The organism is Pseudomonas sp. GD04015 (genome assembly GCF_029837675.1).
Lineage (GTDB): Bacteria > Pseudomonadota > Gammaproteobacteria > Pseudomonadales > Pseudomonadaceae > Aquipseudomonas > Aquipseudomonas paralcaligenes.
Genome location: NZ_JAOEEE010000025.1, coordinates 1 through 56,487 on the forward strand (window position 1 = coordinate 1; position 56,487 = coordinate 56,487).

49 protein-coding genes, 4 tRNA genes and 1 pseudogene (1 of these 54 only partly in view) are annotated in these 56,487 nt (G+C 66.0%); 22 read left to right on the plus strand and 32 right to left on the minus strand.

What is annotated here, in order from left to right; translation table 11 throughout:
* Window positions 1-40 precede the first annotated feature (40 nt).
* Both N7640_RS18390 and N7640_RS18395 read right to left on the minus strand, forming a co-directional pair.
* Entirely contained in the window at window positions 41-1,630 is a 1,590-nt protein-coding gene (locus tag N7640_RS18390) for an ABC-F family ATPase (RefSeq protein ID WP_220813206.1), read from the minus strand.
* A gap of 20 nt (window positions 1,631-1,650) precedes the next feature.
* Window positions 1,651-2,223 (minus strand): annotated as a pseudogene (locus tag N7640_RS18395) (site-specific integrase); the annotation flags it as partial.
* Between the two features lie 50 nt (window positions 2,224-2,273).
* Here N7640_RS18395 and N7640_RS18400 point away from each other — a divergent pair.
* From N7640_RS18400 to N7640_RS18420, 5 genes are all read left to right on the plus strand, one after another.
* Window positions 2,274-2,432 carry a hypothetical protein gene (locus N7640_RS18400; protein WP_347881137.1) on the plus strand — a complete coding sequence of 53 codons (159 nt, stop codon included), beginning with the start codon at window positions 2,274-2,276 and terminating at the stop codon, window positions 2,430-2,432.
* Window positions 2,378-3,034 (plus strand): NUMOD4 motif-containing HNH endonuclease, encoded by a 657-nt coding sequence (locus N7640_RS18405; RefSeq protein ID WP_279902081.1) that lies wholly within the window; start codon window positions 2,378-2,380, stop codon window positions 3,032-3,034. Before N7640_RS18400 ends, N7640_RS18405 begins: the two co-directional genes overlap by 55 nt.
* Complete coding sequence (locus N7640_RS18410) at window positions 3,025-3,621, plus strand: hypothetical protein (protein ID WP_279902080.1); 597 nt, start codon at window positions 3,025-3,027, stop codon at window positions 3,619-3,621. The genes N7640_RS18405 and N7640_RS18410 overlap by 10 nt, the downstream gene beginning before the upstream one ends.
* A 206-nt stretch (window positions 3,622-3,827) precedes the next feature.
* Window positions 3,828-4,883, plus strand: a complete 1,056-nt coding sequence (locus tag N7640_RS18415) for a hypothetical protein (RefSeq protein ID WP_279902079.1) — start codon at window positions 3,828-3,830, stop codon at window positions 4,881-4,883.
* A gap of 93 nt (window positions 4,884-4,976) precedes the next feature.
* Window positions 4,977-5,528: a YfbU family protein gene (locus tag N7640_RS18420; RefSeq protein ID WP_279902078.1), complete on the plus strand. Its 552-nt coding sequence runs from the start codon at window positions 4,977-4,979 to the stop codon at window positions 5,526-5,528.
* A 448-nt stretch (window positions 5,529-5,976) separates the two neighbouring features.
* On the opposite strand, the gene N7640_RS18425 is transcribed toward N7640_RS18420, so the two are convergent.
* From N7640_RS18425 to N7640_RS18440, 4 genes are all read right to left on the minus strand, one after another.
* Window positions 5,977-6,052 (minus strand) — tRNA-Gly (locus tag N7640_RS18425).
* A 1-nt stretch (window position 6,053) separates the two neighbouring features.
* A tRNA-Glu gene (locus N7640_RS18430) sits at window positions 6,054-6,129 on the minus strand.
* A gap of 105 nt (window positions 6,130-6,234) precedes the next feature.
* Window positions 6,235-6,310, minus strand: a tRNA-Gly gene (locus N7640_RS18435).
* 1 nt (window position 6,311) lies between these two features.
* A tRNA-Glu gene (locus N7640_RS18440) sits at window positions 6,312-6,387 on the minus strand.
* A gap of 221 nt (window positions 6,388-6,608) precedes the next feature.
* Here N7640_RS18440 and N7640_RS18445 point away from each other — a divergent pair.
* Window positions 6,609-7,376 (plus strand): hypothetical protein, encoded by a 768-nt coding sequence (locus tag N7640_RS18445; RefSeq protein ID WP_220813205.1) that lies wholly within the window; start codon window positions 6,609-6,611, stop codon window positions 7,374-7,376.
* A 402-nt stretch (window positions 7,377-7,778) separates the two neighbouring features.
* On the opposite strand, the gene N7640_RS18450 is transcribed toward N7640_RS18445, so the two are convergent.
* Entirely contained in the window at window positions 7,779-8,189 is a 411-nt protein-coding gene (locus tag N7640_RS18450) for a PA2817 family protein (protein ID WP_279902077.1), read from the minus strand.
* A gap of 113 nt (window positions 8,190-8,302) precedes the next feature.
* Window positions 8,303-10,747, minus strand: coding sequence for an acyl-CoA dehydrogenase (locus tag N7640_RS18455; protein WP_279902076.1), 2,445 nt, complete (start codon window positions 10,745-10,747; stop codon window positions 8,303-8,305).
* Between the two features lie 117 nt (window positions 10,748-10,864).
* On the opposite strand from N7640_RS18455, the gene N7640_RS18460 reads away from it, so the two are divergent.
* The 5 genes from N7640_RS18460 to N7640_RS18480 all read left to right on the plus strand — a co-directional run bounded on the left by N7640_RS18460 (window position 10,865) and on the right by N7640_RS18480 (window position 17,579).
* On the plus strand, window positions 10,865-11,533 hold the full coding sequence (locus N7640_RS18460; protein ID WP_279902075.1) for a transglutaminase family protein: 669 nt from the start codon (window positions 10,865-10,867) through the stop codon (window positions 11,531-11,533).
* Between the two features lie 138 nt (window positions 11,534-11,671).
* The gene (locus tag N7640_RS18465) at window positions 11,672-12,604 is read left to right on the plus strand and encodes an ABC transporter ATP-binding protein (RefSeq protein ID WP_220813201.1); all 933 of its coding nucleotides are present in this window, start codon (window positions 11,672-11,674) and stop codon (window positions 12,602-12,604) included.
* Entirely contained in the window at window positions 12,601-13,380 is a 780-nt protein-coding gene (locus N7640_RS18470; protein WP_220813200.1) for an ABC transporter permease, read from the plus strand. The genes N7640_RS18465 and N7640_RS18470 overlap by 4 nt, the downstream gene beginning before the upstream one ends.
* A gap of 108 nt (window positions 13,381-13,488) precedes the next feature.
* Window positions 13,489-14,517, plus strand: a complete 1,029-nt coding sequence (locus N7640_RS18475; protein ID WP_347815569.1) for an efflux RND transporter periplasmic adaptor subunit — start codon at window positions 13,489-13,491, stop codon at window positions 14,515-14,517.
* On the plus strand, window positions 14,514-17,579 hold the full coding sequence (locus N7640_RS18480) for an efflux RND transporter permease subunit (protein WP_279902071.1): 3,066 nt from the start codon (window positions 14,514-14,516) through the stop codon (window positions 17,577-17,579). Before N7640_RS18475 ends, N7640_RS18480 begins: the two co-directional genes overlap by 4 nt.
* A gap of 768 nt (window positions 17,580-18,347) precedes the next feature.
* On the opposite strand, the gene N7640_RS18485 is transcribed toward N7640_RS18480, so the two are convergent.
* Together N7640_RS18485 and N7640_RS18490 are read right to left on the minus strand one after the other, a co-directional pair.
* Complete coding sequence (locus tag N7640_RS18485) at window positions 18,348-19,673, minus strand: heavy metal sensor histidine kinase (RefSeq protein WP_279902070.1); 1,326 nt, start codon at window positions 19,671-19,673, stop codon at window positions 18,348-18,350.
* Window positions 19,673-20,350, minus strand: a complete 678-nt coding sequence (locus tag N7640_RS18490) for a heavy metal response regulator transcription factor (RefSeq protein ID WP_279902069.1) — start codon at window positions 20,348-20,350, stop codon at window positions 19,673-19,675. The genes N7640_RS18485 and N7640_RS18490 overlap by 1 nt, the downstream gene beginning before the upstream one ends.
* Before the next feature lie 148 nt (window positions 20,351-20,498).
* On the opposite strand from N7640_RS18490, the gene N7640_RS18495 reads away from it, so the two are divergent.
* The 4 genes from N7640_RS18495 to queF all read left to right on the plus strand — a co-directional run bounded on the left by N7640_RS18495 (window position 20,499) and on the right by queF (window position 24,312).
* A complete protein-coding gene (locus tag N7640_RS18495) occupies window positions 20,499-21,023 on the plus strand; it encodes a plastocyanin/azurin family copper-binding protein (RefSeq protein WP_279902068.1) in 525 nt (174 codons plus the stop codon).
* Window positions 21,020-22,687 carry a copper resistance system multicopper oxidase gene (locus tag N7640_RS18500; protein WP_279902067.1) on the plus strand — a complete coding sequence of 556 codons (1,668 nt, stop codon included), beginning with the start codon at window positions 21,020-21,022 and terminating at the stop codon, window positions 22,685-22,687. The genes N7640_RS18495 and N7640_RS18500 overlap by 4 nt, the downstream gene beginning before the upstream one ends.
* On the plus strand, window positions 22,674-23,375 hold the full coding sequence (locus N7640_RS18505) for a copper resistance protein B (protein WP_279902066.1): 702 nt from the start codon (window positions 22,674-22,676) through the stop codon (window positions 23,373-23,375). The genes N7640_RS18500 and N7640_RS18505 overlap by 14 nt, the downstream gene beginning before the upstream one ends.
* 106 nt (window positions 23,376-23,481) lie before the next feature.
* Complete coding sequence (queF, locus tag N7640_RS18510; RefSeq protein ID WP_279902065.1) at window positions 23,482-24,312, plus strand: NADPH-dependent 7-cyano-7-deazaguanine reductase QueF; 831 nt, start codon at window positions 23,482-23,484, stop codon at window positions 24,310-24,312.
* Window positions 24,313-24,318: 6 nt separating this feature from the next.
* Here the strand turns inward: queF and queD are convergent, their stop codons facing one another.
* Together queD and N7640_RS18520 are read right to left on the minus strand one after the other, a co-directional pair.
* Window positions 24,319-24,675, minus strand: coding sequence for a 6-carboxytetrahydropterin synthase QueD (gene queD / locus N7640_RS18515; protein ID WP_220813191.1), 357 nt, complete (start codon window positions 24,673-24,675; stop codon window positions 24,319-24,321).
* A gap of 398 nt (window positions 24,676-25,073) precedes the next feature.
* A complete protein-coding gene (locus N7640_RS18520) occupies window positions 25,074-26,153 on the minus strand; it encodes a patatin-like phospholipase family protein (RefSeq protein WP_279902064.1) in 1,080 nt (359 codons plus the stop codon).
* A gap of 181 nt (window positions 26,154-26,334) precedes the next feature.
* Between N7640_RS18520 and N7640_RS18525 the strand changes: the two genes are divergently transcribed.
* The 4 genes from N7640_RS18525 to N7640_RS18540 are packed head-to-tail and all read left to right on the plus strand — an operon-like array spanning window position 26,335 to window position 28,956.
* Window positions 26,335-26,643 (plus strand): PepSY domain-containing protein, encoded by a 309-nt coding sequence (locus N7640_RS18525; protein ID WP_220813189.1) that lies wholly within the window; start codon window positions 26,335-26,337, stop codon window positions 26,641-26,643.
* Window positions 26,643-26,957 carry a PepSY domain-containing protein gene (locus N7640_RS18530; RefSeq protein WP_220813188.1) on the plus strand — a complete coding sequence of 105 codons (315 nt, stop codon included), beginning with the start codon at window positions 26,643-26,645 and terminating at the stop codon, window positions 26,955-26,957. The genes N7640_RS18525 and N7640_RS18530 overlap by 1 nt, the downstream gene beginning before the upstream one ends.
* Window positions 26,957-27,625: a response regulator transcription factor gene (locus tag N7640_RS18535; protein WP_220813187.1), complete on the plus strand. Its 669-nt coding sequence runs from the start codon at window positions 26,957-26,959 to the stop codon at window positions 27,623-27,625. Before N7640_RS18530 ends, N7640_RS18535 begins: the two co-directional genes overlap by 1 nt.
* On the plus strand, window positions 27,622-28,956 hold the full coding sequence (locus tag N7640_RS18540) for a sensor histidine kinase (protein WP_279902061.1): 1,335 nt from the start codon (window positions 27,622-27,624) through the stop codon (window positions 28,954-28,956). The genes N7640_RS18535 and N7640_RS18540 overlap by 4 nt, the downstream gene beginning before the upstream one ends.
* A gap of 64 nt (window positions 28,957-29,020) precedes the next feature.
* Here the strand turns inward: N7640_RS18540 and N7640_RS18545 are convergent, their stop codons facing one another.
* Both N7640_RS18545 and N7640_RS18550 read right to left on the minus strand, forming a co-directional pair.
* Entirely contained in the window at window positions 29,021-29,617 is a 597-nt protein-coding gene (locus tag N7640_RS18545) for an NAD(P)H-dependent oxidoreductase (RefSeq protein ID WP_279902059.1), read from the minus strand.
* A 123-nt stretch (window positions 29,618-29,740) separates the two neighbouring features.
* Window positions 29,741-31,882, minus strand: coding sequence for a methyl-accepting chemotaxis protein (locus N7640_RS18550; RefSeq protein WP_279902057.1), 2,142 nt, complete (start codon window positions 31,880-31,882; stop codon window positions 29,741-29,743).
* A 241-nt stretch (window positions 31,883-32,123) separates the two neighbouring features.
* Here N7640_RS18550 and N7640_RS18555 point away from each other — a divergent pair, with 241 nt between their 5' ends.
* From N7640_RS18555 to N7640_RS18565, 3 genes are all read left to right on the plus strand, one after another.
* Entirely contained in the window at window positions 32,124-33,443 is a 1,320-nt protein-coding gene (locus N7640_RS18555; RefSeq protein WP_279902055.1) for a Na+/H+ antiporter family protein, read from the plus strand.
* Window positions 33,444-33,526: 83 nt separating this feature from the next.
* Window positions 33,527-35,209 (plus strand): methyl-accepting chemotaxis protein, encoded by a 1,683-nt coding sequence (locus tag N7640_RS18560; protein WP_220813182.1) that lies wholly within the window; start codon window positions 33,527-33,529, stop codon window positions 35,207-35,209.
* A gap of 105 nt (window positions 35,210-35,314) precedes the next feature.
* The gene (locus N7640_RS18565) at window positions 35,315-36,376 is read left to right on the plus strand and encodes an AI-2E family transporter (protein WP_279902053.1); all 1,062 of its coding nucleotides are present in this window, start codon (window positions 35,315-35,317) and stop codon (window positions 36,374-36,376) included.
* A 356-nt stretch (window positions 36,377-36,732) separates the two neighbouring features.
* On the opposite strand, the gene nuoN is transcribed toward N7640_RS18565, so the two are convergent.
* The 18 genes from nuoN to N7640_RS18655 all read right to left on the minus strand — a co-directional run.
* The gene (nuoN, locus tag N7640_RS18570) at window positions 36,733-38,211 is read right to left on the minus strand and encodes an NADH-quinone oxidoreductase subunit NuoN (protein ID WP_220813180.1); all 1,479 of its coding nucleotides are present in this window, start codon (window positions 38,209-38,211) and stop codon (window positions 36,733-36,735) included.
* 9 nt (window positions 38,212-38,220) lie between these two features.
* Window positions 38,221-39,750 (minus strand): NADH-quinone oxidoreductase subunit M, encoded by a 1,530-nt coding sequence (nuoM, locus tag N7640_RS18575; RefSeq protein WP_220813179.1) that lies wholly within the window; start codon window positions 39,748-39,750, stop codon window positions 38,221-38,223.
* A 15-nt stretch (window positions 39,751-39,765) separates the two neighbouring features.
* Window positions 39,766-41,616 carry an NADH-quinone oxidoreductase subunit L gene (gene nuoL, locus N7640_RS18580; protein WP_279902052.1) on the minus strand — a complete coding sequence of 617 codons (1,851 nt, stop codon included), beginning with the start codon at window positions 41,614-41,616 and terminating at the stop codon, window positions 39,766-39,768.
* The gene (nuoK, locus tag N7640_RS18585) at window positions 41,613-41,921 is read right to left on the minus strand and encodes an NADH-quinone oxidoreductase subunit NuoK (protein ID WP_076429156.1); all 309 of its coding nucleotides are present in this window, start codon (window positions 41,919-41,921) and stop codon (window positions 41,613-41,615) included. Before nuoK ends, nuoL begins: the two co-directional genes overlap by 4 nt.
* Complete coding sequence (gene nuoJ, locus N7640_RS18590) at window positions 41,918-42,427, minus strand: NADH-quinone oxidoreductase subunit J (RefSeq protein WP_279902049.1); 510 nt, start codon at window positions 42,425-42,427, stop codon at window positions 41,918-41,920. The genes nuoK and nuoJ overlap by 4 nt, the downstream gene beginning before the upstream one ends.
* Window positions 42,428-42,437: 10 nt before the next feature.
* Complete coding sequence (gene nuoI, locus N7640_RS18595; protein ID WP_220813176.1) at window positions 42,438-42,986, minus strand: NADH-quinone oxidoreductase subunit NuoI; 549 nt, start codon at window positions 42,984-42,986, stop codon at window positions 42,438-42,440.
* 13 nt (window positions 42,987-42,999) lie between these two features.
* Entirely contained in the window at window positions 43,000-43,992 is a 993-nt protein-coding gene (gene nuoH / locus N7640_RS18600) for an NADH-quinone oxidoreductase subunit NuoH (protein WP_279902048.1), read from the minus strand.
* The gene (nuoG, locus tag N7640_RS18605; protein WP_279902047.1) at window positions 43,989-46,697 is read right to left on the minus strand and encodes an NADH-quinone oxidoreductase subunit NuoG; all 2,709 of its coding nucleotides are present in this window, start codon (window positions 46,695-46,697) and stop codon (window positions 43,989-43,991) included. Before nuoG ends, nuoH begins: the two co-directional genes overlap by 4 nt.
* 85 nt (window positions 46,698-46,782) lie before the next feature.
* Entirely contained in the window at window positions 46,783-48,138 is a 1,356-nt protein-coding gene (gene nuoF / locus N7640_RS18610) for an NADH-quinone oxidoreductase subunit NuoF (protein WP_279902046.1), read from the minus strand.
* Window positions 48,135-48,647, minus strand: a complete 513-nt coding sequence (nuoE, locus tag N7640_RS18615; RefSeq protein ID WP_279902045.1) for an NADH-quinone oxidoreductase subunit NuoE — start codon at window positions 48,645-48,647, stop codon at window positions 48,135-48,137. The genes nuoF and nuoE overlap by 4 nt, the downstream gene beginning before the upstream one ends.
* Before the next feature lie 2 nt (window positions 48,648-48,649).
* Window positions 48,650-50,431, minus strand: a complete 1,782-nt coding sequence (gene nuoC, locus N7640_RS18620; RefSeq protein WP_220813171.1) for an NADH-quinone oxidoreductase subunit C/D — start codon at window positions 50,429-50,431, stop codon at window positions 48,650-48,652.
* Between the two features lie 55 nt (window positions 50,432-50,486).
* Window positions 50,487-51,164: an NADH-quinone oxidoreductase subunit B gene (locus tag N7640_RS18625; RefSeq protein ID WP_220813170.1), complete on the minus strand. Its 678-nt coding sequence runs from the start codon at window positions 51,162-51,164 to the stop codon at window positions 50,487-50,489.
* A gap of 10 nt (window positions 51,165-51,174) precedes the next feature.
* Window positions 51,175-51,588 carry an NADH-quinone oxidoreductase subunit A gene (locus N7640_RS18630; RefSeq protein ID WP_021700254.1) on the minus strand — a complete coding sequence of 138 codons (414 nt, stop codon included), beginning with the start codon at window positions 51,586-51,588 and terminating at the stop codon, window positions 51,175-51,177.
* Window positions 51,589-51,927: 339 nt separating this feature from the next.
* A complete protein-coding gene (locus N7640_RS18635; protein WP_279902044.1) occupies window positions 51,928-52,539 on the minus strand; it encodes a murein L,D-transpeptidase catalytic domain-containing protein in 612 nt (203 codons plus the stop codon).
* 138 nt (window positions 52,540-52,677) lie between these two features.
* Window positions 52,678-54,273: an isocitrate lyase gene (locus N7640_RS18640; RefSeq protein ID WP_220813168.1), complete on the minus strand. Its 1,596-nt coding sequence runs from the start codon at window positions 54,271-54,273 to the stop codon at window positions 52,678-52,680.
* A 479-nt stretch (window positions 54,274-54,752) separates the two neighbouring features.
* Window positions 54,753-55,562, minus strand: a complete 810-nt coding sequence (locus N7640_RS18645) for a secretin N-terminal domain-containing protein (protein WP_279902043.1) — start codon at window positions 55,560-55,562, stop codon at window positions 54,753-54,755.
* On the minus strand, window positions 55,559-56,191 hold the full coding sequence (locus N7640_RS18650) for a histone acetyltransferase HPA2 (RefSeq protein ID WP_279902042.1): 633 nt from the start codon (window positions 56,189-56,191) through the stop codon (window positions 55,559-55,561). Before N7640_RS18650 ends, N7640_RS18645 begins: the two co-directional genes overlap by 4 nt.
* Window positions 56,192-56,200: 9 nt before the next feature.
* Window positions 56,201-56,487, minus strand: the 3' portion of a protein-coding gene (locus tag N7640_RS18655) for a GNAT family N-acetyltransferase (RefSeq protein WP_220813165.1). Its footprint extends 139 nt past the window's final position; 287 of the gene's 426 nt are visible here — the last part of the coding sequence; its start codon lies beyond the right edge, outside the window; its stop codon occupies window positions 56,201-56,203.

The following is a 56,487-nucleotide window of genomic DNA, read 5'->3' on the forward strand; positions in this document are numbered from 1 at the left end:
TTAATTCATCAGACCTAGCCTTTTCGTTACGCGGTGAGGCTCAGACGATCACGCCCTGGCTGCGCAGGTAGTCGTCGTAGGTGCCGCTGAAGTCGGTCACGCCGTTTTCCGACAGCTCGATGATGCGGGTGGCCAGGGAGCTGACGAACTCGCGGTCGTGGCTGACGAAGATCAGCGTGCCCGGGTAGTTCTCCAGCGCCAGGTTGAGCGCCTCGATGGATTCCATGTCGAGGTGGTTGGTCGGTTCGTCCATCACCAGCACGTTGGGTCGCTTCAGGATCAGCTTGCCGAACAGCATGCGGCCCTGTTCGCCACCGGAGATGACCTTCACCGATTTCTTGATCTCGTCGTTGCCGAACAGCATGCGGCCGAGGGTGCCGCGCACCAGCTGCTCGCCACCCTGGGTCCACTGCGACATCCAGTCGAACAGGGTGTAGTCGTCCTCGAAGTCCTCGGCGTGGTCCTGGGCGAAGTAGCCCACGTCGGCGCTCTCGGTCCACTTCACCTCGCCGGAGAGCGGCGCCATCTCGCCGACCAGGGTGCGCAGCAGGGTAGTCTTGCCGATGCCGTTGGGGCCGATGATGGCCACGCGCTCGCCGGCCTCGATCTGCATCGACAGGTTCTTGAACAGCGGCACGCCGTCGAAGCCCTGGCTGACCTTCTCCAGGGTCACCGCCTGGCGGTGCAGCTTCTTGTGCTGCTCGAAGCGTATGAACGGGCTGACGCGGCTGGACGGCTTGACCTCTTCCAGCTGGATCTTGTCGATCTGCTTGGCGCGGCTGGTGGCCTGCTTGGCCTTGGAGGCGTTGGCCGAGAAGCGGCTGACGAAGGTCTGCAGTTCGGCGATCTGTGCCTTCTTCTTGGCGTTGTCGGCCAGCAGGCGCTCGCGGGACTGTTCGGCAGCGGTCATGTATTCGTCGTAGTTGCCGGGGAACAGGCGCAGCTCGCCGTAGTCCAGGTCAGCCATGTGGGTGCAGACCGAGTTCAGGAAGTGACGGTCGTGGGAAATGATGATCATGGTGGAGTTGCGCGCGGTCAGCACGTCTTCCAGCCAGCGGATGGTGTTGATGTCCAGGTGGTTGGTCGGCTCGTCGAGCAGCAGCACTTCCGGGTCGGAGAACAGTGCCTGGGCCAGCAGCACGCGCAGCTTCCAGCCCGGGGCGACGGCGCTCATCGGGCCGAAGTGCTGTTCCAGCGGAATGCCCAGGCCGAGCAGCAGTTCGCCGGCGCGGGACTCGGCCGTGTAGCCGTCGTACTCGGCGAACTCGACCTCCAGCTCGGCGACCTTCATGCCGTCGTCCTCGCTCATCTCCGGCAGGGCGTAGATGCGGTCGCGCTCGGCCTTCACTTCCCACAGTTCGGCATGGCCCATGATCACGGTGTCGATCACCGAGAATTCCTCATAGGCGAACTGGTCCTGGCGCAGTTTGCCGAGGCGTACGTTGGGTTCGAGCATCACCTGGCCCGCCGAGGGCTCCAGTTCGCCACCGAGGATCTTCATGAAGGTCGACTTGCCGCAGCCGTTGGCGCCGATCAGGCCGTAGCGGTTGCTGTTGCCGAACTTGACGGAAACGTTCTCGAACAGCGGCTTGGGGCCGAACTGCATGGTGATGTTTGCGGTAGAAATCAAAGTGCTTACCTATCAATAACTTAGAGGCGCTGATTCTGGTTCGATACCAATTTGATACCGATTTCGAGCTTATCCAGCTCGTCCCAGTCGGATGAGGAGTTGATCCAGCGCGCGTATGTGGTGAGCAGCATCTGCACGGAGTGGCCGAGCTGCTGGGCAATAAAGGCGGGCTTGAGGCCAGACATCAGGCAGATTGTCGCATACGTGTGCCGGCAGTTGTATGGCGGCCGGTCCCGGATGCCCAGGGAGGCGAGTGTCGGTCGCCACTGCTGGTGCACATTCGAGGTCTCCCGGATGTGCTCATGGCTTTTCGAGGGCGGGAAGATGTAAGGGGTGGATTTGATCCTGCCGACTCCCTGCAGGCGTCGGTCGGCGTAGACCTTGGCGAACCACAGAGCCTGCAGCGCTCGCTGGTTCAGCAGGATGATGCACTCCTGCTTGGTCTTCGTCCGCTCCTCGATCTCGCCCAGGGCAACTGTTCGGCGTATGTGAGTCTGGCGGCGGCCCCAGTCGATGTCTTCCCAGCGCAATGCGAGCGCTTCCGAGATCCGCAGGCCGGTGAAGAACAGGAACTCAAACAGCGCGGCGTAGATGAGACACCGACAACGTGCTGAAAGCCATATGCGACGGCTGCAACGGCGTGGTGTGGCGCGACGACGTGCAGAACACCGACGGCATGTACCGCCGGCGCTACTCGGAAACGCCCTGCGTCAAGGTCCGCTGTACGACGAGGAGTAGGTGTGCACGGTGCGCAGTAACGCGGTGCGCCCCCGCGAACGCCTGCGCGAAGGCGTGGCAGTAGGCGAGCAGGATTTTCAGATTGGCAGTACCTGCGCGAATTGCGCGCGGTTTGGGGGGAGAATGAAGCTGATCAGTGCGCGCCAGGCTTGGCGTCCTGCGGCAGGGTTTGAAGAGACTCATGAGGTCTCACGCGAGGGCCAGATTCGCAGCCTTGGGAGGGTGCTTATCGACTCGGCCGGAAGGAGGCGGATGATTCCAGGGAAGTTGAGTCAGCCAACCAAGAAAACCAATGGCTACATGCATGTCACGCTGAATGCCGATGGGAAACAGAAAACGCTACATGTGCACCGGATTGTTCTGGAGGCGTTCGAGGGGGCTTGCCCAGAGGGGATGGAAGCTCTTCACCGAAACGGCGTCAAAAGTGACAACCGCCTCGACAACTTGCGCTGGGGCACTCATCTGGAAAATTGCGTTGACCGCTCAAAGCATGGTGGCACTGGCACTTTGCTGAACTTCGAGCTTGCACAACAGATCCGCGCGATGTGCGGCAAGGCAACTCAAGTCGAGATCGCGCGCCAGTTCGGCGTATCTCAATTCATGGTTGGGCAGATTCTGATGGGGCGGTATTGGAATGTCCCGCCGGAGGACTCTCCATGCGACTGATTTCAGCCCGAGCTGCTTGGCACGATTGTTTATACCAGGGCGGCGTCACGATGCTGGAGAACCTGGTGGACCGCTCGGTCTGGGGCCAGGTCCAGTTCTCCGAGTTTGACAACAGCCTGAACCAGATCGCGCATCAGGCGCTGGCCGGCCGGTTCCAGGCGGCCATCGCGTCGCTGCCGCTCGAGCTGCAGTGCTTCGGGCACAACCTGTACGCGCCCGAGGTGAGCATGATCGTATCGAACAACTGGGAGGAGGTTGCTCTGGCGCTGCTGTGGGAGTCGTGGTGGAAGCGCGAACAGCTGGCCGAGGAAAAACAGCGTGAGGCCTACTGGGTCGCTTCTGGCGTGCTCTACCGATATCGGCGAATGGTGCAGGGCGGGATGGGTAATCCTGACTCGCTGGAGTCGCCCAGGTTGTTCCGCGGCTGGCTGCAGAATCGGCACGGCCTGATCCTTGACCGGCGCAACTGGTCCCGAGAGTGGGGCTGGATCGTGCAGCAGCTGTTCAGAGTGTGCGATGGGCTGGATCGGAAGGCGCTGCGGCCGATGGCGGCGGAGCGTGGGATGGCGACTGCCGCTTCGCTGTAGCATCATTTGGACATCACGTCGGAAGGGGACCGAAATGGAAGTGCCAGAGATCTACCACTGCAACGGATATGAGATTTTCAAAGCCGACAACGGCTGGCTAATCGGGACTGACGAAGGAACGGTTGCCGGACCGTACAGCACGCGAAGCGAAGCTGAGCGAGCTGCTGATCAAATGCTGCCTGAACGAGGCCAGTAAGGAGTAGGACATGAGCGTCGATATGTATCGAAGGCAAGTTGCTCAGCTCCGTGGAGTTATCGCCCGTCTAATGGAGCAGAAGGCGAAGGAGACTCAAAAGGCCGCTGATGCTGGGAAAAAGTCGCTGGCTGCTACGACTGCCGCTGATAAGAGTAAGTCGCTGTCGACGGTGAACTCGAAGATGCGTGAAGCAAGCCAGCATGCCGAGGCTCAAGCGAAGCACCTTAACGAGGCTGCGAAGATTGAGAAGAAAATTGCCGGCGAGCAAAAGAAGCTTGGAGATCTTCAGAAACGACTGGATGACGAAGAAAGCAAGTTGCTGAAGAAGAAAAGCCTTGAGCAGAAACGGTATCAGGATAGTCAGCTTCGTCAGCTTCGCGAGGTTGAGTCGAGCCTCGAACGTCACGATTACCTACACCGACAAACGATGGCTCGGGTGGATAAGCTAAGTGCGCTGCCTGATGAAATTGTCGTCGCCTTCTTCGCTACTGATCCGGCTACAGCCTCAGACCGCAGGCTTTTGCTTGATGAAGAAGTCAGAGAAATTCAGCAGAAAATTCGTCTTTCTGACCACCGCGACGCAGTAAGGCTAGAGTCTCGATGGGCTTTGCGACCCGGGGATATTCTCCAATACATGAACGAGCTGAGCCCAGCAGTCGTTCATTTCAGCGGCCATGGTACGCATGAAGATGAGCTAGTGCTGCAGAACCGATTTGGGGATGCAGAGCTCGTATCTATGGACAGTATCGTAGGAGCTTTCGCATTATTTGATTCCGTCCAGTTGGTGTTCTTTAACACCTGTCATTCATTCAGGCAGGCTGCGGCGTGTACTCAGTATGTTGACGCAGCGATAGGGATGAATCAGGCAATAGGAGACGAGGCAGCGCGGGTATTCGCAGCTCAGTTCTATTCCGCAATTGGATTTGGAAAGTCCATAACGATGGCCTTTCAGCAAGCAAAAGTCGCTTTGATGCTAGAGGGTATCCCTGAAGAGTCCACCCCCGAACTGCACATTCGGGCTGGCATTGACGAAGACGATCTTGTGCTTGTTAGGCCCAAGCCGTAGGGACGACAGCCTCAATGCGACAAAAGGAAGCTGGCGCATTGCCATCTAATGTTGGTATACCTCATTTTCCTTTCAATGGATGGCGAGGTAAGCATGGAGTTCTCCAATGCACAGAAGCTGATAGTCACGCTTCTCACTGACATTCATCGCGCTCTGAAAATTGACGACGGCGTAGAGCCCGAGTTTGTGCAACGTATGGTCGCTGGAGGTACTGGCTGGGCATTGGCATGGAGGTATCCAGGAATTTTCGAAACTCCGACTGATACCCCTCCGGAAGTTGACTATGTAACGGATGTGCTAGAAATGTGGCAAGCCATCGAGGCTCACTATGATGAGCTCGGTGATGCTGAGAAGAGGCAGCTAGCGGAAATTTGCCCTGTCTTCGGCAAGAATCCTCGCTTCAGCGGTTTCGATGGAAACAGAGAAACTGACTTGCGAGCTATCGTACAGATTCTGGTTAACGACTTAGGGTATTGGGATTTTCTTGAAGGGAGGGATACAAACTCGCATGCCCCAATGGTCGATGTTTACAGCCGATTGCTAGAGGCCTTTAATTCGTGGCTTGATGAACATTCGGTTTTCGATCCAACTCTCGAAGAGTTCGCCGAATTGTTGAGCGCACAGACTCACCCGAGCAATCGATAGGCTTGACCCCTTGTGCCACTTTCGGCACGATATACCCACTGTTCGAAGCTACGCGCTGAGGCAGAACCCCTCCTAAAACCCGGCCACTGAGCCGGGTTTTTTATGGGCACGAATCACGGTACCGCAGCCAGGGCGGCCCTACGGGGGGAGCCTGGACGCCCCCGGCCAGCGGTGGGGCTTCACGGAAAACACTGGCAGCCCACGCAGGCTTCACCTACGGAAACTCCGGTCGGGCGCGGGGGCCTAGAGCGAGACCGATGCAGCAGGGTATCGGCGCTCGAAGGTCCTTCGGCGGACAGCTGGAGAGACAGCACCGAACTGATAGGGCCTCGCAGGTACGCGGGTCCTTCGTGTTTTGGCCCCGCCGGGATCCGACAGGCTGGGCGCTTGGTAGCCCGATTCGGGCGCAAACGAAAACGCCGCTCTAACGAGCGGCGTTTCGTGAAATTGGAGCGGGAAACGAGACTCGAACTCGCGACCCCGACCTTGGCAAGGTCGTGCTCTACCAACTGAGCTATTCCCGCTTGGCGTCCCCTAGGGGACTCGAACCCCTGTTACCGCCGTGAAAGGGCGGTGTCCTAGGCCACTAGACGAAGGGGACGTGGCCCCGGAGCTTACAACAGCTTTCCGGTGTTTCAGGCCGATGTCGCCATCGACGCTGCAACTCTAATCAAAACGCCGCTCGTCGAGGGGCGTTTCGTGAAACTGGAGCGGGAAACGAGACTCGAACTCGCGACCCCGACCTTGGCAAGGTCGTGCTCTACCAACTGAGCTATTCCCGCATGGCGTCCCCTAGGGGACTCGAACCCCTGTTACCGCCGTGAAAGGGCGGTGTCCTAGGCCACTAGACGAAGGGGACGTGGCCAGGAGCTTGCAACAGCATCCCGACTTCCCGCGAATTCGCTTTCGCTAACTCGCTGAAAGTGGCGCGCATTCTATGGAGCCTGGCGAGGAGCGTCAACCCTCAATCAAAACTTTTTCTAAATCAACGACTTCGCGCCAGAAACTGACAAGCGACTATCAGCATGATGGCTAAGGCACTACACTCGGGCAATAAAGAAGCGCATCGGGAGGTTCCAGGTGTCCCCAGTCGTCATTACCGCGCTGGTAGTCGCCGGTATCGTGGTGCTGTTCATCATCGGTTACGTCAACCACATGGTGGAGAACAGCAAGCTGGAGAAGGCCAGGCTCAAGGCGGATTTCAACGATCGCATGCGTCGCAGCCGCGACGTGTCCGAGAGCATGCCGGGCCAGCTGATGACACCCGCGCTGAAGCTGCTGCTCAGTCGCTTCGAGCTGCAGTTCGGCGAGCGCCTGCTGCAGCTGGACAAGCAGAACGCCAACCTGAAGAGCCGCCTGGCCGAGCTGCGCGAGCTGGTGGCCAAGAACGACGCCATCCCAGTCGGCAACCCGCCCCAGCAGATCCTGACCGAGGCCAAGGCCAAGGACGTGCGCTTCCTGCTCGAGAACCTTCACGGCCAGATCACCCGCGCCGCGCAGGAGCATCTGATTCCCGCGGCCGAAGGCAAGCAGTGGCTGGGCGAGATCCGCCACATGCTTGTGCAGCTGCATTTCGAGTTCTTCCGCAATTGCGGCCAGCAGTACATGCAGAAGGGGCAGCCCGGCCAGGCCCGCCTGTTCTTCGAGCGCGGCGTGCAGTACCTGCGCAAGCAGGGCGACCTGCCGCGTTACAAGACCCAGCTCAAGCAGCTGGAGGACCAACTGGCCCGCGCCAATGCCGTGGTGCTGGAGAAGACCGTTCCCGAGGCCGATGAGGTCAACGAGCTGACCGAAGGGCTCAAGGGGCTGGAAGAAGACGACTGGAAGAAGAAGAACATCTACGACTGAGGCGCGCGGCTCGTAGATTGTCCGAAGCGATGGTGCGCATGGCGCACCCTACGATGTGAAAGGCCCGCCCGGGTTATGCCGGGCGGGCCTTTTTATTGGCTATGTCCCCGTTACGTGTTGTAGCGCCCTGACTCATTCTGGGTCCCCGCCTGTGCGGGGATGACGAGGTAGGGTGGAGTTTCTTCCGAAACCGTCATTCCCGCGCAGGCGGGAATCCAGGGGTAGGTAGCTGCAGCGTTCAGATAGAGGGGCTTGACCGCGCAACGCGCAGGGTGACCCGGCCGCTTGCCGGCGTAACCCACCGGCGGGGCGCAGTCGATTGTGCTGGTGGGTTACCCTACAGGCTCGCTTCCGCAAGGCCGCTGTAGCGTCTGCAATACGCAACGGGGTTTATTGGTTGAGTCAGTGCTTGGCGCTGTCCGGGGGGAGGGCCAGCAGCTGCTTTTCCCGGTTCCAGTCGAACGGTTCGCCGTTTTCCTCGGCTTCGAAGCGGCGCTCGTCCAGTCGCTGGTACAGGTCGATTTCCTCGTCCGGCATGAAGTGCAGGCAGTCTCCACCGAAGAACCACAGCAGGTCGCGTGGCACCAGGTGGGCGATCTGCGGATAGCGGTGGAAGACCTGGCTGATGATGTCCTGGCCCAGGTACTGGCTGTTCTCGGGGTCTTCCGGCAGTTGCGCCAGCAGTTCGTCGAAGCGTTCGAGGAACAGGGCGTGGGTGTCGTCCTCCACCTGTTCGGCCTCGCCCAGGGCGACCAGGATGCCGCGCAGGTGGGCGAGCAGGACGAGGTGGTGGTCGAGGTAGGCAGTGGCCATTCGGGCAGTCCTGTAGAACGAAAACGGGCGCGAAGTATAAGACTCCGCGCCCGCCATGTCCCTCGCAGCAACCCCGGCGCGTTCGCGCCAGGGCCGCCGGATCGCTATCCGCCTCAGCGGACCCGGTCTTCGCCGAGCTTCAGGTCCTCCTTGGCGAAGTCGTCCACGTCGATCACCTTGCGTCGTGCCGCCTCGGCCAGGCGCAGCTGCTCGGCTTCCTCGGTGGTCAGCTGCTGTTCGCGCAGTGCCGCGTCGATGTCATGTTCGCCGGGCTGCGGGAGCAGACCGGACTTGAGCGCCTTGTGCAGCTTGCGCTGGGCCGGCGTGGCGGTGTCGAGCAGGTCTACCGCATGCTGCAGCGCGGCGACCGGGTCGTCCGCGCCCTGCGGCCGGTAGCAGCCCTCCAGCACGCTCTCCAGGGCCAGGTCGCCGCGCGGGCGGCCGAGGATGGCGGCGACTTCCGCGTCCAGCTCGTCGCTCGGCCCCTTGTGGCGGCGGCCCAGGGGGAACACCAGCACCCGTAGCAGGCCGCCGAACAGGCGGTTGGGGAAGTTGCCGAGCAGCTCGTCCAGCGCCTGTTCGGCGAGGCCGAGGTTTTCCTCCAGTGCCCAGATCAGCAGCGGTTGCAGGGCCTCCGGATTGCCCAGGTCGTGGTAGCGCTTGAGCGCGGCGCTGCCCAGGTAGAGGTGACTGAGCACATCGCCCAGGCGTGCGGAGATCCGCTCGCGGCGCTTCAGTTCGCCGCCCAGTAGCATCATGCTGCTGTCCGCCATCAGGGCGAAGGCGGCGGCCAGGCGGTTCAGCGCGCGGAAGTAGGGGCGGCTGAGGTTGTCGCCGGGCACGTTGCCGAAGCGGCTGAAGGTCAGCCCGTGGAGCAGGGAGCCCGCGGCGTTGCCTACGGCGAAGCCGACGTGGCGCAGCAGCAGGTCGTCGAACTCCAGCAGCGCCTGTTCGTAGTCCTCGCGTCCGGCCAGGGCCATTTCGTCAAGGACGAACGGATGGCAGCGGATGGCGCCCTGGCCGAAGATCATCAGGTTGCGCGAGAGGATGTTGGCGCCCTCGACCGTGATCGACACCGGGATGCTTTGCCAGGCGCGGGCCAGGTAGTTGTTCGGCCCCATGATGATGGCCTTGCCGCCGTGCACGTCCATGGCGTGGCCGATGCACTCGCGGCCGCGTTCGGTGAGGTGGTACTTGAGGATCGCCGACAGCACCGAGGGCTTCTCGCCCAGGTCCACGGCGGTGGCGGTCAGGGTGCGCGCGCTGTCCATCATCCAGGCGTTGCCGCCGATGCGCGCCAGCGCCTCCTGGATGCCTTCGAAGGCGGCCAGCGGCACGCCGAACTGTTCGCGCACGCGGCAGTACTGGCCGCTGACCAGGCTCGACATCTTCGCCGCGCCGGTGCCGCCGGCGGGCAGGGAGATGGAGCGGCCCACCGACAGGCAGTTCATCAGCATCATCCAGCCCTTGCCGAGGTATTCCTGGCCGCCGATCAGGAAGCTCAGCGGCACGAACACGTCCTTGCCCGAGTTGGGGCCGTTCATGAAGGCTGCACCGAGCGGCAGGTGGCGGCGGCCGATTTCCACGCCGGGGGTGTCGGTCGGGATCAGCGCCAGGCTGATGCCGAGTTCTTCCTTGTCGCCCAGCAGGTGGTCCGGGTCATAGGCCTTGAAGGCCAGGCCGAGCAGGGTGGCGACCGGGCCCAGGGTAATGTAGCGCTTCTCCCAGTTCAGGCGCAGGCCGATCACTTCCTCACCGTCCCACTGGCCCTTGCAGACGATGCCGGTGTCCGGCATGGCGCCGGCGTCGGAGCCGGCCAGCGGGCCGGTGAGGGCGAAGCAGGGGATTTCCTCGCCGCGGGCCAGGCGCGGCAGGTAGTGCTGGCGCTGTTCGTCGGTGCCGTAGTGCAGCAGCAGCTCGGCCGGGCCGAGGGAGTTGGGCACCATGACGGTGGAGGCGAGGTCGCCGGAGCGGGTCGACAGCTTCATCACCACCTGGGAGTGGGCGTAGGCGGAGAAGCCCTTGCCACCGTATTCCTTGGGAATGATCAGGCCGAAGAAGCCGTTGCTCTTGATGTGCTGCCAGGCTCTCTCGGGCAGGTCCAGCTGCTGGCCGATCTCCCAGTCGCTGACCATGGCACACAGTTCTTCCACCGGCCCCTCGATGAAGGCCCGCTCCTCGTCGCTCAACCTGGCGGCGGGGTAGCTCAGCAGCACGTCCCAGTCCGGGCGGCCGCTGAACAGCTGGCCATCCCACCACACGGTGCCGGCCTCGATGGCGTCGCGCTCGGTGGCGGACATCGGTGGCAGCACCTTCTGGAACCAGCCGAACAGCGGGCCGGTGATCAGTTTGCGGCGCAGCTCGGGCAGCGCCAGCGGGATAGCCACGCCGAGCCACAGCAGCCAGAGCAGCAGCTCCAGCCAGCCGGGGGCGTCGCCGAACAGGCCGAGCAGGATCAGGTAGGCGGCGACCAGGCCCATGGCGGGCAGGGCGGCCATGCGGGAATAAGCGAGATAGGCGACGCCGAACAGCAGAATCAGCAACCAGACAGCGAGCATGCGCAATCCTCCATGAGGCCGACCTTGGCGGCAAGGCCGGCGAGCTTGGCCGGATCGTCGTGCATCCGGCGCGATAGGTCTGGATAGACTGGGGCAAAACCTCCCCGGGGAAACGCCATGCGCTCCAGTCTTCTACCCAGCCGCTTCGTGGATAGTGACCACCCTAGGGTAGTCGAGTTCGCAGAGCGTTCACGCGGCACCGGCTGCGACCCTCGCGCGCAGGCGGTGAATCTGTACTACGCGGTGCGCGACCAGATCCGCTACAACCCCTACGCCTTCAGCCTCGACCCGGAGACGCTCAAGGCCAGCCACGCGCTGGCCGCGGGCGAGTCCTACTGCGTGCCCAAGGCCCTGCTGCTGGCGGCCTGCGCCCGGCACTGCGGAATACCGGCGCGCCTCGGTCTGGCGGATGTGCGCAATCACCTGTCCACGCCGCGCCTGCTGGAGATGCTGCGCAGCGAGGTGTTCGCCATGCATGGCTATGCCGAGCTGTTCATCGAGGGGCGATGGGTCAAGGCCACGCCGGCCTTCAATCAGGAGCTGTGCCGGGTGTTCCGGGTGGCGCCGCTGGAGTTTGACGGGCGTAGCGACAGCGTGTTCCACCCCTTCAACGCCGACGGCGAGCGCTACATGGAGTACCTGCAGGATCACGGCCGGTTCGACGACCTACCGCTGGAGCTGTTCTTCGGCCGCCTGCGCCAGTGCTACCCGCATCTGTTCGAGGAGGGCGCGATGCCGCCGGGCGGCGACCTGCAGGCAGAGGCCGCCCATCAAGGCATTCGATAGTCATCATCAGCCCGGAGGGCTTCTTTCCCGCGCCGGCGACGGGCAGGCTAGCCTGCAACGAATGGTTGCAATTGCCCGCTGCGGGCCTTATCTACCTTCCTCCTCCCACAAGCCTTACCGGCCGAGTAGCTATCCCTCATGAGTTCCGCGCTGTCCATCCGGCAACTGACCAAGACCTACGACAACGGCTTCCAGGCCCTCAAGGGCATCGACCTCGATGTGGCCGAGGGCGATTTCTTCGCCCTGCTCGGCCCCAACGGGGCAGGCAAGTCCACCACCATCGGCATCCTCTCGACCCTGGTGAACAAGAGCGGCGGCTCGGTGGAGGTGTTCGGCCACGACCTGGACCGTGACCCGTCCGGCCTCAAGCGCTGCCTCGGCGTGGTGCCGCAGGAGTTCAACTTCAGCCAGTTCGAGAAGGTCATCGACATCGTGGTGACCCAGGCCGGCTACTACGGCATCCCGCAGAAGGTCGCGCGGGAGCGCGCCGAGCGCTACCTGACCCAGCTCGGCCTGTGGGAAAAACGCGACGAGGCCGCGCGCATGCTCTCCGGCGGCATGAAGCGGCGCCTGATGATCGCCCGCGCGCTGGTCCACGAGCCGCGCCTGCTGATCCTCGACGAGCCCACCGCCGGCGTGGACATAGAACTGCGCCGTTCGATGTGGGGCTTTCTCACCGAGCTGAACCAGAAGGGCATCACCATCATCCTCACCACCCACTACCTCGAAGAGGCGGAGCAGCTCTGCCGCCACATCGGCATCATCGACCACGGCCGCATCGTCGAGAACACCAGCATGAAGGCGCTGCTCAAGACCCTGCACGTGGAGACCTTCCTGCTCGACCTGAAGGACAACCTGCCGGCGACGCCGCGGCTGCAGGGCTACCCGGCGGCGCTGGTCGATGCGCATACCCTTGAGGTGCAGGTGGAGAAGAGCCTGGGCATCACTGGGCTGTTCCGCCAGTTGGCCGAGCAGAACATCGAGGTGATCAGCCTGCGCAACAAGAGCAACCGTCTCGAGGAACTGTTCGTGTCCCTGGTCGAGAACAACCTGGCGAAGGTGGCGAAATGAGCCCGGAACTCGCCTCCAACTGGGTCGCCCTGCAGACCATCGTGCGCCGCGAAGTGCGGCGTTTCATGCGCATCTGGCCGCAGACCCTGCTGCCGCCGGCCATCACCATGGCGCTGTACTTCGTGATCTTCGGCCGCCTGATCGGCAGCCAGGTCGGCGGGGTGGGCGAGTATTCCTACATGGAGTTCATCGTGCCGGGGCTGATCATGATGTCGGTGATCACCAACTCCTACAGCAACGTGGTCTCCAGCTTCTTTTCCAGCAAGTTCCAGCGCAACGTCGAGGAGCTGCTGGTGTCGCCGGTGTCGCCGCACACCATCCTGATCGGCTACACCATCGGCGGCGCCCTGCGCGGCCTGGCGGTGGCGCTGATCGTCACCCTGCTGTCGCTGTTCTTCACCCACCTGCAGGTGCATCACCTGGGCGTGACCGTGCTGGTGATCCTGCTCACCGCGATCACCTTTTCCCTGGGCGGCTTCATCAACGCGGTGTACGCCCGCAACTTCGACGACATCTCGATCATCCCGACCTTCGTGTTGACACCGCTGACCTACCTGGGCGGAGTGTTCTATTCGATCAGCCTGTTGCCGCAGTTCTGGCAGCACGTGTCGCTGGCCAACCCGATCCTGCACATGGTCAACGCCTTCCGCTACGGCATCCTCGGCGTTTCCGACATCGACATCCGCATCGCCATCGGCATGATGCTGCTGGCCAGTGGCCTGCTCTACCTGTTCTGCATCCGCCTGCTGAAGAGCGGAAGGGGCATGCGCCAGTAAGCGCGACGGGAAACATGGCGTCATAGGCTGGCGCCATCTTTACCTGTCGCTGACAATCGCGCGACGGCAGAGCCGTTAGACTCTCCGGCTAACTCGAATTCCAAGAGGATGTGGATGATGCGTCGCGTGCTGTGGCCCCTGGTGCTGCTGGGCCTGTTCGGCAGTGGTCTGGCGCTGGCGGAGCAGAGGCCGCTGATGGAGGTGACGCAGCCCGAGCGCACGCTGGTGCGCGACGAGCTGATCACCTTCGGTTCGCTGCGCTCGGACGAGTCCACCACGATCCGCCCGGAAGTGGAGGGCCGGGTCGCCACCCTGCATTTCCAGGAGGGGCAGGCGGTGAAGGCCGGCGACCTGCTGGTCGGCCTCGACGACGCCATCGCCCGCGCCGAACTGGCCCAGGCCCGGGCCAATCTCGACCTCGCCGAAAAGAACCATGCCCGGGCGCAGATGCTCTACAAGCGCGGCGCCAGCAACGCCCAGGCGCTGGACGAGGCCAGTTCCCAGCAGCAGGCGGCCCGCGCCAGCCTGGCCCTGGCCCAGGCCCGTCTGGACAAGACCCAGGTGCGCGCACCCTACGACGGTGTGCTTGGCCTGCGCCTGGTCAGCGTCGGCGACTACCTCAGCGCCGGCGACGACATCGTCAATCTGGAAGTGCTGGACCCGCTCAAGGTGGACTTCCGCGTGCCGCAGAAGGCCGTCAGCCAGGTGCGTGTCGGCCAGTCGATCGAGCTGGCGCTGGACGCCTACCCCGGTGAGCGCTTCGCCGGCCGCATCATTGCCCTCAACCCGCGCCTCGACGAGGTCGGCCGCAGCCAGGCCATTCGTGCCCAGGTGGCCAACGACGACTTCCGGCTCAAGCCCGGCCAGTTCGTCAAGGTCTCGGTGATCCTCGCCGAGCGCCCGCAGGCCCTGGTGATCCCGGAGGAAGCGGTGATGCCGGTGGGGCGCGACCTGTTCGTCAATCTGGTGGTGGACGGCAAGGTCGAGCGCCGGCGCATTCGCATCGGCCAGCGCCTGCGCGGCCGGGCCGAGGTGGTGGAGGGGCTGCGGGGCGATGAGACGGTGATCAGCGCCGGCTGGCAGAAGGTCGATCCCGGCGACGAGGTACGCACCGTCGCGCGCGGGGAAGGCGCATGACCCTGTCCGACATCTGCATCCGCCGGCCGGTGTTCGCCACCGTGCTGTCGCTGATCATCGTGCTGCTCGGCCTGCTGGCCTACCAGCGCCTGGCGGTGCGCGAGTACCCGAACATCGATGTGCCGATCGTCACGGTCAACGTCATCTACCCCGGCGCCAGCCCGGAAATCATGGAGTCCCAGGTCGCGCAGCCGATCGAGGACGTGCTCTCGGGCATCGAGGGGCTGGACTTCGTCAGCTCCATCAGTCGTTCGGAAAACACCCAGATCACCGCCCAGTTCCGCCTCGGCACCAGTTCCGACGAGGCGGCCAACGACGTGCGCGACCGCCTCGGCCGGGTGCGCACCCTGCTGCCGGACGAGATCAACGAGCCGATGGTGCAGAAGGTCGAGGCCGATGCCCAGCCGGTGATCTGGCTGGCCTTCTACAGCGAGCGGTTCTCCGCGATGGAGATCACCGACGTGCTGGAGCGGGTGGTGCAGGACCGCCTGCAGACCATTCCTGGCGTCTCCGAGGTGCAGATCCGCGGCGCGCGCACCTACGCCATGCGCATCTGGCTCGACCCGGAGAAGCTGGCCGCCCACGACCTGACCGTGCAGGACGTGGAAGACGCGCTGCGCCGGCAGAACGTGGAGATTCCCGCCGGGCGCATCGAGTCGGTGCAGCGCGAATTCACCGTGCTGTCGGAGACGGACCTGAAGACGCCGGAGGAATTCAACGACCTGATCCTCGACGACTCGCGCGGCTACCTGCTGCGCCTGGCCGACGTGGGCCGGGCCGAGATCGGCGCGGCGGACGAGCGCACCGTGGTGCGCTTCAACGGCCGCTCGGCGGTGTCCCTGGGCCTGGTCAAGCAGGCCACGGCCAACCCGCTGGAGATTTCCGATGGCCTCAGCCAGGCCCTGCCGGAGGTCCGCGAGCTGTTGCCCGAAGGCATGGAGATGGCCATCGCCAACGACAACTCGCTGTTCATCCGCGAGTCGATCAAGAACGTCTACGCCACCATCTGGGAAGCGGTGGTGCTGGTCATCCTGATCATCTTCCTGTTCCTCCGCTCCCTGCGCGCGACCTTGATTCCCCTGGTCACCATCCCGGTGTCGCTGATCGGCGCCTGCGCGCTGATGGCGCTGATGGGCTTCACGGTCAACACCCTGACCCTGCTGGCGATGGTGCTGGCCATCGGCCTGGTGGTGGATGACGCCATCGTGGTGCTGGAGAATATCCACCGCCACATCGAGCAGGGCATGAAGCCGCTGCAGGCGGCCTTCGTCGGCAGCCGCGAGATCGCCTTCGCGGTGATCGCCATGACCCTGACCCTGGCCGCCGTGTACGCGCCGATCGGCTTCATGCAGGGCACCTCGGGCAAACTGTTCACCGAGTTCGCCTGGACCCTGGCCGGTGCCGTGCTGGTGTCCGGCTTCGTCGCCCTGACCCTGTCGCCGATGATGTGCGGCCACCTGCTCAAGGCCCATGTACCGCAGCAGAAGCACGGCCGCTTCTACAACCTGGTGGAAGGTTTCCTCAACGGCCTGACCTACAACTACCGCCATCTGCTGGAGCGCACCCTGCGTGCCTGGTGGGCGGTGGTGGCGCTGCTGCTGGCCATCCTGGTGCTGTGCGCCTGGCTGTTCACCGGCCTGCGCAGCGAGCTGGCGCCGACCGAGGATACCGGCACCATCGTCGGCTCGATCAACGGCCCCGACGGTGCCACCGTCGGCTACACCAGTCGCTACGCCAAGCAGCTGGAGGCGGCCTACGCCTCGATTCCCGAGACCAACCGCTACATGGTGATCGTCGGCTTCCCCACCGTGGCCCAGGGGCTGTCGTTCATGAAGCTGGAGGACTGGGACAAGCGCGAGCGCAGCCAATTCGAGATCCGCGACGAGCTGCTGCCCAAGCTGCAGGACATCCCCGGCGTGCGCGCCTTCCCGATCAACCGCCCGCCGCTGGGGCAGAGCGCGCGCAACCAGCCGGTGAACTTCGTCATCCGCTCCTCGCTGGAGTACGCCGAGCTGCAGCAGTACGTCGAGCAACTGCTGGCCGCGGTACGCGGCTATCCCGGACTGGAGAGCCTGGACACCGACCTCAAGCTGAACACCCCCCAGCTCAAGGTCACGGTCAACCGCGAGCAGGCGGTGGCGGTGGGCACGGATGTGGCCACCATCGGCCGTAGCATGGAAAGCCTGTTCGGCAGCCGCCAGGTGACCCGCTTCAAGCAGAATGGCGAGCAGTACGACGTGCTGGTGCAACTGGCCGACGTGGATCGCAGCAACCCCGAGGACCTCAACCGCGTCTACGTGCGCGGGCGCAACGACAACATGGTGCAGCTCTCCAACCTGATCGAGGTGCACGAGACGGTGGCGCCGCGCGAACTCAACCACTTCAACCAGTTGCGCGCGGTCACGGTCAGCGCCAACGTCGGCTCCGGCTACACCCTGGGCGAGGCGCTGGATCATCTGGAGGAAAAGGCGCGGGCGATCTTCCCGCCGGACACCCAGTTCGACTACACCGGGATCTCGCGGGACTTCAAGGAGTCCAGCAGCGGGGTGGCGATGATCTTCGTGCTGGCCTTGTTGTTCATCTTCCTGGTGCTGGCGGCGCAGTTCGAGAGCTTCTTCGACCCGTTGATCATCCTGTTCAGCGTGCCGTTGTCGATGGCCGGCGCGCTGCTGGCGCTGAAGCTGTTCGGCGGCACCCTGAACATCTACTCGCAGGTGGGGCTGGTGACCCTGATCGGGCTGATCACCAAGCACGGCATCCTCATCGTCGAGTTCGCCAACCACCTGCTGCGCGAGGGCCGCGAGCTGGGCGAGGCGGTGCTGGAGGCCTCGGTGCAACGCCTGCGGCCGATCCTGATGACCACCGGCGCCATGGTCCTCGGTTCGCTGCCCCTGGCCGTCGCCTCGGGCGCCGGCGCCGAGAGCCGCCAGCAGATCGGCATGGTGATCGTCGGCGGCCTGGTGGTCGGCACCTTCTTCACCCTGTTCGTGGTACCGACCCTGTACAGCCTGTTGCGCCGCTGGCGGCCGATCGTGGCGGAGCCGGCGCAGGCTTTGTCCTAGCGGTGGTTTCGCTGAGGGTTGTGTACGGACAAGGCGACTAGAAACCCCGTCATTCCCGCGCAGGCGGGAATCCAGTTGCGGGGCAAGGCGGCGCGTCCTGGGTCCCCGCCTGCGCGGGGACGACGGGGAGGAAGTGGGGGCGCGCAGAGTCGTGCAGCCCGCTCTATGGTCGATCAAGCGTCGCGGAAGATGACGGCGGCTCTCTCCAGGGCTATCGGATAACGGCCCAGCACGGACGAGGCAGGCAGAAAACCCTGTCATTCCCGCGCAGGCGGGAATCCAGTTGCGGGCAAGACGGGCGTCCTAGGTCCCCGCCTGCGCGGGGACGACGGGGAGGTGGGTTACGCGTAGAGTCGTGCTGCCCGCCCTATGGTCGATCAAGCGTCGCGGAAGATGATGGCGGCTCTCTCCAGGGCTACCGGATAACGACCCAACACGGACGAGGCAGGCAGAAACCCCCCGTCATTCCCGCGTAGGCGGGAATCCAGTTGCGGGCAAGACGGCGCGTCCTGGGTCCCCGCCTGCGCGGGGACGACGGGAGGTGGGGTACGCGCAGAGTCGTGCAGCCCGCTCTATGGTCGATCAAGCGGCGCGGAAGATGATGGTGGCTCTCTCCAGGGCTACCGGATAACTGCCCAGCACGGACGAGGCAGGCAGAAAACCCCGTCATTCCCGCGTAGGCGGGAATCCAGTTGCGGGCAAGACGGCGCGTCCTGGGTCCCCGCCCACGCGGGGACGACGGGGAGCTATGTGCGTAGGGGGCTCGCCCTAGCCCGCGGGCAGCTCCAGGATAAAGCGCGTCCAGCCGCCCTCCGACTCGCAGCGGATGGTGCCGCCATGGGCCTGGACGATGGAGCGGGCGATGGCCAGGCCCAGGCCGGCGTGTTCAGCGCCGCCCTCGCGGCGGGCCGGGTCGGCGCGGTAGAAGCGGTCGAACAGCCGCTCTTGCAGTTCCACGGGGATTTCCGGCCCCTGGTTGGCGACCTCGATCCTGGCGGCCGTCGCGCGGAGGTGCAGCTCGCCGCTGGCCGGGGTGAAGCGCAGGGCGTTATCGATCAGGTTGGATAGCGCCCGGCGCAGCAGCGCGCGGTCGGCCGTGACCATGCCTTCGGCCTCGATCCGTATGCTCACCCCGGCATCCTCGGCCAGCGGCGCGAAGTAGTCGGCCAGGGCCGTCAGCTCGGCTTCCAGAGCCAGCGGCTCGCGGCGGGTCTGCAGCAGGCCGTTGTCGGCCTTGGCCAGCAGGAGCATGTCGCCGACCATCTGCGCCAGGTGCTGCAGTTCTTCCAGGTTGGAGTGCAGCGCCTCGCGGTATTCCGCCAGCTCACGGGGCTGGCCGAGGGTCACCTGGGTCTGGGTCAGCAGGTTGGACAGCGGCGTGCGCAGCTCGTGGGCGATGTCGGCGGAGAACGCCGAGAGCCGTGCGAAGGCGTCCTCCAGACGCGCCAGCATGGCGTTGAACGCCTCGGCCAGCTCGCGTAGCTCGGTCGGGATGCCGTCCAGCGGCAGGCGGGCGGTCAGCGACTGCGCCGACACCTGCCGCGCCACTCCGGTCATCTGCCGCAGCGGGCGCAGGCCGCGGCGCGCCACCCAGGCACCGAGCAGGGCGGTGGCCAGGGCCGAGAGGCCGACGCAGAGCCAGATCAGCCGCTGCATCTGGTCGAGGAAGTGCTGGTGGTGGGTGATGTCCAGCAACAGGCTGAGGCGCGGACCACCGTCCAGGCGTGTCTCCACCACCCGGAAGTCGGCGCCGTGGTGGCTCCAGCGGCTCGGTTGCCCGTCGCTTGCCGGCAGGTGGGCCAGCTGCGGCTGGCTGGCAAACCAGGTCTGGCCATCCGTGCCCTGGATGCGCAGGGCCAGTTCCGGATGGCGTTGCAGTTCCTGCTCCAGCTGCGGGCGGCGCGCGGCCAGGCCGTCACTGTCGCCGACGCCGCGCAGCAGCTCGGCGAACACCGCCAGCTTGCCTTCCAGCTGCTGCCGGTCCAGCTCGACGAAGTGCGCCTCGCTGGCGCGGGTGAACAGGGCACCGGCGACCAGCGCCACGGCGGCGGCGCAGGCGGCGAAGAGCAGGGCCAGGCGATTGGCGAGAGACATCAGCCGCGCGCCTCCAGCACGTAGCCCATGCCGCGCACCGTGTGGATCAGCGGCGCGGCGAAGCCTTCGTCGACCTTGGCGCGCAGGCGGCGGATGGCCACCTCGATGACGTTGGTGTCGCTGTCGAAATTCATGTCCCACACTTGGGAAGCGATCAGCGACTTGGGCAGCACCTCGCCCTGGCGGCGCAGCAGCAGCTCCAGCAGGGCGAATTCCTTGGCGGTCAGGTCGATGCGTCGGCCGCCGCGCTCGGCGCGCCGGCGCAGCAGGTCGAGGGACAGGTCGGCGAGCTGCAACTGGTGCTCCTGCGGCGCGCCGGTACCGCGGCGCAGCAGGCTGCGCACCCGCGCCAGCAGTTCGGTGAAGGCGAAGGGCTTGACCAGATAGTCGTCGGCGCCGGCCTCCAGGCCGCGCACCCGGTCCTCCACCGCGTCCCGGGCGGTGAGGAACAGCACCGGTACGCCCAGGCCCGCGGCGCGCACGGCGGCGAGAATCTGCCAGCCGTCGCGGCCGGGCAGCATCACATCGAGGATCAGCAGGTCGTACTCGCCGGTCAGCGCCAGGTGCTCGCCGGTGGTGCCGTCGCAGGCCAACTCCACGGCGAAGCCGGCCTCGGCCAGGCCCTGGCGCAGGTACTGGCCGGTCTTGGGTTCGTCTTCGACGATCAGCAGTTTCATGGTGCTCTCGCGGAGGTTGCGCAGTCGGCTTTATACGCCAGCCGGGGCTCGCGCGGGGCGAAGCTGACAGAGATGTAATCTTCGCGTCAGCCTGGCGCCAGCGGCGGCGGCCTAGAGTGGCGGCCAGACCTACAGATGGAGCCCCGCCATGTCCGCACGTTTCTTCCTGCCGCTGCTCTGCGCCTTCAGCCTGCCGGCGCTGGCCGACGGCGGCCACTTCGCCTTCGGCAAGCCGGCCGATCCGGCAAGCGCCGGGCGCACGGTGGAGATCACCCTCGGCGAAATGTACTACGAGCCGGCCGCCATGCAGGTCAAGGCCGGCGAGACGGTGCGTTTCGTGCTGAAGAACGAGGGCGGCCTGCTCCACGAGTTCAGCCTGGGAGACGCCGCCATGCACGCCAGGCATCAGGAGCAGATGCTGATGATGCAGCAGATGGGCATGCTCGGCGAGAACGGCATCCAGCCCATGGACCACTCGAAGATGGGCCACGACATGGCCGGCATGGACCACGGCGAGATGAGCCACGACGACCCCAACAGCGTGCTGGTGCCGCCGGGCGGCAGCGCCGAGCTGACCTGGACCTTCGCCGAGGCCACCGGTCTGGAGTTCGCCTGCAACCTGCCGGGCCACTACCAGGCCGGCATGGTCGGCAAGCTGGACGTGCAGCCGTGAGGTGGCTGCTGCTCTGCGCGCTGCTGGGTGCGAGCCTGGGCGCCCAGGCCGGGCGCTACGAGCTGGTGATCGACGAAGGCGAGGTGCGCTTCAGCGACGGCAGCCGCCCGGCGCTGACCATCAATGGCCAGAGCCCCGCGCCGGAGCTGCGCTTCAGGGAAGGCGAGACGGTGGAAATCGCCGTCACCAACCGGCTCGACCGCATGACCGCGCTGCACTGGCACGGCATCATCCTGCCCTACACCCAGGACGGCGTGCCGGGCATCAGCTTCCCCGGCATCGCGCCCGGCGAGACCTTCACCTACCGCTTCACGCTCAACCAGTCCGGCACCTACTGGTACCACGCCCACGCCGACTTCCAGGAACAGGAGGGCCTGTACGGCCCGCTGATCATCGAGCCGAAGGGACGCGAGCCGTACCGCTACGACCGCGAGTACACCGTGCTGCTGTTCGACTGGCAGGACGAGAAGCCCGAGCGCACCCTGGCCAACCTGAAGAAGCAGGCCGACTACTACAACGACCAGCAACAGACCCTAGGCGACTTCTTCCGCGACGTGGCTCGCGATGGCCTGTCGACCACGGTTAAGGACCGCTGGGACTGGGGCAACATGCGCATGGCCAGGACCGATATCGCCGACGTTGGCGGCTTCCGCTTCCTGGTCAACGGCCGTGACGCCGAGCAGAACTGGACGGCGCTATTCGAGCCGGGGGAGCGGGTGCGCCTGCGCATCATCAACGGCTCGGGCATGAGCTACTTCGACCTGCGCATCCCCGGCCTGCCGCTGACCGTGGTGCAGGCCGACGGCAACAACGTGCAGCCGGTGGTGGTCGACCAACTGCGCCTGGCGGTGGCCGAGACCTACGATGTCATCGTCCAGCCCACCGAGGACAAGGCCTACGCCCTGGTCGCGGAGTCCATGGACCGGCGCGGCCAGGCCCTGGCCACCCTGGCGCCGCGCCAGGGCATGCGCGCCGAGGCGCCGCCGCTGCGCGCGCCGCGCCTGCTGAGCATGGCCGACATGGGCATGAGCCACGACATGGCCGGCATGGACCACGGCTCGATGGATCATGCGCAGATGGCGGGCATGGACCATGCCGCCATGGGCCACGCCATTCCTGCTGAGGGCAACCCGGACTACGCGCCGGGCAGCGGCATCGCGCCCGAGCCGGTCGACGGTGGGCGCGTGCTGGTCTACGGCGACCTCAAGGCCATGCGCCCGGCCGCCGGCTACCGCGCGCCGGACCGCACCATCGAGCTGAAGCTGACGGGCAACATGGAGCGTTACTTCTGGTCGTTCGACGGGGTGAAGTACTCCGAGGCCGAGCCGATCCGCCTGAAATACGGCGAGCGGGTGCGCTTCCGCTTCGTCAACCAGACCATGATGAACCACCCCATGCACCTGCACGGCATGTGGATGCAGCTGGACAAGGGCAACGGCCGCTTCAACCCGCTCAAGCACGTGGTCAACGTCGCGCCCGGGCAGAGCCTGGAAGTGGACGTGCCGGTGGACGCCATGGGCGAGTGGGCCTTCCACTGCCACCTGATCTACCACATGGCCAGCGGCATGTTCCGCAAGATCGTGGTGGAGGCGCCCGATGGCACCCCCCAGCCGTTCTACAACGAGCAGCCGGCCACGAAGGAGAGCGAACATGCGCACCACTAATCTCGTCCTCGGCTTGTTGCTGGCCACCCCGGCCCTGGCCATGGAGCAGCACATGGACGCCATGCCGGTGGCCAAGCTGGCCGTCGATCACCTGGAGCGGCGCTTCGACGGCGACGAGCAGGACCTGGCCTGGGAACTGGAGGCGACCTACGGCAACGACCTGCACAAGGCGGTGCTGAAGAGCAGCGGCGAGCGCGTCGACGGTGGGCCGACCGACTCCAGCGAGACCCAACTGCTGTACCGGCGTATGGCGTCAGAATTCTTCGACTGGCAGGCCGGCCTGCGCCACGACGACCAGCCGGGGCCGGCGCGCAGCTACGCGGTGCTCGGCTTCCAGGGCTTGGCGCCGCAATGGATCGAACTGGACGCCAACCTGTTCCTCAGCGAGCGTGGCGACGCCTCGCTGCGCATCGAGGCCGAGTACGAGCTGCTGCTGACCCGGCACTGGGCCCTGGAGCCCAAGTTGGAGTACGACCTGGCGCTGGACGACCGCGACCTGGGCATCGGCGCCGGCGGCAGCACCCTGGAGGCCGGGCTGCGCCTGCACTACCGGGCCAGCCCGCAGTTCTCGCCCTATGTCGGTTATGTCTGGGAGAAGACCTACGGCCGCAGCGGTGACTGGCTGCGCGCGGAAGGCGAGCATGACGAGGAGGGTGCCTGGGTAGTCGGCCTGCGTTTCTGGCTGTAGGGCGGGTGAAACCCGCGTGGCAGATTCGCGGGTTTCACCTGCCCTACGGGTAGATTCGGCATGGGGGTATACTGCCCGCCGTTTTTCCGCTTTCCAGGCCGTCGCCATGCAGCATCCCGCCGAACACTCGCCGCTGGGCAAGTCCAGCGAGTACGTCTCCACCTACAGTCCCGAACTGCTGTTCCCCATCCCCCGCGCCGCCAAGTGGGCCGAGCTGGGGCTGGAGGCCGGTGGGCTGCCGTATCGTGGCGTGGACTACTGGAACTGCTACGAGCTGTCCTGGCTGACGCCCTCCGGCAAGCCGGTGGTGGCGATCGGCGAGTTCGCGATTCCCGCCGACTCGCCGAACATCATCGAGTCCAAGTCCTTCAAGCTCTACCTCAACTCGCTCAACCAGACCGCCTACACCGGCCAGGCCGAGGTCGAGGTGGTACTTGCACGCGACCTGTCCGCCTGCGCCGGTGCGCCGGTGGCAGTGCGGGTGCGTGGCCTGGACGAGGTGGCCGCCGAGGGCGTGGCCGCGTTGCCGGGACGCTGCATCGACGACCTGGAGATCGAGGTCAGCGACTATGCTCACCCGCGCCCGGAGCTGCTGCGCCTGGCCGGCGACGAAGTGGTGGAGGAGGTGCTCTACAGCCACCTGCTGAAATCCAATTGCCCGGTCACCGGCCAGCCGGACTGGGGCAGCCTGGTCATCGACTACCGCGGCCCGCGCCTGGACCCCGCCAGCCTGCTGGCCTACGTGGTGAGCTTCCGCCAGCATCAGGATTTCCATGAGCAATGCGTGGAGCGGGTATTCCTAGATCTGCAGCGCCTGCTGCGGCCGGAGCGGCTGACGGTCCATGCGCGCTACGTGCGTCGCGGCGGGCTGGACATCAACCCCTACCGCAGCACCGAGGCGATCATCCCGGACAATCGCCGGCTGGTCCGCCAGTAGCGGCGGTCAGCTACCGCGGTATTCGCAGCCGCTGGTGCAGGTCTCGTGCACGCGGATGCGCGAAAGCTCTGGCAGCAGCGGCTTGAGTTCGTGCCAGATCCAGATCGCCAGGTTCTCGCTGGTGGGGTTTTCCAGGCCGGGAATGTCGTTCAGGTAGTTGTGATCGAGGCGCTCGTAGAGCGGGGCGAAGATCGCCTTGATCTCGCCGAAATCCCGAATCCAGCCGGTATGCGGGTCGACCTCGCCCTCTATATAGACGGCCACGCGGAACGAGTGGCCGTGCAGGCGGCCGCACTTGTGACCGGCCGGGACATGGGGGAGGCGATGGGCGGACTCGAAGGTGAATTCTTTGAACAGTTCCACGGGCTTTTCTGCAGGCTGAGGGTGGGAAGAGGCCGGCACGGGCGTGCCCGATGTGTTTCCAGGCGGGCCGGCTGGGCGTCATTCTAACCTGCGGCTGGGCGATCTCTTCTGGATAAAAACGCCAGAAACGAAAAGCCCGACCGAAGTCGGGCAGTTCGCTGTGATGGGGTTCACGGGGACAGTGAAGCGCAAAAGATGTGAAGAGAATGTGAAAAGCCGGCAACCGATTGTCGGGCCTGCGAGCGGTGCGATTTTCAGAACCTGTTTATGGCCTCGCGAGCTAGAGATAAACGGTGGCGAAAGCGGTCGAGGAAGCGGAGTTTACGAGTGGTAAATGAGCATTCCGAGAGCGCTTTCAACGCCGTTTAGCCGACGCGCAGCAGGCCATGAACAGGTTCTCAGAGCGGCTGCAGCCGCTCGCCCAGCCGTCCTCCATCCACCAGTTCGAGAAACTCGTCGCCGAGCCGCTGGCTCTCGGCCATCGCCTTGCGCCAGTAACGCTCGCGGCCGGCGTCGTCGCCCAGGTAGCGCTTGAAGTCGGTGCGGTCCGGCAGCTTGCCGTGGGGCAGGGTGGCCAGGTATTCCTTCGATGGGGCCAGCAGCAGGACATCCTGCAGGCGGCCGCTGTCGCCGCGGCGCCAGGGCAGGCTCTTGTCGAACCAGCCGGGCACCACCCTGTCGGTGAAGTGCGGGTAGAGCACCACGCCGTCGCTCTGGTAGGGCAGGTCGAGGTGGTAGTCGAGCAGGCCGCCGTCGCGGTAGGCGCCGGGCTCCAGGCCGGGAATCTCGCGGATCGCCTCCATCACCATGGGGATGGAGCCGGAGGCGAGCAGGGCGTGCCTCAGGTTGCCCTCGGCCAGGGTGTGGAAGTGCGAGCGGAAGTCGTTCAGCGCGGCGAGCGGCGGCGCGAGGCGGGCGTCGTGCAGGATCACCCGGTCGAAATGGCGGCCCAGGCGGCTGCGGCCCAGCAGGTTGTTGCCGATCACCGAGGAGAGCCCCAGGCCCAGCTTGCCGCGATGGTCGTGCTGGAGCAGCCCGTGGCTGCGCACCACCACGATGTTCAGGCGGTACAGCGGATTGTTCAGCACGGCGGCGTCCTGGCCTTCCAGCAGGTCGTCGAGCAGGCGCACGCAGCTGCGCGAGACCTCGGCCATGCTCACGCCCTTGGCAAAGCGCTGGCTGGTGTACAGCTCGCCCAGCCGGCGGATGCCCGCGCAGGCGTCGGGCAGGCAGGCGCTGGCGAAGCGCCAGGAGCCGATGGACGCGCCGATCAGCGTCCGCTCGCGCGGCGCCCGCGGCAGCCAGTCGCCGAACAGCGCCAGGTCCAGGCCCTGGATGCCCAGCCCCTTGGGCCCGCCGGCGGCGCCAGGCAGAATGCCGACGTCGGCCGGCTGCAGGCCGCGTTCGCGGATGCGGGCGAGGGCGCGCTTGCCGGCGCGCAGGCTGAGGGCGGGGGCTTTGACGTGGATGGCGGTCATGCTCGGCTCCGTGTGGCAAGCCAGCGATTATAGTGGCCCGGTCCATCAGGCCAAGCGGCTTCAGGGAATGAATACCTTGCCAGTTGCGAGCCGCGGGGCGGCCCTCGACAATTCAGCTTGAATTAAGTCGGCTTCACTATCGTGGGCACCGTAGACAACAGACACCCCCGAGGAGAACACCATGAACAAGCTGACCAGCCTTTTCGCCATTGCCGCCCTGGCCACCACTGCCGGTATCGCCCAAGCCCGTGACCTGGGTCCGGACGAGGCACTGAAACTGCGTGACGCCGGCACCATCCAGAGCTTCGAGAAGCTCAACGAGGCCGCGCTGGCCAAGTATCCGGGCGGCAAGATCGAGGACACCGAACTCGAAGAAGAGCACGGCCGCTACGTCTACCAGGTCGAAGTGCGCGACGCACAGGGCGTGCAGTGGGACGTGGAGCTGGATGCCAGCAACGGCCAGATCCTGAAAGAGCACCGGGATGACTGATGAAGTTCGTTGCACGCTATAGCGGCATCGTCGCCCTGGTCCTGGCCGTGCTCGCGCTCGATGCGCAGGCCCGCGACCTGGACCAGGACGAGGCGCTCAAGCTGCGCCGCGAAGGCGTCATCCAGCCGCTGGAAATGCTGATGGAACAGGCCCTGGGGCGATACCCCGGGGCCGTCCTGCTTGAGGCGGAACTGGAAGACGATGACGATGTGCTGGTCTACGAGGTCGAACTGCTCACCGTCGACGGTACGGTGCGCGAACTGGAACTGGATGCCCGCGACGGTCGCATCCTCAAGGACGAACTGGAGGACTGATGCGCCTGCTGCTGGTTGAAGACCACGTGCCCCTGGCCGACGAACTGATTGCCGGCCTGGGTCGCCAGGGCTACGCGGTGGACTGGCTGGCCGATGGCCGGGACGCGGTCTACCAGGGTGCCAGCGAACCCTACGACCTGATCGTGCTCGACCTCGGCCTGCCCGGCAAGCCGGGGCTGGAGGTGTTGCGCGAGTGGCGGGCGGGCGGGCTGGCCACGCCGGTGCTGATCCTCACCGCGCGCGGCTCCTGGGCCGAGCGCATCGACGGCCTCAAGGCGGGGGCCGACGACTACCTGACCAAACCCTTCCATCCCGAGGAGCTGGCCCTGCGCATCCAGGCTCTGTTGCGTCGCGCCCACGGCCTGGCCAACCAGCCGCAGCTGGAGGCGGCCGGTCTGCAGCTGGACGAGAGCCGCCAGTGCGCGACCCGGGACGGCGAGACCGTCGAGCTGACCGCCGCGGAATTCCGCTTGCTGCGCTATTTCATGCTCCATCCCGGCCAGATCCTGTCGAAGAGCCACCTGGCGGAGCATCTCTACGACGGCGAGAGCGAGCGTGATTCCAACGTGCTCGAGGTGCACGTCAACCGGCTGCGCGGCAAGCTCGGCCGCGAGGTGATCGAGACCCGGCGCGGCCAGGGCTACCGCTATGCCGGGGTCGGCGGGTGAGGTCGATCCAGCGCCGCCTCAGCCTGGGGCTGGCCGGTGTGCTGGTGGTGGTGGGCCTGGTGCTGGCGCAGAGCAGCCTGTGGCTGTTCGACCACAGCCTGCGCCGCTACCTGCAGGACGACCTGAAGGACGAGACCCAGACCCTGCTGATCGCCCTGGTCCGCGGCCAGAACGGCATCCAGCTGGATGAGCGGCGCCTGGACCCGACCTTCCAGCGGCCCTTCTCGGGCCATTACTTCCGCATCGATTTCGCCGACCAGACCTGGCGCTCCCGCTCCCTGTGGGACCGCGACCTGCAGCACCCGCCGGCGCCGGGGTTGCAGGAGGGACTGGGCGATGGTCCGCGCGGCCAGCGCCTGCTGGTGTACCGCGCCGACTACCAGCGCTTCGGCCAGGCGTTCAGCATCAGCGTGGCGCAGGACTACACGCCGATCCTGGAGAGCTTCCGCCGCCTGCAATGGCTGGGCCTGGGACTGGGCGGCGCGGCGCTGCTGCTGATCCTGCTGGCCCAGCGCTACACAGTGCGCGCGGCGCTGCGGCCGCTGGAACGGGTCCGCGGTCAGATCGCCCAGCTGCAGCAGGGCCGGCGCAGCGAACTGGATGCCCAGGTGCCCCAGGAGCTGGAGCCGTTGGTGGGGCAGATCAACCATCTGCTGAACCACACCGAGGACACCCTCAAGCGCTCGCGCAACGCGCTGGGCAACCTGGGCCACGCCCTGAAGACGCCGCTGGCGGTGCTGGTCAGCCTCAGCGAGCGCGACGATCTGCGCGATCAGCCGGAACTGCAGGCCACCCTGCGCGAGCAACTGGCGCAGATCCAGCAGCGTCTGGAGCGCGAGCTGGGACGTGCGCGCCTGGCCGGCGAGGCCCTGCCCGGCGCCCATTTCGACTGCGCGGCGGAGCTGCCGGGGCTGTTTTCCACGCTGGGCATGATCCATAGCCATGGCCTCAAGCTGGAGTGGCAGGCCGAGCCCGGCCTGTGCCTGCCCTGGGACCGTGAGGACTTGCTGGAACTGCTCGGCAACCTGCTGGACAACGCCTGCAAATGGGCGGACGCGGAAGTGCGCCTGACCCTGGCGGCTGACGCCGAGGGCTATCGGCTGTGGGTGGACGACGACGGCCCTGGCATCGCGCCCGAGCGGCGCGAGGACGTCATGGGCCGCGGCAGTCGTCTGGACGAACAGGTGGCCGGCCACGGCCTGGGGCTCGGCATTGTGCGCGACATCGTCGATGCCTGGGGCGGCAGCCTGCGCCTGGACGACAGCCCGCTGGGCGGGTTGCGGGTGGAGGTGCGGTTGCCCGGGAACAAGCCTCGGGCCAAGGCAAGGTAATCCGAAGGCGTGTCAGGTGCGCGCGGCGCACCCTACAGCTCAGGTGCGCCGGGGAGCGCGGCGGTTACATGCCGTTGGTGAAGGCCGGGTCGGTCAGGTCGATGGCTGCGCGCACCGGCTTCAGCGCCTCGGCGTACTTGCCGAGGATGTCCAGGGCGTAGTCGGCGCGGCGGCGGATGCGCAGGTCGCCCTCGCCGGCGGCCTCGCCCTCGTTCAGCACCGCTTCCACATGGCGCACGATCAGGTGTTCTGGCAGGTAGGCGATGCGGCAGTTCTTGTAGCCGGAGGCGCGCAGCTCGCTGATCGGGTAGGCACCGCCGACGCCGGAGGACACGCCGACCAGTAGCGCCGGCTTGTGCGCCAGTTCGGCCTTGCTCGTGTAGAGGAAGAAGTTCTTCACCGCCGGGCAGGCCATGCCGTTCCATTCCGGGGCGATCACCACCAGCGCGTCGGCGGCGGTCAGTTGCTGCTGGTAGTCGGCCCAGGGGCCCTTGTCGTCCGCCGGCCACAGCGGCAGGGGGCGCTCGCCCAGGTCGATCAGGCCGCTCCGCTCGGGGCTGGTCAGGCCCAGGTCGATCAGGCGCTGGCGTAGATAGCGGGCGACCTTGGCGGATTGGCTGCCGGTGCGGCTGGAGCCGGCGATCAGGGCGATATCGAGCATCTTGGAATTCTCCTGCGAATGACTGCGCGCAGGCTAGCGGCCGCTCTGCGGCGGGACAAGGGGGCGAAGCGCCAGGACGGTGGACCGATGGCGCCAGCGCCCGTGCGGGCGCGGCGCCAGGGTTCAGACGCGGAACTGGTCCATCAGCCCCTGCTGGTGGTTGGCCAGGCTGTTGAGCGACTGGCTGACCCGGGCCGATTCGTCGGCCTGGTCGGAGAGCGCCTCGGTGACGTCTCGGATGTTCGCCACGTTGCGGTTGACCTCCTCGGCCACCGCGCTCTGTTCTTCGGCGGCGCTGGCGATCTGCAGGTTCATGTCGTTGATCACGCCGACCGACTCGCCGATCCGGCGCAGCGAGGCGACTGCCTGCTCGACCTGTTCGACGCTGCCCTGGGCCTGCTTGTGGCTGCTGTGCATGGAGCCGACCACGTCGCGGGTGCCGCTCTGCAGGTTCTCGATCACCTGGCGGATTTCCTCCACCGAGTCCTGGGTGCGCTTGGCCAGGTTGCGCACCTCGTCGGCCACCACGGCGAAGCCGCGCCCGGCCTCGCCGGCACGGGCCGCCTCGATGGCCGCGTTGAGGGCCAGCAGGTTGGTCTGCTCGGCGATGGCGCGGATCACTTCCAGCACCGAGCCGATCTGCTCGCTGCTGCTGGCCAGGGATTCGACCTCCGCCATGGCCGAGTTGAGTTCGCCGGCCAGTTGCTCGATGGAGAGGGTGGTGCGGTCGATCACCGCCAGCCCCTCGCGGGTGGCCGCGTCCGCGCCGCGCGCCGCCTCGGCGGCCTGGGCGGCATTGTTGGCCACGTCGTGGGCGGTGGCGCTCATTTCCTGGGAGGCGGTGGCCACCTGGTCGATCTCGCGGAACTGCTGCTGCATGCCGGCGCTGGTCTGGCTGGCGATGGCCGCGGACTGGTCGGCGGTGCTGCGGGCGTCCTGCACCGAGCGTTTCACGTCGGCAATGATCGGCTGCAGCTTGTCGAGGAAGCGGTTGAACCAGCCGGCCAGCTCGCCCAGCTCGTCCCGCCGTGCGTATTCCAGGCGGCGGGTCAGGTCGCCTTCGCCGCTGGCGATGTTCTTGAGCATGCTCGCCACGTCGAGGATCGGGCGGGTCACGCCACGGGCGGTCAGCCACATCAGGGCGATGCCGACGAGGATGGCGACCAGGGCCAGGATCACCGAGAAAGTGGTGTCGCGGGTACGGCTCTCGTCCAGCTGTTGCTCCAGCTTCAGGGCTGGGCCCAGCAGGACGGCTTTCGGCACTTCCAGCAGCACGCCCCAGGACTTGGCCTCGGGAATCGGCAGCAGCGGCTCGATCACTCGCAGCTTGTCATCCAGCTCGAGGAACTGGGACTGCCCGCCGGCGAGCAGCTGGCTGATCTGCGCGCCCTGCCTGGGAAAGGCGCTGGTCAGCGGCTTGCCGAGCTGGGCGGGGTCGCGGCTGTGGCCGGCCAGCAGGCCGGCGGGGCTGATGATGCTGACGTGGGCCTGGCCGTCGTACAGCTCGCCGCTGGCCTTCAGGCTGATCTGCTGCAGGCTCTCCAGGCTGATGTCGACGCCCATCACGCCGATCACCTTGCCGTCCTGCTCCAGGGGGAAGGCGATGCTGGTCATCAGGATCTGCTTGCCGTTGACATCGTCGAAGTAGGGGTCGAGCACGCAGGTGCGGCGGGTGTCGCGAGGGCAGGTGTACCAGGCGTTGTAGGGCGCGCCGCTGGGGCCGGCGCTGGTGTCTTCGAGCTGCGTCTCGTCCATCGCCTCGGCTTCCAGGGTGCCGGGCACGGTCTGCGCCCAGTACAGGGAGAAGCGCCCCTTGTCGTTGCTGCCCAGCTCGCCCTGGCCGGCGAACAGCTCGTCCTTGCCGTCCAGCGCGTTGGCCTCGAACACCACGTAGAGGCCGAGCAGGCCGGGATTGGCCTCCAGCGCGGAGCGCACCTGGCGGACCAGGTCCTCGCGCAGGTCGAAGGCGTCGAGGAAGCGTTTCTCGGCCTGATCCTTGAGGAACAGCACCTGGCGCGAGAAGCCCTTGCCGTACTGGTAGGCATCCATGAAGTAGCGCTGGATGCGCAGGCCCTGGAGTTCGCCGCGCGAGGCCATGCGCAGGCGGGCGGCCTCTTCGAGCATCTCGGCGCTGGAGTCGCGCACCAGGGTGGCGCTGCGGGTGGACTGGAAGAGCGAGGCGCCCACCAGCAGGGTCACGATGGCGAGCAGGGAGAGGCCCGAGAGCAGGGTGATTTTCAACTGGATGGACAGGCGCGACAGCATGAGCAGGTCCTTGATTGTGCGGACGGCTGTTCGGGTTATCGGTAGCGGAGCCTCGGTCTTGAGCGTCCGCTGCCGACCCGGAGCCGGTTGATCCTGGATCACGGGGGATGGCGAGGCGGAATTATGCACGCAGTGATCAGGATATTGCACGTATCGTGTTTTGACAGAACCTGATCGTTCGGGCAGAGTTCTGCGCTTTTTTGCGGGCGGTCCGCCTTGTCCGCGGTTTCGGAGTCTGTCTATGAACGCAGTGGTGGCCGCCGTCGGCATCATGCTGGCCCTCAGTCTGTGCCGGGTGCACGTGGTGATCGCGCTGATCGCCGGTGCCCTGGCCGGCGGCATGATCGGCGGGCTCGACCTGCAGGCCAGCCTCGCGGCCTTCAACAAGGGGCTGGGCGGCGGCGCCAACGTGGCGCTGTCCTATGCGCTGCTCGGCGCCTTCGCCGTGGCCATCTCCAGGTCCGGCCTGGCCCACGCCCTGGCGGACAAGGCCCTGGCTCTGGTCGGCCGCCAGCAGGCGCGGGGTGGCGATCTGGTGGGCTGGCTGCTGATCGGCCTGCTGCTGGCGGTATCGGTGTCGTCGCAGAACATCCTGCCGATCCACATCGCCTTCATCCCGCTGCTGGTCCCGCCGCTGCTGTACGTGATGGCGCGCCTGCGCATGGACCGCCGCCTGGTGGCCTGCGTGATCACCTTCGGCCTGATCACCCCCTACATCTTCCTGCCGGTGGGCTTCGGCAACATCTACCTGAACGAGATCCTGCTGGCCAGCGTGCGCAAGGGCGGGGTGGACACCACCGGCGTCAGCGTCACCCTGGCCATGCTGCTGCCGGCCCTGGGCATGCTCTGCGGGCTGCTGGTGGCGGTGTTCCTCAGCTACCGGCGCAAGCGCGACTACGACCTCGCCCGCATCGAGCAGGTGGAGAACGTCGCCGTGCAGTACAACCCCTACAGCCTGCTGGTGGCCGGCGTGGCGGTGGCGGCCGCGTTCGCCGTGCAGCTGTGGCTGGATTCGATGATCGTCGGCGCCCTGGTCGGCTTCGTGATCTTCTCCCTGTCCGGCGTGGTGCGCTGGCGCGAGGCGGACGACCTGTTCACCGAGGGCATGAAGATGATGGCGATGATGGGCTTCATCATGATCGCCGCCGACGGCTTCGCCGAAGTGATGCGCGCCACCGGCGAGATCGACAGCCTGGTCGGCTCCGCCGCCGGCTGGATCGGCCACAGCCAGGCCCTTGGCGCGCTGATGATGCTGCTGATCGGCCTGCTGGTGACCACCGGCATCGGTTCGTCCTTCTCCAGCGTGCCCATCGTCGCGGCGATCTTCGTGCCGCTGTGCGTGCAGCTCGGCTTCAGCCCGCTGGCCATCGTCTGCATCGTCGGTACCGCTGGCGCACTGGGCGACGCCGGCTCGCCGGTGTCCGACTCGACCCTGGGGCCGACCGCCGGCCTGAATGCGGACGGCCAGCACGACCATATCTGGGACACCGTGGTGCCGACTTTCCTGCACTACAACCTGCCGCTGCTGGCGTTCGGCTGGGCCGCGGCGCTGCTCCTGTAGCCGGCGCTTCAGCTCCGCGCTGGAGTGCCGATACACCAACAACACCGCTCCGACTCAGGCGGATAACCAGAAGGAATGGGACCATGCGTCTGACCCTGAAAACCAAAGTGCTGCTGCTGGCCCTGCTGCCGGTGATCCTCTTCGCCCTGGTGCTGAGCGGCACCGTGGCGAAGGTCCTGGCCGACCTGGCCGCCGACGAGGTGGCGGAGACCCGCACGCGCCTGATCGAGGAGAGCCGCCAGGAGCTGCAGCACTACATGCAGATCGCCCTCGGCTCGGTACAGACCCTGTACGACGGCGCCAGCCAGGGCGACACGGCCAGCCGCGAGCAGGCCATCGCCATCCTCTCCAAGATCAAGTACGGCAAGGACGGCTACTTCTTCGGCTACGATTCGCAGGTGGTGCGCCTGTTCCGTGGTGACAATCCGGCGGACGTGGGCAAGAGCTTCACCGGTCGCAAGGACCCCAACGGCGTGGCCGTTAACGACGAGCTGGTGCGCGTCGCCAAGGACGCTTCCCACTACGTGCAGTACAGCTCGCCGCTGCCCACCAACGAGAGCGTGCTGGTGCCCAAGCTGGCCTACAGCTACTACCTGCCCAAGTGGGACCTGGCGCTGGGCACCGCGGTCAACCTCGATGGCGTCGAGGCCCAGGTGGCCGAGGTCCGCGAGGCGGTCGAGGAGCGCGTCGGCACCATCATCACCAGCATCCTGGTGATCGCCGCGCTGATGCTGCTGGTGCTCGGCATCAGCGGCCTGGCCCTGAGCAACGCCTTCGTGCGTCCGCTGCAGCAGATCAAGGCCAATCTGGACGACATCGCGGCCGGCGAGGGCGACCTGACCCGGCGCCTGCCGGTGGCCCGCGACGACGAGCTGGGCCAGTTGGCCGGCTCGTTCAACCGTTTCGTCGAGAAGATCCACGGCCTGGTGCGCCAGATCGCGGACATGACCACCCAGCTCACCGGCCTGGTCGGCGAGGTAGCCGCCCAGGCCCAGCGCTCCGAGCAGGCCATGGAGCGCCAGCGTCACGAGACCGACCAGGTGGCCACGGCGATCAACGAGATGTCCGCCGCCGCCCATGAGGTGGCCAGGAGCGCCCAGGGCGCCGCCGAGGCCGCCCAGCAGACCGACCGCGAGGGCCAGGCCGCCAAGCAGGTGGTCGACGGCAGCATCAGCCGTATCCATGCCCTGGTCGGCGACATCCGTGACAGCGGCCAGTCGCTGGACAGCCTGCAGCAGGATGTGCAGTCCATCGTCAGCGTACTCGACGTGATCCGCTCCATCGCCGAGCAGACCAACCTGCTGGCGCTCAACGCGGCCATCGAGGCGGCCCGGGCTGGCGAGGCCGGGCGCGGATTCGCGGTGGTGGCCGACGAGGTACGTGCTCTGGCCAGCCGCACCCAGCAGAGCACCCAGGAAATCCAGGGCATGATCGACCGCCTGCAGCAGGGCACCCAGGCGTCGGTCACCGCCATGCGCCGCTCCAGCGACGCCGGCGAGGACACCAGCACCCAGGCCAACCAGGCCGGAGCCTCGCTCGACGCCATCGCCGGGCTGATCGGCACCATCAACGCGATGAACGCGCAGATCGCCAGCGCCGCCGAGGAGCAGACCGCGGTGGCCGAGGAGATCAACCGCAGCGTGCACCAGATCGCCGTGGCGGTGGACAGCGTGGCCGACGAGACCCGCCATGGCGCGGCCACCGCGCGCAGCCTGTCCGACCTGGGCGAGCGCCTTGGCGGGCTGGTGCGCCAGTTCCGCATCTGACGCAGGGCGCCGCCACGGCGCCCCTTGCGGGCCGCTAGAAAAGCTCGCACTTAACGGGACGGCGGAGGGACTAAACAGCATCCCTACCGCCACCGGTTCCCGTCCATGCACACACCGCTCATCGAACAGAAGTCCTTCGTCGCCCTGCTGATCGTGGTGACTATCGCCTTCGGCTGGATACTGCTGCCGTTCTGGGGCGCGCTGTTCTGGGCGGTGGTCCTGGCGGTGCTGTTCGCGCCGCTGCAGCGGCGTCTGGCGCTGCGCTTCGGCGGGCGCGGCAACCTGTCGGCTATGGTGACGCTGGCGGTCTGCCTGCTGGTGGCGATCCTGCCGATGACCCTGATCAGCCTGGCCCTGGTCAACGAGGGCACGGCCATCTACCAGCGCATCGAGAAGGGCGACCTGGACATCGGTGCCTACGTGGAGCGCTTCAAGAACCTGCTGCCCGGTGTGCTGCAGAACCAGCTGGACCGCTTCGGCCTGGGCGACTTCGACGCGCTGCGCGACCGCGTCGCCAAGGGCGCCATGCAGGGCAGCGAGTTCCTGGCGACCAAGGCCTTCGACATCGGCCAGAACACCTTCCAGTTCCTGGTCGGCTTCTTCGTCATGCTCTACCTGCTGTACTTCTTCCTGCGCGACGGGCCGGAACTGGTGCGCAACGTGCGCACCGCAGTGCCGCTGGAGGAGTCGCTCAAGCGCCGGCTGCAGATCAAGTTCACCCGCGTGGTGCGGGCCACGGTGAAGGGCAACCTGGTGGTCGCGGCGGTGCAGGGCGCGCTGGGCGGGCTGATCTTCTGGGTATTGGGCATCTCCAGCCCGCTGCTGTGGGGCGTGCTGATGGCCTTCCTGTCGCTGCTGCCGGCGGTGGGCTGCGGGCTGGTGTGGGGGCCGGTGGCGCTGTACCTGATCGCCACCGGGGCGGTGTGGCAGGGCATCGTGCTGATCGCCTTCGGCGTGCTGGTGATCGGCCTGGTGGACAACGTGCTGCGACCGATACTGGTCGGCAAGGACACGCGCATGCCGGACTACCTGGTACTGATCTCCACCCTGGGCGGGTTGACCCTGTTCGGCCTCAATGGCTTCGTCATCGGCCCGTTGATCGCCGCACTGTTCGTCGCCAGCTGGGACCTGCACCGCAACGGTAGCGAGGCGCCTCGGTTGCCCTAGGGACTGTTGACGCGGCGGAGCTGGAAAAACCGACCGCGGCCGTGATGCTGTTCCAGCCATGTCCCGAGGTGAGTACCGCGTGCTTCCGTGGGAGCGGCCTTGGCCGCGAAGCTTTGGTGTCGGCCCCGTTCGCGGACAAGTCCGCTCCCACAGGGCTTGTGCCCACCAACAGCCGCCGGCTCAGACCTCGCTCCCCCCTCCCGTTTATTTATGCGGAGAGCTGGGGAGAAGGCCGAAAACCCCGCGAAACTGCCGGTTTCTCCTCTGCCTGACGCTCTCCCCTGAGGGGAGAGGGGAGTGAGCGTCTTCATGTGAACGGCATGACGGCGGTGGCCGGGTTTTTCATGGGCGCTGGCTCAGGGCGCCACGGCCACCAGGCCGGCGTGCTGCACCAGTTCCAGCAGCGGCTGCGGGTAGACGCCGAGGACGAACACTAGCAGCGCGACGAACAGCAGCATGACGCCGCCTGTGCGCTGGCCCCAGTTGAACGGGGCGTCGTGGCGCTTGAGGTTGGGCTCGGCCAGGAACAGGGTGACCATGACCCGCAGGTAGTAGAACACGCCGATGGCGCTGCCCAGGATCAGGCTGCCCAGCAGCAGCCACTGCTGCGATTCGACGCCGGCGGCGACCACGTAGAACTTGCCGATGAAGCCGGCGGTCAGCGGGATGCCGGCCAGCGACAGCATCATCACGGTGAGCACGGCGGTCAGGTACGGACGGCGCCAGAACAGGCCGCGGTACTCGTACAGGGCGTCGGCGTCGCGGCCGCTGTAGGGCGTGGACATCAGGGTGATCACGCCGAACGCGCCCAGGCTGGTCAGCAGGTAGGTGGCCAGGTACACGCCGATGGCTTCCACGGCCAGGCCCTTGCTGGCGATCAGGGCGATCAGCAGGTAGCCGAAGTGGGCGATGGACGAGTAGCCGAGCAGGCGCTTGAGGTTGCTCTGCAGCAGCGCCAGCAGGTTGCCGAACAGGATCGAGGCGATAGCCAGCACGCTCAGCAGGTCGTTCAGCCAGCCGCCGCTGGTGACCGGGGAGATCTGGTACAGGCGCAGCAGCACGGCGAACACCGCGACCTTGCTGGCGGTGGCCAGGAAGGCGGCGACCGGCGCCGGCGCGCCTTCGTAGACGTCCGGGGTCCACAGGTGGAACGGCACCAGCGACAGCTTGAAGGCCAGGCCGATCAGCATCATGCCGATGCCGATCTGGGCGATCAGGCTGGGCAGGCCGTTGGCCGCCAGCTGGGTGCCGATGCCGGCGAAGCTCAGGCTGCCGGACTCGGCGTAGAGCAGGGCCATGCCGAACAGCAGGAAGGCGCTGCCGGCGGCGGACAGCACCATGTACTTGATGCCGGCTTCCAGCGAGCGCTTGTTGAAGAAGGCGTAGGCGATCATGCCGTAGGTCGGCACCGACAGCAGTTCCAGGCCGATGAACAGGCCGGCCAGGTGCTGGGCGCTGACCAGGACCAGGCCGCCGGCGGCGGACAGCAGCATCAGCAGATACAGCTCTTCACGGTTGCCCGGGTAGCCCTGCTTGCCCGATTCGCCGCCCAGGTAGGCGTGGGTCAGGGTGGTGCAGGCCAGCGTCGCGGCCAGCACCAGCGCCATGTAGTAGCAGGCGAACTTGTCCACCCGCATCAGCGGGGTGACCTCGATGGGCGTCACGCCGAGTGCCGGAATGATGGACAGCAGGGCGAGGTTGAGGCCCACCACCGAGAGGATGAAGGCCATGGCGTGGTTGCGCTTCCAGGCGATGGCCAGCATCACCACGACGATGGTGGTGCAGGTGACCAGCAGCGGCAGCAGCGCGATGAAGTGTTGAGTCGTCAGTTCCATAGCGCTTGATTACCGGGCCGAGGCGAGTTGAGTGAGGGCGCCGCTGAACCACTGCTGCACGCCGTGCATGCTGGCGGCGGAGGTGTCGAGCACCGGTTGCGGGTAGACGCCGAGCAGGATCAGCAGCGCGGCCAGGCCCAGCACCATGTACAGCTCGCGGGACTTGAGCGCCTCCAGCGGCGCATCCGACTTGGCGGGGCCGAAGTACGCGCGGTGGATCATCGCCAGCGAGTAGACCGAACCCAGCACCAGGCCGCAGGCGGCCAGGACCACGACCCACGGGGCGGCCGGGAAGCTGCCGATCAGGATCAGGAATTCGCCGACGAAGTTGCCGGTACCCGGCAGGCCCAGGGCGGCGGCGGCGAAGAACAGACTCACCGCCGGCAGCCACGGCAGGCGCGCCCAGATGCCGCCCATCTCGCGCATGTCGCGGGTGTGCAGGCGCTCGTAGAGCTGGCCGCAGAGGATGAACAGGGCGGCGGCTGACAGGCCATGGGCCATCATCTGCACCACCGCGCCCTGCAGGGCGATGTGGCTGCCGGAGTAGATGGCGATCAGCACGAAGCCCATGTGCGACACGCTGGAGTAGGCCACCAGGCGCTTGATGTCGGTCTGGGCGAACGACAAGAAGGCGCCGTAGGCGATGGCGAACACGCCGAGCCACATGGCGATCGGCGCGAACTCGGCCGAGGCGTTGGGGAACAGCGGCAGGGCGAAGCGCATCAGGCCGTAGGCGGCGGTCTTCAGCAGGATGCCGGCGAGGTCCACGGAGCCGGCGGTCGGCGCCTGGGCGTGGGCGTCCGGCAGCCAGGAGTGCACCGGCACCACCGGGAACTTCACCGCGAAGGCGGCGAAGAAGCCGAGCATCAGCAGGTACTCGGTACCGGCCGGCAGGTCGGTCTTCAGCAGGTCCGCGTAGTTGAAGGTCAGCACGCCGGTGGCGCTGTAGTTGACCAGCACCAGGGCGAGGATCGCCACCAGCATGATCAGGCCGCTGGCCTGGGTGAAGATGAAGAACTTGGTGGCCGCGTTGATCCGCGAGTGACCCTTGCTGCCGCTATGACCCCAGAGCGCGATGAGGAAATACATCGGCACCAGCATCATTTCCCAGAAGAAGAAGAACAGGAACAGGTCGATGGCGAGGAACACGCCGACCACGCCGCCGAGAATCCACATCAGGTTGAGATGGAAGAAGCCGACGCGGTTCTGGATCTCGTTCCACGAGCACAGCACGGACAACACGCCGAGCAGGCCGGTGAGGCAGATCATCAGCACCGACAGGCCGTCGAGACCGAGGTGGATGCTGATACCGAGACGCTCGATCCACTGGACCTTGAACTCGGCGGCCCAGACCGGATCGGCGCCGGGCGCCGGGGCCAGGCTGAAGTCGGCGCTGGCCCACAGCCACAGGCCGAGGCCGAACAGCAGGCCCATGGTCAGCAGGGCGATCCAGCGCGGCAGGGTGTTGCCGAAGCGCTCGCACTGCCAGCACAGCAGGCCGCCGATGAAGGGGATCAGGATTAGCCAGGGCAGGATCATGACGGGCTATTTTCCTTAATTCAGAAACAGGAGGGCGGCGAGCACGAGCACCGCGCCCCCGGCGATGGAGGTGGCGTACCAGCGCACCTGGCCGGTCTGGGCGCGGGCCAGCAGGCCGTTGCCGCCACGCACCAGGCGCGGCACCAGGCCGATGCCCTGGTCGATCGGGTCACGACCGAGCAGGCGGCAGATCAGCAGGTAGGGCTGCACGAACAGCTTGTCGTAGAGCCAGTCGAAGCCCCAGGCGGCGAACCACCAGGCCGACAGGAAGCGGCCCGGCGCGCTGGCGGCGACGCTGCCGACGAAACGGCGCTTGCCGAGGAACAGCAGGGCGGCCAGGAGGATGCCGGCCAGGGCGATGGCGCCCGAGGCGATCTCCAGGCTGTGCTTGGCCTCGCCACCGGCGTGGCCGATGCTCTGCGGCAGCACGCCGGCCAGCGGCGGGGTGATCAGCGCGCCGATGAAGGTCGAGAGCACGATCAGCGTGGCCAGCGGCAGGTTGTGGGCCAGGCCGTGGCCGGCATGGGCCTCGGTCTTCTGCTCGCCGTGGAAGGCGATGAAGATCAGGCGGAAGGTGTAGATCGAGGTCAGGAAGGCACCGGACAGACCTGCGTACAGCAGTTCGCTGTGACCGCTGGCGAAGGCTTCCCAGAGAATCTCGTCCTTCGAGTAGAAGCCCGCGGTGACCAGCGGCAGCGCGGCCAGCGCGGCGCCGCCGACGATGAAGCTGGCGTAGGCCAGCGGCAGCTTCTTCCACAGGCCGCCCATCCTGAAGATGTTCTGCTCGTGGTGGCAGGCGTGGATCACCGCACCGGAGGCGAGGAACAGCAGGGCCTTGAAGAAGGCGTGGGTCATCAGGTGGAAGATCGCCGCGTCCCAGGCCTGCACGCCGAGGGCGAGGAACATGTAGCCGATCTGGCTCATGGTCGAGTAGGCGAGGATGCGCTTGATGTCGGTCTGCACCAGGGCGGCGAAGCCGGCCAGCACCAGGGTCACGGCGCCGACGATGCCGACCAGTTCGAGAATCTCCGGGGTCAGCAGGAACAGGCCGTTGGTGCGGGCGATCAGGTACACGCCCGCGGTCACCATGGTGGCGGCGTGGATCAGCGCGGACACCGGCGTCGGGCCGGCCATCGCGTCGGCCAGCCAGGTCTGCAGCGGCAGCTGGGCGGACTTGCCGACCGCGCCGCCGAGCAGCATCAGGGTGGCGATCCACAGCCAGTTGTCACCGGCGGCGTACTTCTGCGGCGCCAGCACCATCAGCTCCTGGATGTTCAGGGTGCCGAGGTTGAGGAACAGGATGAACAGGCCGATCATCAGGAACACGTCGCCGATGCGGGTGACGATGAACGCTTTCAGCGCCGCGTTACCGTTGGGCACGTGCTTGTAGTAGAAGCCGATCAGCAGGTAGGAGCACAGGCCCACGCCTTCCCAGCCGAAGAACAGCACCAGCAGGTTGTCGCCGAGCACCAGCAGCAGCATGCTGAAGATGAACAGGTTGGTGTAGGCGAAGAAGCGCGAGTAGCCCTCTTCACCGCGCATGTACCAGCTGGCGAACAGGTGGATCAGGAAGCCGACGCCGGTGACCACGCCGAGCATGGTGGCGGACAGGCCGTCCAGATGCAGGGTGAAGCTCGGCGCCAGGCCGGCGACGTTCATCCACTGCCACAGCTCCTGGGTGTACACGCCACCCGCCGGCGGATGGCCGAGGAACTGGAAGATCGCCCAGGCGGCGCTCAGCGCGGCCAGGCCGACCGAGCCGACACCGATCACGGCGGCGGTGTTTTCCGCGATTCGCCCACGGGAGAAGGCCAGCAGGAACCAGCCGGCCAGCGGGAAGAGGAGGGTGAGGAATAGAAGGTTCATCCGCGCATCTCGCTGGCAGCGTCGACATCGAGGGTGTTGAAGCGGCGATACAGCTGCAGCAGGATCGCCAGGCCGATGCTGGCCTCGGCGGCTGCCAGGGTGATCACCAGAATGAACATCACCTGGCCGTCGGGCTGCACCCAGCGGCTGCCGGCGACGACGAAGGCGAGGGCGGTGGCGTTCATCATCACCTCCAGGCTCATCAGCACGAAGAGGATGTTGCGGCGCACCATCAGGCCGATCAGGCCCAGGCTGAACAGCACGGCGGCCAGGGCCAGGCCGTGCTCCAAGGGAATGGCATTCATGCGGTCGGCTCCTTGGCTTCGTGGCGACCCAGGTGGTACGCGGCGACCAGGGCGGCAAGCAGCAGCATGGAGGCCAGTTCGACCACCAGCAGGTAGGGGCCGAACAGGCTGACGCCGACGGCCTTGGCGTCTACGGTTTCGAGGCCGATGGCGGCACCGCTCGGGCTGGCGAACAGGGCGTACAGCAGCTGCGCCAGGAGCAGGGCGGAGAGGATGGCCGGACCGGTCCAGATGCCGGGCGTCAGCCATTTCTTCTCCTGCTCGGCGGCGGCCGGTCCGAGGTTGAGCATCATCACCACGAAGACGAACAGGACCATGATGGCGCCGGCGTAGACGATGATCTCCAGGGCGCCGGCGAACGGCGCGCCGAGGGCGAAGAAGGTCATGGCCACGGCCAGCAGCGAGACGATCAGGTAGAGCAGGGCGTGTACCGGGTTGCTCCCGGTGATGACCCGCACGGTGGATGCCACGGCGACGCCCGCGGCGAGGTAGAAGGCGAATTCCACTCGAAGCTCCTTAGGGCAGCAGGCCTTTAACGTTGATCGGCTCGGCCTCGTTCTGCGCGGCGCCTTTCGGCTTGCCGGCGATGGCCATGCCGGCGACGCGGTAGAAGTTGTAGTCCGGGTTCTTGCCCGGGCCGCTGATGAGCAGGTCTTCCTTCTCGTACACCAGGTCCTGGCGCTTGTACTCGCCCATCTCGAAGTCCGGGGTCAGCTGGATCGCGGTGGTCGGGCAGGCTTCCTCGCACAGGCCGCAGAAGATGCAGCGCGAGAAGTTGATGCGGAAGAAGTCCGGGTACCAGCGACCGTCCTCGGTCTCGGCCTTCTGCAGCGAGATGCAGCCGACCGGGCAGGCCACGGCGCACAGGTTGCACGCCACGCAGCGTTCCTCGCCGTCGGGGTCGCGGGTCAGGACGATGCGGCCGCGGTAGCGCGGCGGCAGGTACACCGGCTCTTCCGGGTACTGCAGGGTGTCGCGCTTGCGGAAGCCATGGCCGAAGACCATGACCAGGCTGCGCAGTTGGGTACCGGTGCCAACCACCACGTCCCATATGTACTTGAGCATTGCGGGTTTCTCCTTACTGGGCCGAGGCCAGCACGAGCGCGCCGGTCACCAGCAGGTTGATCAGAGTCAGCGGCAGGCAGAACTTCCAGCTGAACGCCATGACCTGGTCATACCGCGGGCGCGGGATCGATGCGCGCAGCAGGATGAAGATCATGATGAAGAAGCAGGTCTTGGCCGCGAACCAGATGAACGGGATCTGCGGCAAGAGGCCGAACGGGCCGTGCCAGCCGCCGAAGAACAGGGTCACCAGCAGCGCCGAGATGGTCACGATACCGATGTACTCGCCGACGAAGAACATGCCCCATTTCATGCCGGCATATTCGATGTGGTAGCCGTCGGCCAGCTCCTGCTCCGCTTCCGGCTGGTCGAACGGGTGACGGTGGGTCACGGCGACGCCGGCGATGAAGAAGGTACAGAAGCCGAAGAACTGCGGAATGATGAACCACAGGTTTTCGGCCTGGTAGTCGACGATGTCACGCATGTTGAACGAGCCGACCTGGGCCACGATGCCCATCAGCGCCAGGGCCAGGAACACCTCGTAGGAGACGGTCTGGGCCGAGGCGCGCAGGGCGCCGAGCAGGGCGAACTTGTTGTTGCTCGCCCAGCCGGCGAACAGCACGGCGTATACCGACAGGCCGGCCATGGCGAAGAAGAACAGGATGCCGATGTTCAGGTCCGCCACGCCCCACTCCGGGGTGACCGGGATGATGGCGAAGGCCATCAGCATGGCGGCGAAGGCGATCATCGGCGCCAGCATGAAGATGAACTTGTCGGCGAACGGTGGCGTCCAGTCCTCCTTGAAGAACATCTTCAGCATGTCCGCGGCGATCTGGAACATACCGAACGGGCCCACGCGGTTCGGACCATAGCGGTCCTGCCACCAGCCCAGCAGACGGCGCTCAACGAAGCTCAGCAGCGCGCCGCAGACCACCACCACCAGCAGGATGACGATGGCCTTGAGGACGGCGACGATCACGTCGATCAGATCAGGAGTCAGCCAGCTCATTGCGCGGCCTCCTGCAGCCCGGTGGCAGTGGTACCTGCGATGGCCGCCGGAATGCCGGCGAAGCCGGCCGGCAGGCCGACCAGGCCCAGCGCCAGGTCTTCGCTGACCTTCACCGGCAGGCGCAGGGTCTGGCCGGAGACGGTCAGGCTGATCAGCGCGCCGTCGTTGACGCCCAGGCGGTCGGCCTCGGCCTTGGCCAGGGCGACGTAGGCGGGCTGGATGCGCTCCTGTACCGGTGCGGCGCGGGAGGAGTTCTCCTCGCTGCCGAACAGGTGGTGCAGCGGCACGACCTGCCAGGTGCCCTGGGCCGGAGCGAAGGCGCCCGGTACGGCGAACCAGGCCAGGGTCTTGCCCTGGGACTCGATCAGGCGCACGCCCGGGTCACCGGCGCGCAGATGACCGCCGACCTCGTCCTGGAACTTGTTCCAGGCCTGCGGCGAGTTCCAGCCCGGCGACCAGGCGAACGGAATCTGCTGACGGTCTTCCTTGCTGCCGGCGTAGCCTTCCATGGAGAAGGCGAAGGCGGTGTCCTGGTCCTGCGGCTGGCGCGGCTCGTGCACGCTGATGTTGGCGCGCATGGCGGTACGGCCGCTGTAGCGGTGCGGCTCGCGCGCCAGCTTGAGGCCCTTGATACGGAACGAGGCGCTCGGCGCGGCGTCCCTGATGCCGGCCAGCAGGCTGCTGCTGGCGGCGCAGGCGTCGGTGACCTGGTCCAGCTGGGTCCAGTCCACGGCCTTGCCCTGCAGAGTGCTGTGCAGCGCGTGCAGCCAGCGCCAGCCCTCGCGCACGAGGATGGTGCTGTCGTAGTAGCTCGGCTCGAACACCTGGAAGAAGCGCTGGGCGCGGCCTTCCTGGCTGACCAGGGTGCCATCGCCCTCGGCGAAGCTGGCGGCGGAGAGCACCAGATGGGCCTTGGCGATGGTGGCGGTCTGCTGGTGGTCGGCGACGATCACCGCCTTGGCGACGGCCAGGGCGGCATCGACCCTGGCGGCGTCGGCGCGGCGGTACAGGTCGTTCTCCAGCACCACCACGGCGTCGGCCTGGCCGGATGTCAGGGCTTCCAGGGCGGCGTCGACGGATTCACCGCCGAACAGGGCGAGGCCCATGCTGTTGGCTTCCGGTACCACCAGGCTGATGGAGGCGTTCTTCTCGCGATTCTTCAGGGCCTGGGCGATGTTCGCCGCGGCCTCGATGATGCTCTTCTCGCCGAGGGATGCGCCGGCCACGACCAGCGGGCGCTTGCCGGCCAGCAGGGCGTCGGCGATCAGCTGCACCAGCTCGGCGGCCTCGTCGTCCAGGCCGCTCACGGCCGGGGCGCTCGGGTCGATGGCGTGGGCCACGGCGAAGCCGATACGGGCCAGGTCGGCGGGAGCCGCATGCACGCAGGCCTCGGCGATGTCGTCCAGGCGGGTGGCGTCGACGCTGGCGATGAACAGCGGGTTCAGCGCGTCCTGGGCCACGTTCTGCACGGCGGCCATGTGCCAGTCCTGGATCTTCATCGAGGCGGCGATTTCGGTGGCCTTGCCCTTGACCGACTGGCGCAGGGCCAGGGCGACGCGCGCGGCGGTCTGGGTCAGGTCTTCGCCGAGGACGAACACGGCGTCGTGGTCCTCGATCTCGCGGATCGAAGGCACTGGCAGCGGGCCGTTCTGCAGCACGTCGCGGATCAGGCGGATATTGTCCAACTCGCGGGCGCCGATGCCACTGTAGAAGTTGGCCTCGCCGACCAGTTCGCGCAGGGCGTAGTTGCCCTCCAGGCTGGCGCGCGGCGAGCCGATGCCGATCACGCGCTTGCCCTGCAGCAGCTCGGCGGCCTTGTCCAACGCGGCGTCGATGCCGAGCTTCTGGCTGCCCAGCAGCGGCTGGCGCGGACGATCTGCGCGGTTGGTGTAGCCGTAGCCGAAGCGGCCACGGTCGCACAGGAAGTAGTGGTTGACCGAGCCGTTGAAGCGGTTCTCGATGCGGCGAATCTCGCCGTAGCGCTCGCCGGGGCTGATGTTGCAGCCGCTGGAGCAGCCGTGGCAGATGCTCGGGGCGAACTGCATGTCCCACTTGCGGTTGTAGCGCTCGGAGTGGGTCTTGTCGGTGAATACGCCGGTCGGGCAGACCTCGGTGAGGTTGCCGGAGAACTCGCTCTCCAGCACGCCGTCCTCGACCCGGCCGAAGTACACGTTGTCGTGCGCGCCGTACACGCCAAGGTCGGTGCCGCCGGCATAGTCCTTGTAGTAGCGCACGCAGCGGTAGCAGGCGATGCAGCGGTTCATTTCGTGGGAGATGAACGGGCCGAGCTGCTGGTTCTGGTGGGTGCGCTTGGTGAAGCGGTACCGGCGCTGGTTGTGGCCGGTCATCACCGTCATGTCCTGCAGGTGGCAGTGACCGCCTTCCTCGCACACCGGGCAGTCGTGCGGGTGGTTGGTCATCAGCCACTCGACGACGCTGGCGCGGAAGGCCTTGGATTCTTCGTCGTCGATGCTGATCCAGGTGTTGTCGGTCGCCGGCGTCATGCAGGACATGACGATGCGGCCGCGCGTGTCGTTCTCGTCGGTGTACTGCTTCACCGCGCACTGGCGGCAGGCGCCGACGCTGCCCAGCGCCGGGTGCCAGCAGAAGTAGGGGATGTCGAGACCGAGGGACAGACAGGCCTGCAGCAGGTTGTCCGCTCCGTCGACTTCGAAATCTTTGCCGTCTACGTGGATAGTGGCCATGGTTCAGGTTTCTTCTTACCCGCCGAAGCGGGCTTGGCTAATGGAATCACGGTTGCATCGCGGCCTCGGCCACGACGCCAATGCTTCAGGCCGGCGCAAACTGCGCCGACGGTGCCGGAGCGGCCGTGCTGGCCACGCCAGCCTCGAACTCCGGACGGAAATACTTGATCGCGCTGCCCAGCGGCTCGACGGCGCCCGGTGCGTGGGCGCAGAAGGTCTTGCCGGGGCCGAGGAAATTGACCAGGCCGAGCAGGGTGTCGATGTCCTGCCGGGTGCCTTGCTTGCGTTCCAGCGCGCGGAGGATCTTCACGCTCCACGGCAGGCCGTCGCGGCACGGGGTGCACCAGCCGCACGACTCGCGGGCGAAGAACTCTTCCATGTTGCGCAGCAGCGAGACCATGTTGATCGAGTCGTCCACGGCCAGGGCCAGGCCGGTGCCCATGCGGGTGCCGACCTTGGCGATGCCGCCGGCGAACATCGCCGCGTCCAGGTGCTCGGGCAGCAGGAAGCCGGTACCGGCGCCGCCGGGTTGCCAGCACTTCAGCGTGTAGCCGTCGCGCATGCCGCCGGCGTAGTCCTCGAACAGCTCGCGGGCCGGGAGGCCGAACGGCAGCTCCCACAGGCCGGGGTTTTTCACCTTGCCGGAGAAGCCCATGAGCTTGGTGCCCATGTCCTCGCTGCCCGGACGGGCCAGGGTCTTGTACCAGTCCACGCCGTTGGCGACGATCGCCGGCACGTTGCACAGGGTCTCGACGTTGTTCACGCAGGTCGGCTTGCCCCACACGCCGACGGCGGCGGGGAAGGGCGGCTTGGAGCGCGGGTTGGCGCGGCGACCTTCCAGAGAGTTGATCAGTGCGGTTTCTTCACCGCAGATGTAGCGACCGGCGCCGGTGTGGACGAACAGCTCGAAGTCGAAGCCGCTGCCGAGGATGTTCTTGCCCAGCAGGCCGGCGGCCTCGGCCTCGGCGATGGCGCGGTTGAGGTTGGCGGCCGCGTCGACGTATTCGCCGCGCAGGAAGATGTAGCCGCGGTAGGCCTTGAGCGCGCGCGCGGAGATCAGCATGCCTTCCACCAGCAGGTGCGGCAGCTGCTCCATGAGCATGCGGTCCTTCCAGGTGTTCGGCTCCATTTCGTCCGCGTTGCACAGCAGGTAGCGGATGTTCATGGATTCGTCGGCCGGCATCAGGCCCCACTTCACGCCGGTGGGGAAGCCCGCACCGCCGCGGCCCTTGAGGCCGGAATCCTTGACCGTCTGCACGATGTCGGCCTGGGCCATTTCGCTCAGGGCCTTGCGCGCGGCGGCGTAGCCGTTCTTCGCCTGGTATTCCTCGAGCCACACCGGCTGGGCGTCGTCACGCAGGCGCCAGGTCAGCGGATGGGTCTCTTCGCTGCGGGCGATGCGGTTGGCCGGGCCGATGGAAGTCAGCGTCTTGGCGTTCATGCGTAGGGCTCCAGCAGCTTGGCGACGTTGTCGGCGCTGACGCCGCCGAAGGTGTCGTCGTCGATCATCACGGCCGGGGCCTTGTCGCAGTTGCCCAGGCAGCACACCGGCAGCAGGGTGAAACGGCCGTCGGCGGTGGTCTGGCCGGGGACGATGCCGAGCTGGTCCTTGATGCTGCCCAGCACATTCTCGTGGCCACCGACGAAGCAGGTCATGCTGTCGCACACGCGGATGATGTGGCGGCCCACCGGCACGCGGAAGATCTGACTATAGAAGGTGGCCACGCCCTCGACGTCGCTGGCGGGGATGCCGAGGATGTCGGCGATGGCATAGATGGCGCCGTCCGGCACCCAGCCACGCTGCTTCTGCACGATCTTCAGCGCCTCGATGGACGCCGCGCGCGGGTCCTCGTAGTGGTGCATCTCATGCTCGATGGCGTCGTGCTCGGCCTGGCTGAGCTCGAAGCGGTCGGTCTGGATCATGTTCTGAGAGTCTGCTGCTTGGCTCATGGTTAGCGGTCCACGTCGGCCATAACGAAATCGATGCTGCCCAGGTAGGCGATCAGGTCCGCGATCATGCTGCCGCGGATCACTGAGGGGATCTGCTGCAGGTGCGGGAAGCTGGGCGTCCGGATGCGCGTGCGGTAGCTCATGGTGCTGCCGTCGCTGGTCAGGTAGTAGCTGTTGATGCCCTTGGTCGCCTCGATCATCTGGAAGCTCTCGTTGGCCGGCATCACCGGGCCCCAGGAGACTTGCAGGAAGTGGGTGATCAGGGTCTCGATGTGCTGCAGGGTGCGTTCCTTCGGCGGCGGCGTGGTCAGCGGGTGGTCCGCCTTGTACGGGCCTTCCGGCATGTTGCGCAGGCACTGGTCGATGATGCGGATGCTCTGGCGCATCTCCTCGACGCGGACCATGCAGCGGTCATAGGCATCGCCGTTGTGGGCCAGCGGCACTTCGAAGTCGAAGTGCTGGTAGCCGGAGTACGGGCGCGCCTTGCGCAGGTCGAAGTCCAGGCCGGTGGAGCGCAGGCCGGCGCCGGTGACGCCCCATTCCAGCGCTTCCTTGGTGTTGTACTGGGCGACGCCGATGGTGCGGCCCTTGAGGATGCTGTTCTGCAGGGCGGCCTTGGTGTACTCGTCGAGGCGCTTGGGCAGCCAGTCGACGAATTCCTTGACCAGCTTGTCCCAGCCGCGCGGCAGGTCGTGGGCGACGCCGCCGATGCGGTACCAGGCCGGGTGCAGGCGGAAACCGGTGATGGCCTCGATCACCTTGTAGGCGCGCTGGCGGTCGGTGAAGGTGAAGAACACCGGAGTCATGGCACCGACGTCCTGGATATAGGTACCGAGGAACAGCAGGTGGCTGGTGATGCGGAAGAACTCGGCCAGCATCACGCGGATGAAGTCGACGCGGTCAGGCACCTTGATCCCGGCCAGTTTCTCGACCGACAGGACGTAGGGCAGGTTGTTCATCACCCCGCCGAGGTAGTCGATGCGGTCGGTGTAGGGGATGAAGCTGTGCCAGGACTGGCGCTCGGCCATCTTCTCGGCGCCACGGTGGTGGTAGCCGATGTCCGGGACGCAGTCGATGATCTCTTCGCCGTCCAGCTGCAGGATGATGCGGAACGCACCGTGGGCGGACGGGTGGTTCGGGCCGAGGTTGAGGAACATGTAGTCCTCGTGCTCGCCCTGGCGCTTCATGCCCCAGTCTTCCGGCCTGAAGCGCGCGGCTTCTTCTTCCAGCTGCTGTTTGGCCAGGGTCAGGCTGAACGGATCGAATTCGGTGGCGCGCGCCGGGTAGTCCTTGCGCAGCGGGTGACCTTCCCAGGTCGGCGGCATCATGATGCGGGTCAGGTGCGGGTGACCCTGGAAAGTGATGCCGTACAGGTCCCAGACCTCACGCTCATACCAGTTGGCGTTGGGCCAGATGCCGGTGACGGTGGGGACGTTGAGATCGCCTTCCTTGAGCGCGACCTTGATCATGATGTCGCTGTTACGCTCGACCGACAGCAGGTGGTAGAACACGGTGAAGTCGGCGCCCGGCAGGCCGCGGCGCTGGGTGCGCAGGCGCTCGTCGACGCCATGCAGGTCGTACAGCATGACGTAGGGGCGCGGCAGGTTGCGCAGGAAGGTCAGCACGTTGATCAGCTGATCGCGGGCGACCCACAGCACCGGCATGCCGGTGCGGGTGCTCTGGACGGTGAAGGTCTCGGCACCGAAACGGGAGTTCAGTTCGACCACCACGTCCTGGTCGTCGGCCTTGTAGGGTGGAACGGACAGAATGCTGTCTGCAGTCATGGTCTCGGTCGCTATCGGCGGTGTGCGGCGTCAGTGAGCGGGCGCAAGGGCCGGCTCACACTTCGTCTGGGCTGCGCAGGTTGGTCACAGCGATACGCTGCTCGCGGCGCTGTTCCTTCTGCGACGGCATTTCGGCACGGTAGATGCCTTGGTCGCCGACGACCCAGGAAAGCGGACGGCGCTCCTGGCCGATGGATTCCTGCAGCAGCATCAGGCCTTGCAGGAATGCCTCGGGGCGGGGCGGGCAGCCGGGGATGTAGACGTCCACGGGGAGGAACTTGTCGACCCCCTGGACCACCGAGTAGATGTCGTACATGCCGCCGGAATTCGCGCACGAACCCATGGAGATCACCCACTTGGGCTCCAGCATCTGCTCGTAGAGGCGCTGGATGACGGGCGCCATCTTGATGAAGCAGGTGCCGGCGATGACCATGAAGTCGGCCTGGCGCGGTGACGCACGGATGACTTCGGCACCGAAGCGGGCGATGTCGTGCGGGGCGGTGAAGGCCGTGGTCATTTCCACGTAGCAGCAGGACAGGCCGAAGTTGTACGGCCACAGGGAGTTCTTGCGACCCCAGTTCACCGCACCGCTGAGAACATCTTCGAGCTTGCCCATGAAGATGTTCTTGTGGACCTGATCTTCCAGAAGTGGATCGGCTACGGTCTCCCGCTCGCCGATCGGATATTGCTCGTTCGGAGCATCCGGATCGATCCGAGTAAGTTTGTATTGCATCGCCAAAGCCTCATTGTTTTAGCTTCGCCTGCCGATTGCGACGGCCTTCGGGTGCCCAGTCGAGCGCGCCGATACGCCAAAGATAGACAAGACCAGCCAACAGAATTGCTATGAAAACTGTAGCTTCGATCAGACCGGCCCAGCCGCTTTCGCGTACCGAGACTGCCCAAGCGAAGAGAAAGAGGGCTTCAACGTCGAAGATCACGAAGAGCATCGCGACCAGATAGAACTTTGCCGAAAGGCGAAGGCGTGCACTGCCGACCGGCAGCATGCCCGACTCGAAGGGATCGTTCTTGCTGCGTCCCCAGGCCTTGCTGCCGAGCAGGCTGGATAGGCCGAGCATGAACGCGATGAGTCCGAAGACCCCGAGCAGGAATACAGCGAAGGCCCAGTTGTGGGACATGGTCGTTACCGCATCAGGCATTGCCGGTGCTCCTTGGGTAAAGGGGCGGCTTTTCTAGTAATGGTAGAGCAACCTGGTAGGGCTGCCCTGCAATTTGGTGGCGGCAATTTTATGCGTGCCTGACGTGGTAAGTAAATTTTTCCGAATAAAAAAATGAACGGCGAGACGTCGCCATTTTCTCCGAAAATCCTTCTGCGCCGCGTGCTGCGGGCGCTACGCGGGAGTTTACTCCTTTGGTCTTATGGTTCTTTTCATCCGTGAATGACGCCTTTGTGAAAGAGTTTGTCGGTAATTGTTTACAGTGAGTCGCATTTATCCGTCATGAAAGATGATGGAGCGCATTGATTGAAAGTCGGTTTTCTATTTGCGCTGGCCGATATGGCCCGGTAAACCGGCCCGGCTGTCGATGGCGAATATCAAAGCGCCGCCACTCAGCGCGGCGATGGCCTCGTCGCGGTCGGCGTTCGCCAGGACCAGGCAGCCGTGGCTGCGTCCCGCCACGCCATGCCGGCGGACGAAGTCTTCCTCCATGTAGTCGCGGGCATGCACGACGATGGCCCGTCGCTCGGCATTGGCATTGCTTTCGCTCAGGCCCTGCAGGCGCATGGACAGTCCGTGGCCGGGTTCGTCGCTGACATAGACGGAGCCGGTACGGAACACGCCGAGCGAGCTGGCGTGGCTGCCCTCGATATCGGAGAAGGTGTCGGCGAACCCATCGTGGTCGGGGTCGGAGCCGCTGCCGTGGGACACGCGATAGCTGTCCAGCAGGCGCAGGGTGCTGCGCTCGAACAGCAGAAATCGTGGCTGACTGGAGTGGCGGGCGTAGTCCACCACGGCGAAGTGCCGGTGGCGCTCGCCGCGCAGTTGATCGAGGATGTGATCCGCCGCACCGGGCAGCAGCTGCCGCAGGTCGCTGGCGACGGCGCCGTGGCAGGCGATGCAGAGCAGGCAGGTGAGCAGGAAGTTGCGCATGATCGCTTCCGGACGGGAAGCGCTCTTGTTACGCCAGCGCAGCTCGATCTTGCAAGAGGCGTAAACGAAGAAGCCCCGGCATCGCTGCCGGGGCTTCCCCTGATAACACCTGCGGCCAGGCCGCAGAGCCGGTTCCTATTAGTGGAACTGGTTCATGGTGTTGTCTTTACCGCTGGCTTTCAGAGCAGCTTCGCCAGCGAAGTACTCTTTGTGGTTGTCGCCGATGTCGGAACCAGCCATGTTCTGGTGCTTGACGCAGGCGATGCCCTGACGCAGTTCCTGACGCTGAACGCCTTTCACGTAGGCCAGCATGCCCTGGTCGGCGAAGTAGCCTTTGGCCAGGTTGTCGGTCGACAGAGCGGCGGTGTGGTAGGTCGGCAGGGTGATCAGGTGGTGGAAGATGCCGGCGTGGGCCGAACCGTCGCGCTGGAAGGTACGGATCTTCTCGTCGGCAACCTGGGCCAGCTCGGTCTCGTCGTAGTCGACGCTCATCAGCTTGGCGCGGTCGTAGGCGGAGACGTCTTTGCCTTCGGCAGCGAAAGCGTCGAACACTTGCTGGCGGAAGTTCAGGGTCCAGTTGAAGGACGGGCTGTTGTTGTAGACCAGCTTGGCGTTCGGGATCACTTTGCGGATCTCGTCAACCATGCCTTTGATCTGGCCAACGTGCGGTTTCTCGGTCTCGATCCACAGCAGGTCGGCGCCGTTCTGCAGCGAGGTGATGCAGTCCAGGACGCAACGAGCTTCGCCGGTGCCGGCGCGGAACTGGAACAGGTTGGACGGCAGACGCTTCGGACGCAGCAGCTTGCCGCCACGGTTGATCACGACGTCGCCGTTGCCCAGGTCGGCAGCGGAAACTTCTTCGCAATCCAGGAAGGCGTTGTACTGGTCGCCCAGGTCGCCCGGCTCTTTGGTCACGGCGATCTGCTTGGTCAGGCCGGCGCCCAGGGAGTCGGTACGAGCGACGATCACGCCGTTGTCGATGCCCAGTTCCAGGAAGGCGTAGCGAACAGCGGCGATCTTGGCCAGGAAGTCGGCGTGGGGAACGGTCACTTTACCGTCCTGGTGGCCGCACTGCTTCTCGTCGGAAACCTGGTTCTCGATCTGGATGCAGCAGGCGCCTGCTTCGATCATGCGCTTGGCCAGCAGGTAGGTGGCTTCCGGGTTGCCGAAACCGGCGTCGATGTCGGCAATGATCGGGACGATGTGGGTTTCGAAGTTATCGATCTGCGACTGGATTTCAGCGGCCTTGGCGTTGTCGCCAGCTTCGCGAGCGGCGTCCAGGGCGGTGAACAGCAGGTCCAGCTCGCGGGAGTCGGCCTGGCGCAGGAAGGTGTACAGCTCTTCGATCAGGTCGGAGACGGCGGTCTTCTCGTGCATCGACTGGTCCGGCAGCGGGCCGAAGTCGGAGCGCAGGGCAGCGACCATCCAGCCGGACAGGTAGAGGTAGCGCTTGTCGGTGGTCTTCAGGTGCTTCTTGATGGCGATCAGCTTCTGCTGACCGATGAAGCCGTGCCAGCAGCCCAGGGACTGAGTGTACTTGGACGAGTCGGCGTCGTACTCGGCCATGTCTTTGCGCATGATGTCAGCGGTGTACTGGGCGATTTCCAGACCGGTCTTGAAGCGGTTCTGAGCGCGCATGCGAGCGACGGACTCAGGGTTGATCGCGCTCCAGCTGCTGCCTGCGGCTTCTTTCAGAGCGGCAACGGCTTTGATGTCGTTTTGATAAGCTGACATGGTCAATCCTTCAAAGTATGAGTTTGGTTGAGCACCGACTTCCCACCCAAAACCAACGTGCAAACAAAGCTTGCAGTGTTGCGGGCGACACCTGGCGGACTTCGAGATATTGACGGGGACGAGAGCGCAGCGGAGGGAGAGGAGAGGACGAAACAAGACAGTCCGGAAGAACAGGATTTGCGGCTTGCCGGCTCGTGGATACCGTTGGGCAATGCAGGTTCTGGTCAGGCGGTCTGGCTGATAACGCTTAGGCTTCCCCGTCCCTCAGGACAACTTTCGTTCCAGTCGCAACCTCGTCGAAACGCCTTGTGGGCTGTTAGAACACGGACCGCCCCGAATGGTGTTACGGGATCGGTCTGGAGGCTCTGCAACAGAGCCCCTGGCTAGCGGGAGCGGCGCCATGATGCGCCTTCGGGCGGAGATTAGTCAACGATTTTGTAGTGCTTTCTTCGTGCGACTACATGGTCGCGCGGCGGACCTCAGTCGAGGGCTTCCACGCGGATGCGCATGCTCATGTCGTTGGCGCCGCGGGTGGACTGCTGGCGCAGGAAGGCCGAGTCCTCGCCGCGGCTCTCGCCGCTGACGCCGCCCAGGGGAATCCACTCGCCCAGCCGGCCGCTGACCCGGGTATCGGTGCTCTGGGTGTCGATCACGCCCTGCCGGTACTGGTTCACCCGGTCGTTGTTGCTGCTGATGCTGACGTGGACCATGTCGCCGGTGATGCTGGCGGTGACGTAGAAGCCCTGGTTGACGTTGCGGTACTGGGTGTTCTGGTAGACCTGGCCGTAGGGGCCGACGCTGGTGGTGGTCAGCGGCACGCTCTGGCCGACCTGGATCAGTGCGGGGTAGCCCTCGGTGGCCTGCACCTGCTGGGTGCCGCCGCTGCGGCTGTCGGTGGAGCGGCGGATGATGCGCACCTGGTCGCGGCCGCGCACTTCGCCGCGCCCGGCGATCACCTCGACATCGCCCGCGCTGGCGCTGCCGTCCACGCGGTAGCCGTCGCGGTCCTGGAAGCTGCTCTCGCTGGTGTCGACGCTGATCAGCAGGCGCCGCGGCGCGGTGTCCAACTGCTGCAGCAGGTCGCGTACTTCCTGGATCTTCTCCGGCGAGGCGTTGATTACCAACTGGTTGCCGTAGGGGCTGACCTTGCCCTGGCCGTCCAGTGTCGACTGCACCACCGGCAGCACGTCCTCGGCGGTGCGGTAGTTGAGCTGGATCAGCTCGGTGGCGGCCTGCAGCGGCAGGCTGAGGCCGAGCGACAGGGCGAGCAGGCAGGCACGCAGGGTCATAGCAGGAAGCTCCGCAGGTCGGGGTCGAGAACGCTGATGTCCCAGGCCTGGTCGAACTGCGCTTGGCGCTGGCGCACGCGGCCGGGGTCGTTGTAGAGGGCGTAGCCGGCGTACTGTTCGGGAAGCTCGCGCAGCAGGAGGCCGCGGTCGTCGGCGAGCAGGAAGGCGCTTTCGTCGCTGGGGTGATCCGGATTGATCCTGCGGATATGCAGGTTGCTGGTGATGCGTCGCGCCAGGTTGAGCAGACGGTGGCCCTGCCTGACCGGCTTGCCGACGTCACGCACCAGGATGCGCAGGCGATTCTTCGGGCTGGCCAGCAGGAAGCGGGTGCAGGCCTCTTGCACGCTGCTGTGGCTGTACAGCCAGGATTCCAGATCCGGGCTGTAGAGGCTTAGGCTGAGGCGCGCCTGTTGCAGCAGGGCCAGCGCATGGGCCTGGGCCTGCTCAGGGCGGCTGAAGCGCTCGAGATCGGGATGCCGGCCCAGCTGGAAGGGCGCCGGTTCGCGCGTCTCCGTGGTCAGCGCTGGAAAGGTGTCCGGGTTGTGCACGGCAAAACGCCCCGGCGACTGGAAATCGATGGCCGGCAGTTCGGGCTCGTTCTGGTCGTTCGGGGCGTTTTCTTCGCTCATGCCGTCGTCCTAGTCGCTATGGCGCACCATCAGTACGTGGGGAATGCCCGCCTCGAGGTACTCGTCGCCCTCGATGCAGAAGCCCAGGCGCTCGTAGAACGCGGCGGCATGCACCTGGGCGCTGAGCTTCTGCTCGCGCTGGCCACGCTGTTCGGCGGCCTCGATGGCGGCGCGCATCAGTGCTTCGCCGACCTTCAGGCCGCGCCAGTCCTTGAGCACCGAGACCCGGCCGATCTGGCCGTCCGCCAGCAGGCGCGCGGTGCCGATCGGGTAGTCGCCCTCGCAGGCGAGGAAAT

Bases quoted from the DNA above. Each gene is read 5' to 3' on its own strand.
- N7640_RS18410 (WP_279902080.1), top strand. From the start codon at position 3,025: ATGCGACTGATTTCAGCCCGAGCTGCTTGGCACGATTGTTTATACCAG.
- N7640_RS18415 (WP_279902079.1), top strand. From the start codon at position 3,828: ATGAGCGTCGATATGTATCGAAGGCAAGTTGCTCAGCTCCGTGGAGTT.
- N7640_RS18420 (WP_279902078.1), top strand. From the start codon at position 4,977: ATGGAGTTCTCCAATGCACAGAAGCTGATAGTCACGCTTCTCACTGAC.
- N7640_RS18450 (WP_279902077.1), bottom strand. From the start codon at position 8,189: ATGGCCACTGCCTACCTCGACCACCACCTCGTCCTGCTCGCCCACCTG.
- N7640_RS18455 (WP_279902076.1), bottom strand. From the start codon at position 10,747: ATGCTCGCTGTCTGGTTGCTGATTCTGCTGTTCGGCGTCGCCTATCTC.
- N7640_RS18460 (WP_279902075.1), top strand. From the start codon at position 10,865: ATGCGCTCCAGTCTTCTACCCAGCCGCTTCGTGGATAGTGACCACCCT.
- N7640_RS18465 (WP_220813201.1), top strand. From the start codon at position 11,672: ATGAGTTCCGCGCTGTCCATCCGGCAACTGACCAAGACCTACGACAAC.
- N7640_RS18470 (WP_220813200.1), top strand. From the start codon at position 12,601: ATGAGCCCGGAACTCGCCTCCAACTGGGTCGCCCTGCAGACCATCGTG.
- N7640_RS18475 (WP_347815569.1), top strand. From the start codon at position 13,489: ATGTGGATGATGCGTCGCGTGCTGTGGCCCCTGGTGCTGCTGGGCCTG.
- N7640_RS18480 (WP_279902071.1), top strand. From the start codon at position 14,514: ATGACCCTGTCCGACATCTGCATCCGCCGGCCGGTGTTCGCCACCGTG.
- N7640_RS18485 (WP_279902070.1), bottom strand. From the start codon at position 19,673: ATGTCTCTCGCCAATCGCCTGGCCCTGCTCTTCGCCGCCTGCGCCGCC.
- N7640_RS18490 (WP_279902069.1), bottom strand. From the start codon at position 20,350: ATGAAACTGCTGATCGTCGAAGACGAACCCAAGACCGGCCAGTACCTG.
- N7640_RS18495 (WP_279902068.1), top strand. From the start codon at position 20,499: ATGTCCGCACGTTTCTTCCTGCCGCTGCTCTGCGCCTTCAGCCTGCCG.
- N7640_RS18505 (WP_279902066.1), top strand. From the start codon at position 22,674: ATGCGCACCACTAATCTCGTCCTCGGCTTGTTGCTGGCCACCCCGGCC.
- queF (WP_279902065.1), top strand. From the start codon at position 23,482: ATGCAGCATCCCGCCGAACACTCGCCGCTGGGCAAGTCCAGCGAGTAC.
- N7640_RS18520 (WP_279902064.1), bottom strand. From the start codon at position 26,153: ATGACCGCCATCCACGTCAAAGCCCCCGCCCTCAGCCTGCGCGCCGGC.
- N7640_RS18525 (WP_220813189.1), top strand. From the start codon at position 26,335: ATGAACAAGCTGACCAGCCTTTTCGCCATTGCCGCCCTGGCCACCACT.
- N7640_RS18530 (WP_220813188.1), top strand. From the start codon at position 26,643: ATGAAGTTCGTTGCACGCTATAGCGGCATCGTCGCCCTGGTCCTGGCC.
- N7640_RS18535 (WP_220813187.1), top strand. From the start codon at position 26,957: ATGCGCCTGCTGCTGGTTGAAGACCACGTGCCCCTGGCCGACGAACTG.
- N7640_RS18545 (WP_279902059.1), bottom strand. From the start codon at position 29,617: ATGCTCGATATCGCCCTGATCGCCGGCTCCAGCCGCACCGGCAGCCAA.
- N7640_RS18550 (WP_279902057.1), bottom strand. From the start codon at position 31,882: ATGCTGTCGCGCCTGTCCATCCAGTTGAAAATCACCCTGCTCTCGGGC.
- N7640_RS18555 (WP_279902055.1), top strand. From the start codon at position 32,124: ATGAACGCAGTGGTGGCCGCCGTCGGCATCATGCTGGCCCTCAGTCTG.
- N7640_RS18560 (WP_220813182.1), top strand. From the start codon at position 33,527: ATGCGTCTGACCCTGAAAACCAAAGTGCTGCTGCTGGCCCTGCTGCCG.
- N7640_RS18565 (WP_279902053.1), top strand. From the start codon at position 35,315: ATGCACACACCGCTCATCGAACAGAAGTCCTTCGTCGCCCTGCTGATC.
- nuoN (WP_220813180.1), bottom strand. From the start codon at position 38,211: ATGGAACTGACGACTCAACACTTCATCGCGCTGCTGCCGCTGCTGGTC.
- nuoM (WP_220813179.1), bottom strand. From the start codon at position 39,750: ATGATCCTGCCCTGGCTAATCCTGATCCCCTTCATCGGCGGCCTGCTG.
- nuoL (WP_279902052.1), bottom strand. From the start codon at position 41,616: ATGAACCTTCTATTCCTCACCCTCCTCTTCCCGCTGGCCGGCTGGTTC.
- nuoK (WP_076429156.1), bottom strand. From the start codon at position 41,921: ATGAATGCCATTCCCTTGGAGCACGGCCTGGCCCTGGCCGCCGTGCTG.
- nuoI (WP_220813176.1), bottom strand. From the start codon at position 42,986: ATGCTCAAGTACATATGGGACGTGGTGGTTGGCACCGGTACCCAACTG.
- nuoH (WP_279902048.1), bottom strand. From the start codon at position 43,992: ATGAGCTGGCTGACTCCTGATCTGATCGACGTGATCGTCGCCGTCCTC.
- nuoG (WP_279902047.1), bottom strand. From the start codon at position 46,697: ATGGCCACTATCCACGTAGACGGCAAAGATTTCGAAGTCGACGGAGCG.
- nuoF (WP_279902046.1), bottom strand. From the start codon at position 48,138: ATGAACGCCAAGACGCTGACTTCCATCGGCCCGGCCAACCGCATCGCC.
- nuoE (WP_279902045.1), bottom strand. From the start codon at position 48,647: ATGAGCCAAGCAGCAGACTCTCAGAACATGATCCAGACCGACCGCTTC.
- nuoC (WP_220813171.1), bottom strand. From the start codon at position 50,431: ATGACTGCAGACAGCATTCTGTCCGTTCCACCCTACAAGGCCGACGAC.
- N7640_RS18625 (WP_220813170.1), bottom strand. From the start codon at position 51,164: ATGCAATACAAACTTACTCGGATCGATCCGGATGCTCCGAACGAGCAA.
- N7640_RS18630 (WP_021700254.1), bottom strand. From the start codon at position 51,588: ATGCCTGATGCGGTAACGACCATGTCCCACAACTGGGCCTTCGCTGTA.
- N7640_RS18635 (WP_279902044.1), bottom strand. From the start codon at position 52,539: ATGCGCAACTTCCTGCTCACCTGCCTGCTCTGCATCGCCTGCCACGGC.
- N7640_RS18640 (WP_220813168.1), bottom strand. From the start codon at position 54,273: ATGTCAGCTTATCAAAACGACATCAAAGCCGTTGCCGCTCTGAAAGAA.
- N7640_RS18645 (WP_279902043.1), bottom strand. From the start codon at position 55,562: ATGACCCTGCGTGCCTGCCTGCTCGCCCTGTCGCTCGGCCTCAGCCTG.
- N7640_RS18650 (WP_279902042.1), bottom strand. From the start codon at position 56,191: ATGAGCGAAGAAAACGCCCCGAACGACCAGAACGAGCCCGAACTGCCG.